Annotated in this window: 60 protein-coding genes (2 of these 60 cut by a window edge); 28 read left to right on the forward strand and 32 right to left on the reverse strand. The window is 65.2% G+C overall.

The window, feature by feature from the left end:
* Nucleotides 1-676 carry the 3' portion of a hypothetical protein gene (locus OU426_RS12670; RefSeq protein WP_267634392.1) on the forward strand. The gene continues 353 nt to the left of window position 1, outside the view, so 676 of the gene's 1,029 nt are visible here — the last part of the coding sequence; its start codon lies beyond the left edge, outside the window; the stop codon is at nt 674-676.
* A gap of 6 nt (nt 677-682) precedes the next feature.
* Here OU426_RS12670 and mobA read toward each other — a convergent pair whose 3' ends face one another.
* The 6 genes from mobA to OU426_RS12700 form a co-directional block, all read right to left on the reverse strand.
* Nucleotides 683-1,267, reverse strand: a complete 585-nt coding sequence (gene mobA, locus OU426_RS12675) for a molybdenum cofactor guanylyltransferase MobA (protein WP_267634393.1) — start codon at nt 1,265-1,267, stop codon at nt 683-685.
* Nucleotides 1,268-1,303: 36 nt separating this feature from the next.
* Nucleotides 1,304-1,906, reverse strand: a complete 603-nt coding sequence (locus OU426_RS12680; RefSeq protein ID WP_267634394.1) for a hypothetical protein — start codon at nt 1,904-1,906, stop codon at nt 1,304-1,306.
* 25 nt (nt 1,907-1,931) lie between these two features.
* On the reverse strand, nt 1,932-2,066 hold the full coding sequence (locus tag OU426_RS12685) for an aa3-type cytochrome c oxidase subunit IV (protein ID WP_267634395.1): 135 nt from the start codon (nt 2,064-2,066) through the stop codon (nt 1,932-1,934).
* A 123-nt stretch (nt 2,067-2,189) separates the two neighbouring features.
* Nucleotides 2,190-2,729 carry a DUF6173 family protein gene (locus tag OU426_RS12690; RefSeq protein WP_420712598.1) on the reverse strand — a complete coding sequence of 180 codons (540 nt, stop codon included), beginning with the start codon at nt 2,727-2,729 and terminating at the stop codon, nt 2,190-2,192.
* Nucleotides 2,699-3,757, reverse strand: coding sequence for an MBL fold metallo-hydrolase (locus OU426_RS12695; protein WP_267634396.1), 1,059 nt, complete (start codon nt 3,755-3,757; stop codon nt 2,699-2,701). Before OU426_RS12695 ends, OU426_RS12690 begins: the two co-directional genes overlap by 31 nt.
* Nucleotides 3,757-5,448, reverse strand: a complete 1,692-nt coding sequence (locus OU426_RS12700; protein WP_267634397.1) for an acyl-CoA dehydrogenase family protein — start codon at nt 5,446-5,448, stop codon at nt 3,757-3,759. The genes OU426_RS12695 and OU426_RS12700 overlap by 1 nt, the downstream gene beginning before the upstream one ends.
* A 128-nt stretch (nt 5,449-5,576) precedes the next feature.
* On the opposite strand from OU426_RS12700, the gene OU426_RS12705 reads away from it, so the two are divergent.
* Nucleotides 5,577-6,533 carry an L-threonylcarbamoyladenylate synthase gene (locus tag OU426_RS12705; RefSeq protein WP_267634538.1) on the forward strand — a complete coding sequence of 319 codons (957 nt, stop codon included), beginning with the start codon at nt 5,577-5,579 and terminating at the stop codon, nt 6,531-6,533.
* A gap of 117 nt (nt 6,534-6,650) precedes the next feature.
* On the opposite strand, the gene OU426_RS12710 is transcribed toward OU426_RS12705, so the two are convergent.
* Nucleotides 6,651-7,205, reverse strand: coding sequence for a YqgE/AlgH family protein (locus OU426_RS12710; RefSeq protein WP_267634398.1), 555 nt, complete (start codon nt 7,203-7,205; stop codon nt 6,651-6,653).
* A gap of 141 nt (nt 7,206-7,346) precedes the next feature.
* Between OU426_RS12710 and OU426_RS12715 the strand changes: the two genes are divergently transcribed.
* A complete protein-coding gene (locus OU426_RS12715; protein WP_267634399.1) occupies nt 7,347-8,144 on the forward strand; it encodes a protein-disulfide reductase DsbD domain-containing protein in 798 nt (265 codons plus the stop codon).
* A gap of 87 nt (nt 8,145-8,231) precedes the next feature.
* Here OU426_RS12715 and moaB read toward each other — a convergent pair whose 3' ends face one another.
* Nucleotides 8,232-8,774 (reverse strand): molybdenum cofactor biosynthesis protein B, encoded by a 543-nt coding sequence (gene moaB / locus OU426_RS12720; protein ID WP_267634400.1) that lies wholly within the window; start codon nt 8,772-8,774, stop codon nt 8,232-8,234.
* Entirely contained in the window at nt 8,771-9,583 is an 813-nt protein-coding gene (locus OU426_RS12725) for a uracil-DNA glycosylase (protein ID WP_267634401.1), read from the reverse strand. The genes moaB and OU426_RS12725 overlap by 4 nt, the downstream gene beginning before the upstream one ends.
* A 101-nt stretch (nt 9,584-9,684) precedes the next feature.
* Here OU426_RS12725 and OU426_RS12730 point away from each other — a divergent pair, with 101 nt between their 5' ends.
* From OU426_RS12730 to OU426_RS12750, 5 genes are read left to right on the forward strand one after another with little or no spacing between them, the layout of a single operon-like run.
* A complete protein-coding gene (locus OU426_RS12730; RefSeq protein WP_267634402.1) occupies nt 9,685-10,647 on the forward strand; it encodes an aspartate carbamoyltransferase catalytic subunit in 963 nt (320 codons plus the stop codon).
* Nucleotides 10,644-11,096, forward strand: coding sequence for a hypothetical protein (locus OU426_RS12735; protein WP_267634403.1), 453 nt, complete (start codon nt 10,644-10,646; stop codon nt 11,094-11,096). Before OU426_RS12730 ends, OU426_RS12735 begins: the two co-directional genes overlap by 4 nt.
* Nucleotides 11,093-12,367: a dihydroorotase gene (gene pyrC, locus OU426_RS12740; RefSeq protein WP_267634404.1), complete on the forward strand. Its 1,275-nt coding sequence runs from the start codon at nt 11,093-11,095 to the stop codon at nt 12,365-12,367. The genes OU426_RS12735 and pyrC overlap by 4 nt, the downstream gene beginning before the upstream one ends.
* Before the next feature lies 1 nt (nt 12,368).
* A complete protein-coding gene (gene plsY, locus OU426_RS12745; protein WP_267634405.1) occupies nt 12,369-12,974 on the forward strand; it encodes a glycerol-3-phosphate 1-O-acyltransferase PlsY in 606 nt (201 codons plus the stop codon).
* Entirely contained in the window at nt 12,971-13,240 is a 270-nt protein-coding gene (locus OU426_RS12750; protein WP_267634406.1) for a hypothetical protein, read from the forward strand. The genes plsY and OU426_RS12750 overlap by 4 nt, the downstream gene beginning before the upstream one ends.
* Before the next feature lie 18 nt (nt 13,241-13,258).
* Here OU426_RS12750 and OU426_RS12755 read toward each other — a convergent pair whose 3' ends face one another.
* The 4 genes from OU426_RS12755 to OU426_RS12770 form a co-directional block, all read right to left on the reverse strand.
* Complete coding sequence (locus tag OU426_RS12755) at nt 13,259-14,605, reverse strand: glutamate--cysteine ligase (protein WP_267634407.1); 1,347 nt, start codon at nt 14,603-14,605, stop codon at nt 13,259-13,261.
* A gap of 121 nt (nt 14,606-14,726) precedes the next feature.
* Nucleotides 14,727-15,233 (reverse strand): hypothetical protein, encoded by a 507-nt coding sequence (locus tag OU426_RS12760; protein ID WP_267634408.1) that lies wholly within the window; start codon nt 15,231-15,233, stop codon nt 14,727-14,729.
* Nucleotides 15,230-16,087, reverse strand: a complete 858-nt coding sequence (locus OU426_RS12765) for a GNAT family N-acetyltransferase (protein ID WP_267634409.1) — start codon at nt 16,085-16,087, stop codon at nt 15,230-15,232. Before OU426_RS12765 ends, OU426_RS12760 begins: the two co-directional genes overlap by 4 nt.
* A complete protein-coding gene (locus OU426_RS12770) occupies nt 16,084-16,848 on the reverse strand; it encodes a 16S rRNA (uracil(1498)-N(3))-methyltransferase (protein ID WP_267634410.1) in 765 nt (254 codons plus the stop codon). The genes OU426_RS12765 and OU426_RS12770 overlap by 4 nt, the downstream gene beginning before the upstream one ends.
* A 12-nt stretch (nt 16,849-16,860) precedes the next feature.
* On the opposite strand from OU426_RS12770, the gene ubiA reads away from it, so the two are divergent.
* From ubiA to OU426_RS12800, 6 genes are all read left to right on the forward strand, one after another.
* Nucleotides 16,861-17,835, forward strand: a complete 975-nt coding sequence (gene ubiA, locus OU426_RS12775) for a 4-hydroxybenzoate octaprenyltransferase (RefSeq protein WP_267634411.1) — start codon at nt 16,861-16,863, stop codon at nt 17,833-17,835.
* Nucleotides 17,836-17,878: 43 nt separating this feature from the next.
* Nucleotides 17,879-19,843, forward strand: a complete 1,965-nt coding sequence (locus tag OU426_RS12780; protein ID WP_267634412.1) for an OmpA family protein — start codon at nt 17,879-17,881, stop codon at nt 19,841-19,843.
* 7 nt (nt 19,844-19,850) lie between these two features.
* Nucleotides 19,851-20,180: a hypothetical protein gene (locus OU426_RS12785; protein ID WP_267634413.1), complete on the forward strand. Its 330-nt coding sequence runs from the start codon at nt 19,851-19,853 to the stop codon at nt 20,178-20,180.
* A complete protein-coding gene (locus OU426_RS12790) occupies nt 20,177-20,902 on the forward strand; it encodes a hypothetical protein (RefSeq protein ID WP_267634414.1) in 726 nt (241 codons plus the stop codon). Before OU426_RS12785 ends, OU426_RS12790 begins: the two co-directional genes overlap by 4 nt.
* Nucleotides 20,903-21,011: 109 nt before the next feature.
* Entirely contained in the window at nt 21,012-21,374 is a 363-nt protein-coding gene (locus OU426_RS12795) for a diacylglycerol kinase family protein (RefSeq protein ID WP_267634415.1), read from the forward strand.
* Nucleotides 21,371-21,997: a class I SAM-dependent methyltransferase gene (locus tag OU426_RS12800; RefSeq protein WP_267634416.1), complete on the forward strand. Its 627-nt coding sequence runs from the start codon at nt 21,371-21,373 to the stop codon at nt 21,995-21,997. The genes OU426_RS12795 and OU426_RS12800 overlap by 4 nt, the downstream gene beginning before the upstream one ends.
* Nucleotides 21,998-22,054: 57 nt before the next feature.
* On the opposite strand, the gene OU426_RS12805 is transcribed toward OU426_RS12800, so the two are convergent.
* Genes OU426_RS12805 through pgsA form a run of 3 tightly spaced genes read right to left on the reverse strand, consistent with a single transcriptional unit; the run spans nt 22,055 to nt 23,416 of the window.
* Nucleotides 22,055-22,501, reverse strand: coding sequence for a molybdenum cofactor biosynthesis protein MoaE (locus OU426_RS12805; RefSeq protein ID WP_267634417.1), 447 nt, complete (start codon nt 22,499-22,501; stop codon nt 22,055-22,057).
* Between the two features lie 4 nt (nt 22,502-22,505).
* The gene (moaD, locus tag OU426_RS12810; RefSeq protein WP_267634418.1) at nt 22,506-22,754 is read right to left on the reverse strand and encodes a molybdopterin converting factor subunit 1; all 249 of its coding nucleotides are present in this window, start codon (nt 22,752-22,754) and stop codon (nt 22,506-22,508) included.
* Nucleotides 22,751-23,416, reverse strand: coding sequence for a CDP-diacylglycerol--glycerol-3-phosphate 3-phosphatidyltransferase (pgsA, locus tag OU426_RS12815; protein WP_267634419.1), 666 nt, complete (start codon nt 23,414-23,416; stop codon nt 22,751-22,753). The genes moaD and pgsA overlap by 4 nt, the downstream gene beginning before the upstream one ends.
* 673 nt (nt 23,417-24,089) lie before the next feature.
* Between pgsA and uvrB the strand changes: the two genes are divergently transcribed.
* Entirely contained in the window at nt 24,090-26,267 is a 2,178-nt protein-coding gene (uvrB, locus tag OU426_RS12820) for an excinuclease ABC subunit UvrB (RefSeq protein ID WP_267634420.1), read from the forward strand.
* A gap of 2 nt (nt 26,268-26,269) precedes the next feature.
* On the forward strand, nt 26,270-26,893 hold the full coding sequence (locus OU426_RS12825; protein ID WP_267634421.1) for a hypothetical protein: 624 nt from the start codon (nt 26,270-26,272) through the stop codon (nt 26,891-26,893).
* A gap of 381 nt (nt 26,894-27,274) precedes the next feature.
* On the opposite strand, the gene OU426_RS12830 is transcribed toward OU426_RS12825, so the two are convergent.
* From OU426_RS12830 to OU426_RS12840, 3 genes are all read right to left on the reverse strand, one after another.
* Complete coding sequence (locus tag OU426_RS12830) at nt 27,275-28,402, reverse strand: aminotransferase class V-fold PLP-dependent enzyme (RefSeq protein ID WP_267634422.1); 1,128 nt, start codon at nt 28,400-28,402, stop codon at nt 27,275-27,277.
* Nucleotides 28,403-28,519: 117 nt separating this feature from the next.
* Entirely contained in the window at nt 28,520-28,978 is a 459-nt protein-coding gene (locus OU426_RS12835; RefSeq protein WP_267634423.1) for an Lrp/AsnC family transcriptional regulator, read from the reverse strand.
* Nucleotides 28,975-29,433 carry an Lrp/AsnC family transcriptional regulator gene (locus OU426_RS12840; RefSeq protein ID WP_267634424.1) on the reverse strand — a complete coding sequence of 153 codons (459 nt, stop codon included), beginning with the start codon at nt 29,431-29,433 and terminating at the stop codon, nt 28,975-28,977. Before OU426_RS12840 ends, OU426_RS12835 begins: the two co-directional genes overlap by 4 nt.
* 124 nt (nt 29,434-29,557) lie before the next feature.
* Between OU426_RS12840 and ilvC the strand changes: the two genes are divergently transcribed.
* From ilvC to OU426_RS12860, 4 genes are all read left to right on the forward strand, one after another.
* Nucleotides 29,558-30,580 (forward strand): ketol-acid reductoisomerase, encoded by a 1,023-nt coding sequence (ilvC, locus tag OU426_RS12845; RefSeq protein WP_267634425.1) that lies wholly within the window; start codon nt 29,558-29,560, stop codon nt 30,578-30,580.
* Between the two features lie 134 nt (nt 30,581-30,714).
* Entirely contained in the window at nt 30,715-31,956 is a 1,242-nt protein-coding gene (locus OU426_RS12850) for an MFS transporter (protein WP_267634426.1), read from the forward strand.
* A 16-nt stretch (nt 31,957-31,972) separates the two neighbouring features.
* Nucleotides 31,973-32,470, forward strand: coding sequence for a GFA family protein (locus OU426_RS12855; RefSeq protein WP_267634427.1), 498 nt, complete (start codon nt 31,973-31,975; stop codon nt 32,468-32,470).
* Between the two features lie 136 nt (nt 32,471-32,606).
* Nucleotides 32,607-33,491 (forward strand): DMT family transporter, encoded by an 885-nt coding sequence (locus OU426_RS12860; RefSeq protein ID WP_267634428.1) that lies wholly within the window; start codon nt 32,607-32,609, stop codon nt 33,489-33,491.
* On the opposite strand, the gene OU426_RS12865 is transcribed toward OU426_RS12860, so the two are convergent.
* The 12 genes from OU426_RS12865 to OU426_RS12920 form a co-directional block, all read right to left on the reverse strand.
* Nucleotides 33,488-33,958 carry a hypothetical protein gene (locus tag OU426_RS12865; RefSeq protein ID WP_267634429.1) on the reverse strand — a complete coding sequence of 157 codons (471 nt, stop codon included), beginning with the start codon at nt 33,956-33,958 and terminating at the stop codon, nt 33,488-33,490. The genes OU426_RS12860 and OU426_RS12865 overlap by 4 nt on opposite strands.
* Nucleotides 33,955-34,749, reverse strand: coding sequence for an Ivy family c-type lysozyme inhibitor (locus OU426_RS12870; RefSeq protein ID WP_267634430.1), 795 nt, complete (start codon nt 34,747-34,749; stop codon nt 33,955-33,957). The genes OU426_RS12865 and OU426_RS12870 overlap by 4 nt, the downstream gene beginning before the upstream one ends.
* Nucleotides 34,750-34,830: 81 nt before the next feature.
* A complete protein-coding gene (locus OU426_RS12875) occupies nt 34,831-36,234 on the reverse strand; it encodes an aldehyde dehydrogenase family protein (RefSeq protein ID WP_267634431.1) in 1,404 nt (467 codons plus the stop codon).
* Between the two features lie 144 nt (nt 36,235-36,378).
* The gene (gene glmM / locus OU426_RS12880; RefSeq protein ID WP_267634432.1) at nt 36,379-37,722 is read right to left on the reverse strand and encodes a phosphoglucosamine mutase; all 1,344 of its coding nucleotides are present in this window, start codon (nt 37,720-37,722) and stop codon (nt 36,379-36,381) included.
* A 20-nt stretch (nt 37,723-37,742) separates the two neighbouring features.
* Nucleotides 37,743-38,744: a dihydropteroate synthase gene (gene folP, locus OU426_RS12885; protein ID WP_267634433.1), complete on the reverse strand. Its 1,002-nt coding sequence runs from the start codon at nt 38,742-38,744 to the stop codon at nt 37,743-37,745.
* Nucleotides 38,745-38,788: 44 nt separating this feature from the next.
* Complete coding sequence (locus OU426_RS12890; RefSeq protein ID WP_267634434.1) at nt 38,789-39,667, reverse strand: dihydroneopterin aldolase; 879 nt, start codon at nt 39,665-39,667, stop codon at nt 38,789-38,791.
* Nucleotides 39,668-39,753: 86 nt separating this feature from the next.
* Nucleotides 39,754-40,449: a cell wall hydrolase gene (locus tag OU426_RS12895; protein WP_267634435.1), complete on the reverse strand. Its 696-nt coding sequence runs from the start codon at nt 40,447-40,449 to the stop codon at nt 39,754-39,756.
* Nucleotides 40,450-40,656: 207 nt separating this feature from the next.
* Complete coding sequence (locus OU426_RS12900) at nt 40,657-43,164, reverse strand: putative PEP-binding protein (RefSeq protein ID WP_420712600.1); 2,508 nt, start codon at nt 43,162-43,164, stop codon at nt 40,657-40,659.
* A gap of 243 nt (nt 43,165-43,407) precedes the next feature.
* The gene (gene glyS, locus OU426_RS12905; RefSeq protein ID WP_267634437.1) at nt 43,408-45,495 is read right to left on the reverse strand and encodes a glycine--tRNA ligase subunit beta; all 2,088 of its coding nucleotides are present in this window, start codon (nt 45,493-45,495) and stop codon (nt 43,408-43,410) included.
* Entirely contained in the window at nt 45,495-45,974 is a 480-nt protein-coding gene (locus OU426_RS12910; protein ID WP_267634438.1) for a DUF6446 family protein, read from the reverse strand. Before OU426_RS12910 ends, glyS begins: the two co-directional genes overlap by 1 nt.
* A 2-nt stretch (nt 45,975-45,976) precedes the next feature.
* Entirely contained in the window at nt 45,977-46,672 is a 696-nt protein-coding gene (locus OU426_RS12915) for an FkbM family methyltransferase (protein ID WP_267634439.1), read from the reverse strand.
* Nucleotides 46,669-47,586, reverse strand: a complete 918-nt coding sequence (locus OU426_RS12920) for a glycine--tRNA ligase subunit alpha (protein WP_267634440.1) — start codon at nt 47,584-47,586, stop codon at nt 46,669-46,671. The genes OU426_RS12915 and OU426_RS12920 overlap by 4 nt, the downstream gene beginning before the upstream one ends.
* 163 nt (nt 47,587-47,749) lie before the next feature.
* Here OU426_RS12920 and OU426_RS12925 point away from each other — a divergent pair, with 163 nt between their 5' ends.
* Nucleotides 47,750-49,501: a serine protease gene (locus tag OU426_RS12925; RefSeq protein WP_267634441.1), complete on the forward strand. Its 1,752-nt coding sequence runs from the start codon at nt 47,750-47,752 to the stop codon at nt 49,499-49,501.
* A 31-nt stretch (nt 49,502-49,532) separates the two neighbouring features.
* Here OU426_RS12925 and OU426_RS12930 read toward each other — a convergent pair whose 3' ends face one another.
* A complete protein-coding gene (locus OU426_RS12930; protein WP_267634442.1) occupies nt 49,533-50,198 on the reverse strand; it encodes a TerC family protein in 666 nt (221 codons plus the stop codon).
* A 110-nt stretch (nt 50,199-50,308) separates the two neighbouring features.
* On the opposite strand from OU426_RS12930, the gene OU426_RS12935 reads away from it, so the two are divergent.
* From OU426_RS12935 to OU426_RS12965, 7 genes are all read left to right on the forward strand, one after another.
* Nucleotides 50,309-50,746 (forward strand): tellurite resistance TerB family protein, encoded by a 438-nt coding sequence (locus OU426_RS12935; protein WP_267634443.1) that lies wholly within the window; start codon nt 50,309-50,311, stop codon nt 50,744-50,746.
* Nucleotides 50,743-51,486, forward strand: a complete 744-nt coding sequence (locus OU426_RS12940; RefSeq protein ID WP_267634444.1) for a phosphate/phosphite/phosphonate ABC transporter substrate-binding protein — start codon at nt 50,743-50,745, stop codon at nt 51,484-51,486. Before OU426_RS12935 ends, OU426_RS12940 begins: the two co-directional genes overlap by 4 nt.
* Before the next feature lie 120 nt (nt 51,487-51,606).
* Nucleotides 51,607-52,383 (forward strand): ABC transporter ATP-binding protein, encoded by a 777-nt coding sequence (locus OU426_RS12945; RefSeq protein ID WP_267634445.1) that lies wholly within the window; start codon nt 51,607-51,609, stop codon nt 52,381-52,383.
* Nucleotides 52,383-53,096 carry a substrate-binding periplasmic protein gene (locus OU426_RS12950; RefSeq protein WP_267634446.1) on the forward strand — a complete coding sequence of 238 codons (714 nt, stop codon included), beginning with the start codon at nt 52,383-52,385 and terminating at the stop codon, nt 53,094-53,096. Before OU426_RS12945 ends, OU426_RS12950 begins: the two co-directional genes overlap by 1 nt.
* Before the next feature lie 48 nt (nt 53,097-53,144).
* Nucleotides 53,145-53,870, forward strand: coding sequence for a transporter substrate-binding domain-containing protein (locus OU426_RS12955; protein WP_267634447.1), 726 nt, complete (start codon nt 53,145-53,147; stop codon nt 53,868-53,870).
* A 65-nt stretch (nt 53,871-53,935) separates the two neighbouring features.
* Nucleotides 53,936-54,817: an ABC transporter permease gene (locus tag OU426_RS12960; protein ID WP_267634448.1), complete on the forward strand. Its 882-nt coding sequence runs from the start codon at nt 53,936-53,938 to the stop codon at nt 54,815-54,817.
* On the forward strand, nt 54,814-54,906 hold the beginning of the coding sequence (locus tag OU426_RS12965) for an ABC transporter permease (RefSeq protein WP_267634449.1). The gene runs 747 nt beyond the window's last position; the window shows 93 of its 840 coding nt (coding positions 1-93); the start codon lies at nt 54,814-54,816; its stop codon lies off the right edge, out of view. Before OU426_RS12960 ends, OU426_RS12965 begins: the two co-directional genes overlap by 4 nt.

Below are 54,906 nucleotides of genomic sequence, written 5' to 3' on the forward strand. Positions count from 1 at the left end.
CTCGGTCGAGAAGCGGCTGGAGGAGATCGCGCAGGCGGCACGGATGGCCGAGACCGCGCTCGCCACTTTCACCTCGCGGCGCGACGCCGAGGCGACCGAGCCCTCCGCCGACCGCAAGGCGGCGCTGGTTCCCGCGCGTCCCGCCCGACCTGACGAGGAACAGCCCGCGCTCGCGCTCGGCACGCCCGGCGAGGAAAATCCCGCGCCGGTGTCGGTGCAGGATTTCGTCCGCGCGCTGAACTTCCCCGAAAGCCAGGACGACCGCGAGGGGATCCGGGCCTTGCGCCGCGCGCTAGAGGACCGCAACCTCGCCAAACTGATCCGCGCCGCGCAGGATATCCTGACGCTTCTCGGCCAGGACGGGATCTATATGGACGATATCAAGGCCGACCGCGCCAAGCCCGACCTGTGGCGACGCTTCGCGCAGGGGGAACGCGGCAAGACCATCGCCGCGCTGGGCGGGGTGCGCGACCGCTCAAGCCTCGCGCTCACCGCCGGGCGGATGCGGCAGGACACGGTCTTCCGCGACACGGCCCACCACTTCCTAAGGCAGTTCGACAAGACGATCGCGGATTTCGAGAAGAATGCCTCGGATCAGGAGCTGATCGCGCTGTCCGACACCCGCACCGCGCGGGCCTTCATGCTGCTCGGTCGGGTCACGGGCACCTTCGACTGAGGCAGTCTAGTCGAGGTAACGGGCGGCGGTGGCCAGTTCCTCTTGCGTGTTCACATTCATGAACGGATCGGGTTCGGTCGCAGGAAAGGTCGCGCGCGCAGCGCCGACTTGGTCTGCCCACTGCCCCAGCCGCCGTTCCGCGCGGGCAAGCGCCGCTTCAAGCGGCGCGCGCAGCGCCACGGGCCACAGGCCGGCCGTCGGATGGGCGCGGTCTGCGCTTTCAGCAATGGCGGGGCCGCCGTCGCCCGCTAGCATCAGTCGCGCAACCAGATCGCCGGGAATGAAGGGTGTATCGACCGCCATGGTCGCCAGATGCGTCGCGCCTGTGGCCCCCGCCCAGTCGAGGCCCGCCAGCAGCCCCGCCATCGGCCCCGCGCCGCCGCCGTCCTTATCGGGCAGGACCGGCAGGTCAAATGCGCCGAACCTCGCGGGATCGCCATTGGCCGAGAGCGCGAGCATTTCGACCTGAGGCTCAAACCTTTCGATCGCGCTTGACAGAAGTGAACCGGCGCCGAAGGGCAGAAGCGCCTTGTCGGCGCCGCCCATCCGCTGTCCGGCGCCGCCAGCGAGAATGAGGCCGAAGATGCGCATGTGAACCGACCCTTTACGCTTATGGGGCCGCGTTTCTTATTGGGTTGCGACCAGTTGTTCGACCAGAAGCGGTTTGTTGTCGTCGGGACTGTCGTCTGTGTATTTCTGCGTCTGAACACCCGGTATTTCGGCGAAGCTTTTCATGATCTTGCCCGGGAAATAACTGCGCCGCACAGCGTCGAAGCCCGGCAGGTCGCGCAGGATCGCGCTGATCGACGTGCCGCACAGGGCCTTGCCGACCGCGCCGTTGGCTTCCGCGCGCTGGAGCGCCAACTCGGCGACCTCGGGGCTGACCAGAACCGTCTGCTTGACCACATAGTAGGTTTCGCGCGCGTGGTAATCGATGTAATACTGTTCCATCCGCGGCGTGATGCCGTAGTGCAGGTCATTGCGCTCGGGCGCGGCCGGATTGGTCCAGGTGCCTGCGGGGTCGAAGATCACCCGCTGGCTGCCATTGATCAGAAGGCCGGAATGCGCCCCTTCGCCGCCAAGCGTGCGTACCACGGTGATCAGCGAGATCGACGGCGGCTCGGACGAGACATAGCGTGCCCGCGCGACCGCCTCGTCGGGTGCCCAGACGGGTTCCGCGCAGTTGGCAAGGAACAGCGGCAGAATCAGAACAAGAAGTAGTCGGCGCATCGGATCATACCAAACCAGCTAGATGTCAGGCGTTTACCAGCGCCATAAAAATCAGGATGCCGATAATAACGATCACCGCCCATTTGGTGAAGGTCACGAACCCTGCAAAGGTCTGTTCCTGCGCCTTGATGTTCATGCTGCCGGGCTTGTGCTCTGCCATGATCCTTGTCCCTTCGGTTGGTCGCGGTGGATTTAGCCTATTCCGTCCGCCCTGTCACGGGGCCTGTCACGGGGCCTGTCACGGGGCCTGTGATGGGGCCTGTGACGAGTCGGTCGCGCGGGCTCACGCCCCTTTGGTTTTCTTGGCCTTTCCGGTCTTCTTCTTCGGCCCGAGTTCGGCGGCGAGGCGGAAGCCGATGCGGCGCGGTTCCTCGATCTCGGGCGCCCGCGTCATCGCGCGCAGCATCACGTTCAGCTGGGTCACATGCTGGATCAGCTGGGTGCGGTTGCCCTCTTCGTCGCGGCCATAGAAGGTGACGATATCGGGGGCGAAATAGCCGATTCCCTCGATCCGCATCACGCCCGTTTCGCTGCCCGCGAACCCCATGGCCACCTCATGGGCATCGTCCAGCCGCTCCTCGAAATTCTTGATGTACAGGATCAGCCGCTCATAGGCCCATTGGGCGGGGCTCTTGTCCTCGACCGGCTCGGCGGCGATTCCGGCGGGCAGGGGCAGCATCTCGGCCGTCGGCGGCAGGTCGTCGCACGCAGGTGCCACGCGGGCGCGGGGCAGGGCGGCCGCCTCCATCGCCTCGGCCGAAGTCATGATCGTGTCGGCCATGTCACGGGGCCTCAGATCGCGGGGTTCCTTGCGGCCTGCCATCGGTCGACGCCTCCCTCATCGCGCACTTTTATCACCCGCCCTGCCTTCCACAGATGATTGAGATGCGCAACCGCCTCGACCAGCGCCAGCCCATATTCGCCCTCGCCGATCTCGCGCTTGTAAAGCGGCGCGAAACATTCGATCGCCGTGCGCGGTCGGTCGATATGGGCAAGAAGCCGCGCAAGCGCGCCTTCGTGGTTGTCGATCATCTGGTTCAGGCGGAAAGGCAGGCCGCGGAACGGCAGCTTGTGGCCGGGCAGCACCAGCTGGCGGTCGGTCGCATGGGTCTGGAAGGCGCGGCAGCTGTCCAGCCAGTCGGCGACCGGATCGGCCAGCGGTTCAGTCGCATAGACGCCGAGGTTGGGCGAGATGCCGGGCAGAAGCTGGTCGCCGCCGATCACGATCTCGCCATCCACCGACCAGAAGGTCGCCTGTTCCGGCGCATGGCCGTTGCCGATCCTGACCCGCCAGTCGCGCCTGCCCATCGAGATGTGGCCGCCTTCCGCGATCCTCGTGAAGCCCAAGGGCATGGGCTCCACCACATCGGCGAAATTGAAAGGCCGCTCGCCCGCCCGGCGGTCAAGAAGCGCCTCGTCCATCCCCGCCGCCCGCCAGAAGGCGATCGATTCGGGCAGGGGCAGAGCCTGTTCGTCAAGCGTCAGCATACGGGCGAAAAGCCAGGCGGTGCGGGTTGTGACCAGCTCGGCACCACGTGCCTGAAACCAGCCGGCAAGGCCGATATGGTCGGGGTGATGATGCGTCACCACCACCCGGCGGACCGGGCGCCCGCCCAAGGGTCCGGCGAAGATGTCTTCCCAGATCGCCTTGGTCTTGCGGCTCTTTAGTCCGGTGTCGATCAGCGTCCAGCCGTCGCCATCCTCAAGCGCGTAGACATTCACATGGTCAAGCGCCATCGGCAGCGGCAGGCGCAGCCACAGGATGCCCGGCGCCACTTCGATGCCCTCACCGGGCGCGGGCGCCTCCGCGAATGGCTGGCTCAGGCCCGACGCTGGCGCGGGCTGGTCCATCACGCTTCCAGATCGTCGGGCGACAGGGCGTAAAGCCCATCCGCCCCCGCGCGCGCCTCGGCCAGAGCCGAGGCGTGATCGGGCAAAAGGCGCGTCATGTAGACGGCGGCAAGCCGCGCGCGTGCCGAAGAGGGGCCCGCGACCCGCGCCGCCTTCAGATGGAAATGCGCGCCAAGCACCCGGCCGAAGGCGCGGGCATAGGGAACAGCCCCCGCGAACCGGTCCTGCATCTGTTGGCCAAGGAGCGTCTCGGTCGCCTCGCGCAGGTTTTGGGCAGCTGACCAGACCTCTTTCGACAGCGCAGGCAGCGCAGCCCGCGACGCCTCGGCGCCCGCGTCGATCTCGTCGAGCAGGCGGAAGGCCGCCTCGCCCTGATCCATCATCTTGCGGCCGACGAGGTCCATCGCCTGGATGCCGTTCGTGCCTTCATATATCGGCGTGATCCGCACATCGCGCAGATATTGCGCCGCGCCGGTTTCCTCGATGAACCCCATGCCGCCGTGGATCTGCACGCCCATGTCGGCGACGCGGCAGCCCACATCGGTGCCGAACCCTTTAGCGATCGGGGTCAGAAGCGCCCCCCGCGCCGCCCAATCGGCAGCAGCGGTGGCCTTGGCCATGTCGAGCGCGCCCGCGCAGGCCAACGCGATGGCACGTGCTGCGAAAATCTCGGCCTTCATCGTCGCCAACATCCGCCGCACGTCGGCATGATCGATGATCGGCCCCATCTGCTGGCGCTCTCGCGCATAGGCCAGCGCCTTCTGATAAGCGGCCTCGGCCATGCCCACGCCCTGCACGCCCACGGCAAGGCGGGCGTTGTTCATCATGGTGAACATCGCGGCCATGCCCTTGTGCGGCTCGCCGACCATCCAGCCCGTCGCGCCTTCATAGGCCATCACGCAGGTGGGCGAGCCATGAATGCCAAGCTTGTGTTCAAGGCTCACGACCTTCAGGTTGTTCGGCTGTCCGGGCCTGCCGTTCGCGTCCGGCAGATATTTCGGCACGAGGAAGAGCGAAATGCCCTTGGTGCCGCTCGCGCCGTCGGGCAGGCGGGCGAGAACCGCGTGGCTCACATTCTCGAATGCGTCACTGTCGCCCCAGGTGATGAAGATCTTCTGGCCGGTGATCGCATAGGTGCCGTCGCCCAATGGCTCCGCCTTCGTGCGCAGCGCGCCGACGTCCGACCCTGCCTGCGGCTCGGTCAGGTTCATCGTCCCCGACCATTCACCCGAGATGAGCTTCGGCAGGTAAAGCGCCTTCAGATCGTCACTCGCATGCGCCTCAAGCGCCTCGATCTGGCCCTGGGTCAGAAGCGGATTGAGCTGCAGGGCGAGGCAGGCGCCCGACATCATGTCCTGCACCGCCATGTTCAGAAGTTGCGGCAGGCCCATGCCGCCATGCTCCGGCCCGGCGGAGAGGCCGATCCAGCCACCCGCCCCCCATTGACCCAGCGCCTCGGCAAAACCGGGCGAGGAACGCACGATGCCGTTTTCCAGCCGTGCGGGCGTCAGATCGCCGTTGCGGTTCAGGGGCGCGATCACCTCGTCGCACATCCGCGCCGCCTCGGTCAGGATCGCCTGCGCGGTTTCGGGGGTCGCATCCGCGAACCTTTCGGTGGCGCCGATTTCCGCGAGAGGGACGATATGGTCGAGGATGAAGGTGACCTCGTTCACCGCGGATCTGTAGGACATCTGTTCCCCTCGCCTTGGCAACCGGCGGCATAGCGCGTAAATCAGGGCGCAGCATCACCAAATGGCGCCCGTTTCACCCATCATTGCCGCTGGGTCAGGCGCCCGCAACCCGCAACGCAGCGTCACGGATCCTCTTGACCGAGCTTCTTCCCCCAACTGCCGAAGGCCTCGGCCACGCCGCCCGCCATCTGGCGGAGGGGCGCCTCGTCGCTTTCCCGACCGAGACGGTCTATGGCCTTGGCGGCGATGCGCGCGACGACCGGGCGGTGGCCTCGATATTCGCGGCCAAGGGGCGGCCCGCCTTCAATCCGCTTATCGTCCATGTGCCCGACATGGCCGCCGCCGCGCGTCTCGCGGTCTTTTCCGATCCGGCGCTGCGGCTGGCTGCGGCTTTCTGGCCCGGCGCCCTGACGCTCGTCCTGCCGATGCGGGACGACAGCGGTCTCTCGCCCCTCGTTTCCGCGGGCCTTCCGAGCGTCGCGATCCGCATGCCCGCCCATCCGGTGGCGGTGGCACTGTTACATTCGTTCGGCGGCCCGGTGGCGGCGCCCTCGGCCAATCCTTCCGGTCGCATCAGCCCGACACGGGCCGAGCATGTACTGGACGGCTTAGCGGGGCGCATCGCGGCGGTACTTGACGGCGGCGCCTGCCCGGTTGGGGTGGAGTCCACCATCATCGGCCTTGAACCGCGCCCCACGCTCCTTCGCCCCGGCGGCATCCCGGTCGAGGCGATCGAGGAGTGTCTCGGCGTGCGGCTTGCGGCGCCCGATCCCGCACCCCTGCGCCCCAACGCCCCCGGCCAACTGTCGAGCCACTATGCGCCCAGCGCCGCGGTCATGCTGGAGGTGACCGCTCCGCGGCCGGACGATGTCTGGATCGGCTTCGGATCACGGACCGGGACCGAAGGCCTCAACCTCTCGCCCTCCGGCGATCTGGTCGAGGCGGCCGCGAACCTCTTTCACTACCTGCGCGAGGCGGACCGCTGCGCCGGATCTGGGGGACGGATCGCCGTTGCGCCCATCCCTGAGAAGGGCCTCGGCCGCGCGATCAACGATCGCCTCCGCCGCGCCGCTGCCCCGCGTTGAAGCCAAATGTCCCGGGCCGCACATCGGACCTTGCGGCCCTCTTCGCTGGGGGGGTGACTGTGCCGGAACGGAGCGAAGTGGGCTGGCAGGCCCGATGAGCGGCCCGTCCTTCGCCCTTCACGCATTGCCCGCCGTCGAAGAGAGCGAAAGAGGATCGACGCCGATCGACCTGAGCGCGGATGTCCATTTTCGCGCATCCGGCAGGCCGAAGATCAACTCCTCTTCGGCGTCGCAGGTCAGCCAGCCATTGTCGCGTATCTCGCCTTCAAGCTGGCCCGGCCCCCAGCCTGCATAGCCAAGCGCCAGCATCGACCTTTCCGGCCCATCGCCTTCGGCGAGCGCCTGAAGGATATCGAGCGTCGCGGTCATGCCGAATCTTCCGTCCACGCGCAGCGTCGAGCCCTCACCCTCGTAATCGCCCGAATGCAGCACGAAGCCGCGCGCATGTTCGACCGGTCCGCCAAAATGAACGCGGATGTCGCGCGACCTGTCGCTGCGCGGAATGCCGAGCTGGTTGAGAAGCGCATCGAAGCGCAGGTCCCGCGCCGGCTTGTTCACGATCAGACCCATCGCCGCCTCGTGCGTGTGGACGCAGAGGAAGACCACGCTATGTTCAAAGCGCGGATCGCCCATGCCCGGCATCGCGATCAAGAGTTTGCCTGTGAGGTCCATGCCTGCTCTCCTCGGCCCGATGATCGCGCTCTCCCGGCACGAATGCAAGCCGGGCGTCCGGGCCGATGACATGGCCTTGACGTGGAAGTGATTTCCCTTGGGCATGGTTCTGCCTATCTAGGGCATATGGAAATTCGGAAGATGCATTCTGTCGTTCTCTTCATCGCCGCCGCCCTTTCCGGCGGCCCTTCGGCTGCGCAGAACCTGCCGGACGATCTGATCCGCGCCGAGATCCTGCCCGGCTGGCAGACCGAGGACGGCACCCGTATGGCGGCGCTACACCTGACCTTCGCGCCGGGCTGGAAGACCTATTGGCGCAGCCCCGGCGAGGCGGGCATTCCGCCGGAATTCGACTGGTCTGCTTCGCAGAATGTCGGATCGGTGCGCCTGCACTGGCCAAGACCGCAGGTCTACGAAATCTCCGGCTACCGGACGCTCGTGTACCCTGATGAGCTCGTCCTTCCGGTCGAGATCATCGCAGCGGCGCCCGGCCAGCCGGTCACACTTTCTGCAAGCGTCAATCTCGGCGTATGCGACGAGATCTGCGTACCGGTGAGCTTCTCGGTCAGCGCCGACCTGTCCGGCACCTCTGCGCCCGACCCGGCGATCCGCGCAGCACTTGCGCAGATGCCGGAGGATGCAGCGCGGCGGGGCCTTGCGGCGGCGCGCTGTACGGCCGAGCCGATCCGCGACGGGATGCGGCTGACAGCCGACATTCCCTTCCCGGCTCCGGCGCAGGACAGCTTTGCGGTGGTGGAGCTTGACGATCGCGCCGTCTGGGTCGCGCCGGTCGAGACCAGGGTGGGCGGGCAGGGGATGGTTCAGGTCTCAGACCTTGTGCCCGCGAATGCGAAGCCCTTCGCGCTCAGCCGGTCTGCGGTGCGGCTGACCGTATTCAGCGGCGGGGATGTCGTGGAGTTCGACGGCTGCAAGGGCTGAGGCCCTACCAAACCTCCTCGTGCACTTCGCTTCTCGTCGGTCGCCCCGCGAGGAGTGCACGCAGTGCGTCGACGAGCCGCCGCCGCGCTATTTCCGCCGCTTGTGCTCGTCTAGACGCGGCATGATCTCGACGAAATTGCAGGGCCGGTGGCGGTAGTCGAGCTGCCACTTCAATATTTCGTCCCAGGCGTCCCGACAGGCGCCGGGACTGCCCGGCAAGGCAAAAAGATAGGTCCCGCCCGCCACACCGCCGGTCGCGCGGCTTTGCACCGCCGATGTGCCGATCTTCTGCATCGAGACCATGGTGAAGACCGTGCCGAAGGCCTCAATCTCTTTCTCATAGACATCGCGATGCGCCTCGACCGTGACGTCGCGGCCGGTGAGCCCAGTTCCGCCGGTCGAGATCACCACGTCGACGCCCGGATCGGCCACCCATTCGCGAAGCTTCGCGGTAATCTCGGCCCGCTCGTCAGGCAGGATCGCGCGATGGGCCAGCAGATGACCGGCAGCGGCCAGCCGCTCGACCAAAGTGTCGCCCGACCGGTCTTCCGCCAGCCCGCGCGTGTCGGATACCGTGAGGACCGCGATCCTGACCGGAATGAAATCCCTGGTTTCGTCAATGCGACTCATGCCTTGTCCCTGAGCCTCGCCTTCACTTCCAAGAGGTCCGCCCAGGCCTCGCGCTTCGCGGCCGGATTGCGGAGCAGATAGGCCGGGTGGGTCATCGGCAGGGTCGGCCGCCCGAAGGCCTCGGTCCATTTGCCCCGCAGTCGCAGGATACCGCGCGTGCCGAGCGCCGCCACACAGGGCGTGTTGCCCATCAGGACGATCAGGTCGGGGTCGGCCAGTTCCACATGCCGCGTCAGGAACGGCAGCATCATCCCGATCTCCTGCGGCTCGGGGTCGCGGTTGCCCGGCGGGCGCCAGGGCAGCACGTTTGTGATGTAAAGGCTCGCCTCGGCATCCGGTCCGGTGCGCGACAGGCCGATCGCCGCAAACATCCGGTCCAGAAGCTGGCCGGCGCGACCCACGAACGGGCGGCCCTCCAGATCCTCGTCGCGGCCCGGCGCCTCGCCGATCACCATAACCCGCGCAGCCGGATTGCCGTCGGCAAAGACGAAATTCCGCGCCCCCTTCTTCAAATCACAGTGGTTGTAGGCCGCCTGCGCCGCCGCCAGCGCCGCAAGGTCCGTGCTTGCATCCGCCGCCCGTCTGGCCGCCGCAACCGTATCGACCTCTTCCGCCGCTGTTGCCGGTAACTCCGTGGTCGGTGCGGCCGAGGAGGGGGGAACATCTCGCACCACCTTCGGCGCCTCAACCGCCAGCGCATAGCGGTTCACTGGCGCCTCGCCGATAGCCTCGTCAACACCAAGCTCCATCTGCCATTCCAGAAGGGCGCGGGCGGCGTGGAAATCCATCTCTGCGGCGTGGCTTTGCATGGCGCCACCCTATGCGCGCGTCGCACTGCGGTAAAGCCGATCCCGGTTGCCCTACGCGCGACCTTTTGCCATAAGCGCCCCACACGAGACGGGAGCCTCCGATGACATTCCGCGCGCGTCACCTTCTGGGCATCGAACATCTGGCCCCGGAGGAGATTCGCACCGTCCTCGACTTGTCCGAGAAATATGTCGACCTGAACCGGCGTACGGTGAAGCAGGCCGATGCGCTGGCCGGGCTGACCCAGATCAACATGTTCTTCGAGAACTCGACCCGCACCCAGGCCTCGTTCGAGCTTGCGGGCAAGCGGCTGGGTGCGGACGTGATGAATATGTCGGTGGCGCATTCGTCGGTGAAGAAGGGCGAGACGCTCATTGACACGGCGATGACGCTGAACGCGATGCACCCGGACCTTCTGGTCGTGCGCCATCCGTCCTCGGGCGCGGTGAACCTGTTGGCGTCGAAGGTGAATTGCGCCGTCCTGAACGCGGGCGACGGGCGGCATGAACACCCCACACAGGCGCTTTTGGACGCGCTGACCATCCGCCGCGCCAAGGGCCGCATCCAGCGGCTGACGGTCGCGATCTGCGGCGACATCGCCCACAGCCGCGTCGCACGGTCGAACCTGATCCTGCTGGGCAAAATGGAAAACCGCGTGCGCCTGATCGCGCCGCCGACCCTTATGCCCTCGGGCGTTCAGGACTTCGGCTGCGAGCTTTACGATGACATGCGCGAAGGGCTGAAGGACGCCGACGTGGTGATGATGCTGCGGCTTCAGAAGGAGCGGATGGACGGCGGTTTCATCCCGTCGGAGCGGGAATATTACCACCGCTATGGGCTGGATGCCGAGAAACTGGCGTTCGCGAAGGAAGATGCCATCGTAATGCACCCCGGCCCGATGAACCGCGGGGTGGAGATCGACGGCGAGATCGCCGACGACATCAACCGGTCGGTCATTCAGGAGCAGGTGGAGATGGGTGTCGCCGTCCGCATGGCCTGCATGGACCTGCTGGCGCGGAACCTGCGCGCCGAACGGGGCGCGAAGGCAGTGGGGGTGATGGTGTGAGCGACGTTGATTGGGGGCCCTGGCTACAGCCTGACGAGCGCATCGTTTGGCAAGGCAGAAAAGAGAACCGTTCGACCGCGCTCGGTGCGCTGGGCGTGCTGGCGCTCTTCGTCGCCCTTCCCTACTTCAACGATGGGTCTGAGCGTGTGCAACTCGCCGTCAAAGCCGCGCCGTGGATTGTCGTCTTCATTATCGCAAGCCTTCTCTATATGGCTTTTCATCAAGCTTACTACGCCATTACTCAGCACCGCGCGTTGCTGCTTTCCACTGCGCCATGGCGGAAGCCAAGACTTGAAAGCATCCGTCTTGCGGAAGCGGAAGCCGTGAAGCACCCAAGGACGCCGCTGATTTTCTTGCATCGCCAAACGCGGAAGCCGGTTGTTCAGATGTGGCTTGGCCAGACGGAAGCCGACCATGTCTTGTCAATCATCAAGAGCGGCAGCCCATGACCCTCCACCTCCAGAACGCCCGCCTGATCGACCCCGAGAGCCTGACGGAGACCGAAGGTTCCCTGACCGTCGAGAACGGCCAGATCACCGCCTTGAACGGTCCCGGCCTCAAGGGCGCGCAGGTCATCGACTGTGGCGGTAAATGCCTCGCCCCTGGCATCGTCGACATCGGGGTCAAGGTCGGCGAACCGGGCGAGCGGCACAAGGAGAGCTTCCGCTCTGCTGCGCTGGCCGCCGCTGCCGGGGGCGTTACGACCATCATCACCCGTCCCGACACAAATCCGGCAATCGACACACCCGAGGCGCTTGAATTCGTCAACCGCCGCGCGGCGGAGGCCTCGCCGGTGCGCATCCGCCAAATGGCTGCCCTTACCAAGGGGCGGCAGGGGCGCGAGATGACCGAGATCGGGTTTCTGCTCGACGCCGGTGCCGTGTCCTTTACCGACTGCGACCATGTGGTCAGCGACACCAAGGTCCTCAGCCGCGCCATGACCTATGCGAAATCGCTGGGCGCTCTCATCATCGGCCATCCGCAAGACCCGGGCCTGTCGGCCGGGTCGGCGGCGACCAGCGGAAAATTTGCGAGCCTGCGCGGCCTGCCCGGCGTCTCGCCCATGGCCGAGCGCATGGGGCTTGACCGCGACCTGTCGCTGATCGAGATGACGGGCGCGCGCTATCACTTCGACCAGATCACCGTGGCCCGTGCCCTGCCGCCGCTGGAGCGGGCCAAGAAGAACGGGCTTGATGTGACGGCGGGGACCTCGATCCATCATCTGACGCTGAACGAGTTTGATGTGGGCGATTATCGGACCTTCTTCAAGGTCAAGCCGCCCTTGCGGTCCGAGGATGACCGGCTGGCCATTGTCGAGGCGGTGGCCTCGGGGCTGATCGACATCATCTCCTCGATGCACACGCCGCAGGATGAAGAGAGTAAGCGCCTGCCCTATGAGGAGGCCGCAAGCGGTGCCGTGGCGCTCGAAACCTTCCTGCCCGCCGCGCTGCGGCTCTATCACGCCGGGCAGCTGACCCTGCCGCAGCTGTTCCGCGCCATGGCGCTTAATCCGGCGAAGCGCCTTGGCCTGCCGCAGGGGCGGCTTTCGGTCGGCGCGCCCGCCGATCTGGTGCTGTTCGATCCCGACGCGCCCTTCGTTCTCGACCGCTTCACGCTGAGGTCAAAATCGAAGAACACACCCTTTGACGGGGCACGGATGGAAGGTAAGGTTCTTGCCACTTTCGTGGGCGGCAAGCAGGTCTTCGGGACGGGAGCGTAACATGCCTTTGGTCACCTCGGGCGCAGGTCTTCTGATCCTTGCAGCGGCGCTCGGCTATCTGCTGGGCTCGATCCCCTTCGGGGTTCTGGTGACGAAGGCGCTGGGCCTTGGCGACCTCAGGAAGATCGGTTCGGGCAACATCGGCGCGACCAATGTGCTGAGGACCGGGAACAAGGCGGCGGCACTTGCGACACTTCTTCTCGACGGTGGCAAGGGCGCGGCGGCGGTGTTGATTGCGCGGGCGCTCGCGGCGGAGGATGCGGCGCAGGTCGCGGGCGGGGCGTCCTTCCTTGGCCATCTCTTCCCTGTGTGGCTGGGGTTCCGGGGCGGCAAGGGGGTGGCCACCTTCCTCGGCACGCTTCTGGCGCTTGCCTGGCCGGTGGGCCTGGCCGCTTGCGCGACCTGGCTTGCGACGGCGATCCTCAGCCGTATCTCCTCGCTTTCGGCCCTCGTCGCGGCAGCGCTCGCTGCGGTCTGGGCCGGGTTCCTTGGCCATTCCGAGATGATCTGGCTGACGGTCGCGCTCGCGACGCTCGTCTTCTGGAAACACCTGCCGAACATCGAACGGATCAAGGCCGGGACCGAACCGCGGATCGGCAGCAAGTGACCGACCCGTTCCGGGAGGCGCTCGGTCGCATTCCGGACGGCTACAGCGAGGGGCTCTACGAAGGGCGCCGCTGGCGGGTGGAGAAGACACGTCATTCCGGCGGCCGGAGCCTGAAGTTTTATGCGCGGGAGCTGGGCGGCTCAGATTTCGTTAGCCTCAACCTCTATCACCTTGCCGGGGGCGATCTGCTGAAACCGTGCGAAATGCCGGAGGCGAAGGTGCGGGCCTTCATCCTAGGCTTTAAGCCCGACCGGATCGCGCCGTAGACGGCGCGACGGGCATCCTCAAAGCGCCGCAGCCGAATAGATCTGTGTCAGATCGCTCTGCCAGTCGCCACGGTAAAGGTCGAGCCAGCGGTCCGCCTGCACCTTGCCGGTCCTGAGGCTTTCCATCAGCGGCGCCAGATGCACCTCCTCGCCCAACCCGCGCGCCGCTAGACCCGCATGCGACAGGCCCACCGCCGCGCGCGCCAGATCGTGGAGCTTCACGCCGCCTGCCTCGCCCTGAAGTGCCGAGACGGAAGCCGCCACACGCAATTCCTCGCGCGTTTCCGCGTCCAGCCCCTTCACAAGGTCCCAGGCAGCATCAAGCGCGGTCTGGTCATACATCAGCCCGACCCAGAAGGCGGGCAGCGCTACGATATGGGCGGCATCGCCCACATCCGCGCCGCGCATCTCGATGAATTTCTTGACCCGCGCCTCGGGGAAAACGGTGGTCATATGATCGGCCCAGTCTGAAAGCGTGGGCTTTTCGCCGGGCAGGGCGGGCAGTTCGCCCTTGAGGAAATCGCGGAAGGACTGGCCGCGCGCATCCACATAATGCCCGTCGCGATAGACGAAATACATCGGCACATCGAGCACCCAGTCGACATAGCGCTGATATCCCATTCCTTCGTCGAAGGCGAAAGGCAGCATGCCGGTACGCGAATCATCGAGGCTGCGCCAGATGCGCGAGCGCCAGCTGCGGTGGCCGTTCTCTATGCCTTCGAAGAAGGGGGACGAGGCGAAAAGCGCGGTCGCGACCGGCTGCAGCGCCAGAGCCACGCGCAGCTTCTTCACCATGTCGGCCTCGGACGAAAAGTCGAGGTTCACCTGTACTGTGCAGGTCCGGTACATCATCTGGGTGCCATGTGTGCCGACTCGGCCCATGTAATCGGTCATCAGCCGGTAGCGACCCTTCGGCATCATCGGCATGTCTTCATGCCGCCAGACAGGCGCCGCACCGACGCCGAAATGCGCGATGCCCAGCGGTCCGGCAACCGTTTTCACTTCCGCCAGATGCGCCTCAAGCTCTGCCCGCACGTCATGGACCGAACCCAGCGGCGCGCCGGAAAGTTCGAACTGCCCGCCGGGTTCCAGGCTTACGTTGGCGCCATTCTTCGTCAGGCCGATGACCTTGTCCTGTTCCATGACCGGTGCCCAGCCGAACCGGTCGCGCAACCCCTCCAGCAGCGCGCGGATTGACCGCGGGCCCTCATAGGGCACCGGCTGGAGCGTATCGGTGAGGTAGCCGAATTTTTCATGCTCGGTCCCGATCCGCCAAGCCTCGCGCGGCTTCTCGCCCGCGGCCATATAGTCGGCCAGCTGTTCGAACCGTTCGATCGGGCCGCCGCCGGACTGGGGTATGGACATGACAGCCTCGACCTTCTGGCAATACAGGGACGGCTAGAGGTGTCGTCCCGCGCCGCCTAAGTCAAGAGCATCCCGAGAGGATCGTCTGTGCGATAATATGACATTTCGTGATCCGTTTCCGTCAGACTTGCGATGGTGGGCGGCGCCATAGCGGCAGGGTTTCGGTGCCGCGCGCAAGTGCTGCCGAAAGTGCAGCCATGTCGAGGCCCGGCAGCGAGGCGAAAGCATCATGCAGCCGCTCTGCACCCTTCGCATCAACGGGGATCGTCAGAACCTCGCCGGTGGTGGCGCGCAGGCGCCAGTGCAGTTTGCCGTGAAAGGACGTCAGCCGAATCTCCGTCAGATCCGCCAGCGCCAGATAACCGCCGAAGTTCGGGCCGAGATAGCCGACCTGCCCCTCGTCGACCTCGACCATCCCGGGTGCGGCCACCGGCCGCAGGAAGGCAAGCCGCCGGATCGCGACCAGCGCCCAGAGAGCGCCGAGTGCCAGAGTGACGAGCCCGAGCGGCGCAAGTACATAGCCGCCGCGCGACAGAAGCCAGAGGCCAATGAGCGCGACGGCGAGGGCCATCAGCGCCTCCGACCAGCGGTTCAGACGTGCGGCAAGATCGGGCCGGATCAGGCTCATGCGGCAATCCTCGCGGGTGTGGACAGAAGCAGCATGGTCATTTCGCCCGTGGGTTCGAACCCGATGGCGCGGTAGGCGCGCGCAGCGCCCTCGCTTGCGGCGAACAGCACCGCGCGGCGAATGCCCCGCCCGTGCAGCTCCTCAAGATGCAGCGCCACGGCGGCACGGGCAAAACCCCGACCCCGAAGCGCGGGCGGCGTATAGACACCGCCGATCTGGACGATCCTTTCAAGGGCAGCATTCACGCCCGTCATCGCCACGGGCGTTCCATCCTGTAGCAGCAAACGGTGACTGCCGCGTGCGACATACTCGTCGATATCCGCGGCCGCCGTTTCGTCGGCCTTCGCCGGGTCAAGTCCAAGAATTTCAACATGATAGGCGCCCCGCCAGCCGATGAGGAGCGCACGATCCTTATGGCACAGGGGGGCTAGCGTCAGCCCGGTCCTGTCGGGCATCCGCAGCCGATTAAGGTCGAGCGCAAAACCCGGCTCATCAGTGAAACGCTGACGGGCGGCACGGTCGAACCCGAGACTCGCCGCCAGCGGATGCGCCCAGTCCTTGCGGCCGATCAGTCCCGAAACCGCTTCTCCGGCTAGCAGGGGCCGCAGTGCTGCGACATCCGCCGATGAGAGATCGGGGATCACCGGAAACAGCATGCCGGTCGCGCTATGCCCAAGAGCGCCCGTGATCGATTCTCCAACCCGGCGGATCAGGAACCGCGTGCGATAGCGCCCGGCCTCGCCCCTCTGCCCCGCCCGGAGGTTCGACAGGGGAAACATCGCCCAGTCGATGTACGCCTCAAGGAAAGAGGCGATCTTGCCGGAGTCATTCTGCCGGGCCGTACACCATGTCACGCCCAGTCCCCCCGCCAGTCGCCAACGTGCGCCTGCCAAAGCGTGAGGAAGGCAAGAGCCGCCGTTTCGGCACGGAGGATGCGCGGGCCGAGCGCGACCGGCGTTACGAAGGGCAGCGCGCGCAGGCGCTCGCGTTCCGCCGGTGAAAAGCCACCCTCGGGGCCGACCAGCAGGGCCGCAGGCCCCGGCGGCATACCCGCGAAAAGCGCCGCAGGCGACGATGAGCGGCCTGGACCCTCGCCGTCGGTGGTGGCCTCATCGGCCCAGAACAGACGGCGGGCGCGGTCCCAGCCCGCCAGCAGTTTCGACAGGGGCTGCAGGTCGCCGACCTCGGGCAGCCACAGCGCTTCGCATTGCTCGGCTGCTTCGCGGACATGGGCCTCGGCCTTGTCTCGGCGCAGCCGCTCGGCATTGGTGAAATCGGTCTGTACCGGCAAGAGCCGCGCTGCACCCAGTTCCACGGCCTTTTCGACGATGAAATCGGTGCGCGCCTTCTTCACCGGCGCGAACAGCAGCCAGACATCTGGCGGCGCGGCCTGCGCGCGCGTCCGCTCGACGCATTCGGCCGACCCGCCACGCTTGCCTGCTGGCGCGACCCGCGCCAGCCATTCGCCGTCACGCCCGTTGAACAGCAGCACTTCCGCCCCGGGTGCGAGCCGCATCACCCCGAAAAGGTAATGCGCCTGCGCCTCGCTGAGCGGCACAGATTGCCCCACCCCGAGGCTCTGGTCTACACAGAGTCTGATCTTTGCACCTGCCATGAGGCCGAACTTATGTCCCCGACCGATCCTTTGCCAGAGGGCGCGCAACCGGCGGGAAGTGTCGCTGACGCGGTGCGCGGCAACTGGGTCGACCGTTGGGCGCCCGAACCGGCGCGGCCCTACCTGCGGCTCTCGCGCGCCGACCGGCCGATCGGAACATGGCTTCTCCTTCTGCCTTGCTGGTGGGGCGTCGCGCTGGCTGCGCTTAGCGACGGTTGGCGCCTCTGGGATCTGTGGATCGCAGGCGGTTGTGCTGTCGGTGCCTGGTTAATGCGAGGCGCGGGCTGTACCTGGAACGACATCACCGACCGTGAGTTCGACGCCTCGGTCGCGCGCACCCGATCCCGCCCGATCCCCTCGGGGCAGGTGAGCGTGAAACAGGCACTTGTCTGGATGTTTGCGCAGATGGCTTTCGCGGGTCTGGTCGTGCTGACCTACAATTGGGCGACGATCCTCCTCGCCGTTTCCTCGCTCGGCCTCGTTGCCATCTATCCCTATGCCAAGCGCTTTACCTGGTGGCCGCAACTCTTCCTCGGCCTCGCCTTCAACTGGGGCGTGATCGTAGCCTTCGCCGCCCATGCGGGATGGCCTGGCGCTTCTGCGTTGCTTCTCTATGCCGCCGGAATCGCCTGGACGCTCTTCTACGACACGATCTATGCCCATCAGGACAAGGAGGATGACGTGCTGATCGGGGTGAAGTCCACCGCGCGGCTCTTCGGCGCCGCGACCGGGCGTTGGCTGGCGTTCTTCCTCGTGCTGACCGTCCTTCTGATGAGCGCCTCGGTTCTCATGGCTCTGTTGCCTCAGGAAAAGCCGCTGAAACTCGTCCTAGCGCTCATCGCTCCATGGGCGATGGGCTGGCACCTCTTTTGGCAGATGAATCGGCTCGACATTTCGGATCCAGACAATTGCATGCGCATCTTCCGCTCCAACCGCGACGCGGGCCTCGTCGCTGCGCTGTTTCTTGCCATTGCGGCCTTCCTTTGATTGATCCGGGCCGCGCGCGCCCCTAAAGGAGGTGGCGAGAGTGATGCAGGTGCGCCGCGTGAAGATCCGCCTTCCCCAGACCTTTCCAGCCCAGGCGATCGGCCCCAGCGTCTTTGCCGTGGCAGCGCTTCTGTGCTTCCTGCTCTCGATCTGGACGGTCGATGCGATCGAGCGGTTCTCAAGGCTTGGTGTGCGGCGCGTTGTGCATGAGGCGGGCCTCTCCTGGGTGAATGTCGATGCCGACGGGTTGCAGCTGATTCTCTCCGGCACCGCGCCGACCGAGGCGCTGAGGTTCCGCGCCCTGTCGGTCGCGGGCGAGACCGTCGATTCGTCTCGGCTGGTCGATTCGATGACGGTGGCGGCGCAAGCGGAACTGGCCGCGCCCGAATTCAATATCGAAATACTCCGCAATGACGACGGACTCTCGCTGATTGGGCTGGCGCCCGCGACGCTCGCGCGTGACGGGCTCGTCGCCGATCTCGGTGCGCTGGCGGGTGAGGGAGAAGTTACCGACATGCTGGAGACCGCGGATCATCCGGTGCCTGAAGGATGGGATTCTGCCTTGCGCTTTGCGCTCGATGCCTTGAAATCGCTGCCGCGCTCGAAGATATCGGTCACGCCCGGCAAGGTTGCGGTAACCGCGATCGGCGACAGCGCCGAAGAGAAGCGCCAGATCGAAAGCCGCTTGCGCAAGGCGGCCCCGTCCGGTCTTGCGCTTGCGCTGTCAATCTCTGCGCCGCGTCCGGTGATCGCGCCCTTCACCCTGCGCTTCCTGATTGAGGACGGCCAGGCACGCTTCGATGCCTGCTCTGCCGACAATGACAAGTCGCGCCGCCGAATCCTTCAGGCGGCCCTCGACGCCGGCGCGAAGCGCACCGAAGGCTGCACCATCGGCCTCGGCATGCCGACACCTGATTGGGACGATGCGGTGATCCAGGGGATCCGGGCGGTGAAGAAACTCGGCTCGGGCTCGATCACCTTTTCGGACACCAGTGTCGCGCTACTTGCCGGGCCAGAGGTACCGCAGTCGACGTTCGATTCGGTGACGGGCGATCTGGAATCGAACCTGCCGCGGGTCTTCACCCTGACTGCTGCGCAGACCGCGGCACCCGTGGCGGGCGAGGTCGGGGTCGAGTTTTCAGCGGTGCTCGACGACGAGGGCAAGGTTGCACTGGAAGGGAGGCTTCGCGACGAACTGTCGAGGGATGCGGTCGAAAGCTATGCCCGCAGCCGGTTCGGGGCGGCCAATGTCTATGGCGCGGCGCGGATCGACCCCGATCTGCCGGCAGGCTGGCCGGAGCGGGTGCTCGTCTCGCTTGAGGCTCTGGCCGAACTGCATGACGGCAAGGTCGTGGTGCAGGAGGGCGATATCGCCATTGAGGGTCGCACCGGCGACAAGGATGCCTCTGGCCGGGTCTCGCGGCTTCTGTCCTCTAAACTCGGGGCGACGGGGCGCTACCGGATCGCGGTCCGCTACGATGATGGCCTCGACCCCACCGCAGGCCTGCCGACCGATCAGGAATGCGTGGACCGTGTGAATTCGATCCTTGCCGAGAAGCAGATCGTCTTCGAACCGGGCTCCGCGACCATCGTTCCCGGGGCCAAGCCGACCCTCGATCGCGTCGCAGATGCCATGAAGGACTGTGCGGATTACCCCATCGAAGTCGGCGGCCATACCGACAGCCAGGGGCGCGAAGAGATGAACATGGCGCTCTCAGAGCAGCGTGCGCGCGCCGTGATCGTTGCGCTTCAGGCGCGGCGCATCCTGACGGGCAATCTGACGCCGCAGGGCTATGGGGAAACCCAGCCGGTCATGGCCAACGATACCGAGGAAAACCGCGAGAAGAACCGGCGGATCGAGTTCCGCCTTCTGACACCCGCGCTAGACGAACTTGCGGCGGAAGAGGGCTCGGCTGAGGGCGAGGCGGCAATTGTCGTGCAATCGCCTGATGACAAGACCCTCCGCCCGAAGAAACGGCCCGACACAATCGGCAAGCAGGAGCCCTGAGAGACACATGGGACGCACCGAATTCATCATCGCGATGAGCATCGTTCTCTTCATCGCCTTCGGGCTCGGCTGGTTCGCCTCTTGGCTTGTCCATCGCCTGACGCGGGTTACCCAGGCCGAGATCAGCGATCTCGATTCGATGGCGCGCAGCCTGCACGACGCCGAAGAGGCGCGCGACGAGGCGATCACCTATTTCCAGCAGCGCGAACGCGACCTGACCAACCAGCTGTCGCAGACCGAGGCGGAACTGCGAGCGGCGATGGATGGCTTGCGTGATGCCCGCGCCGAAGGCGAGGAACTGCGCGCCTATATCGAGCGGATGAACGCGCGTGGATGAGCAGGCCCGTACGCCCGGGGCTGGCTGAGGGCGCCCGGCGCCTGCGCCTGACCTGCGTCGCGCTGTGCCTCGTGCTTGCACTCGCCGCACTGATCCTGATTGTCGGCACGACCCCCGCCATCCGCGCGTTCGCCCTCGGGCTGGCGTTACCGGGCGCCGGTTTCTGGCGGCGGTGGTCTTCTGGTTCGGGGCAGGCAACGCGCTGGCGCCGCCGCTGGTCTGGCTCGCAAGCGCCCTCACGGCGGCCGGGACCGCCCCGGCGCTGGTCCATGCGCCGCCGCTCTGGCTTTCTGTGCTGCGCTTCCTTGTTTGCCCAGCTGGAGGCGGAATGCCCGGCGGTGGACGGCCAGAGTTGGCACCGGCCACGCGCTTCGGTCTTCGCGCATTTCAGCGAACTCATGGCGCGGCTCAATCCGGGCGGCGGCTACCGCGCGCTTTTCACCGACGGAGGATTGCCAGCCGGGCCGCGCCTCGACCTTGCCGCACACGGCCAGATCATTGTCACCGAGGCCCGTATCGAAGGGCGAGGCCTGCGCCTCTCGCTTTCCCCAGGGCGGGCGCCCGTCCGCGTCGACCTGCCGTTCTCAGGTTTCCACCCCGGCGCCCGGCTGCGCTGGACGGGCGCAACCGAAGGCGGCGCGCAGGCAGGTCTTGATGGGTGCTTCCGTCTGCCGCTTGAGATCGGGGAACCGATTGCCCTGACGTTGGAGGAAGGTGCGTGATCTGCTGCGTCGCCCTTGCCGCCCTGATCGCCGCGCCGCTCGGCTGGCTGAGCGGGCGTGCAACCCGCGCCGCGCGGGCTGTCGGCTGGCGGGCAGAGGAGCGGCCCTTATGACCGGCTTTTTGCGGGATCGGCTCAGAAGCGTCGGCTTCGCGCTTGCCGGCCTCGCCTTCGTGCTCAGGACCCAGCACAACGCTTGGGTTCACCTTATGGCGGCGGCGGTCGTCGTGATCCTTGGGTTTTTTGTCGGGCTCGATCGCGCGGACTGGCTTTGGATCGTGACGGCGATCGCGCTCGTCTGGTTCGCGGAAGTGATGAACACCGGCTTCGAATATCTCTGCGACGTGGTGCAACCCGGATTTTCGGACGTGGTTCGGAAGGCAAAGGACATCGCGGCAGGCGCGGTTCTGATCACGTCGGTGTATGCGGTTATCGTCGCGGCGTTGACCTTTGGCCCGCATCTCAGCGGATGAGCGGCGGGGCGGCACCCCGCCGTGCCCGCGCCCGGGCGGCGCTGCTGGCACAATTGCCCGCCGGGTCGGTCGGGGCCGAGATCGGCGTCTGGCAGGGCGACTTCAGCGCACAGATTCTCGAAAGGGTTCGCCCCGCGCTGCTGTTCCTCGTCGATCCCTGGCGGTTCCGGCCGGATCGCTGGATGCCGACCTTCGGGACGGGAATGCTCGTGAACAGCCGGGCCGAGGTTCTGGCCGCCGGCGGGCCGCAGCGGCACCTCGACCGGCTCCACGATCAGGTCGTCGGGCGTTTCGCCGCGCGGTCCGATGTGGTCATCGTCCGGGCCCCGGGTGCGGCCTTCTTCGCGCGCTGCCGCGCGCAGAGCCTGAGCCTCGACTGGGTCTATGTCGATGGCGATCATAGCTATGAGGGCGCTTTGGCAGACATCGCCGGGGCGTGGGAAACCGTACGGCCCGGCGGGTTGATCACCGGTGACGATCTCGGCTTTTCCGATCTCGCCGAGGGCGGGCGGAAAACGGTGAAGGCGGCGGTCGGAGATTTCCTAGCGATCCGGCCCAAGGCGCGGTCGGCATTCTTCCGCGAGGGCGGGCAGTGGGGGTTCGTTCGTACGGATGAACCTTAGCCGCCGCAGGCCCGGGGGCGGCCCGACGAGAGCGCGAAGCGCTTCGAGGAGGTCGCCCTACCAGCGGGTCAGCGCCGCCTCATCCTCGTCCTTCGCGGCCACCCAGGCCGCGCCGTCCGCGCCATATTCCTTCTTCCAGAAAGGGGCGCGGGATTTCAGGTAATCCATCAGGAACTCGGCCGCTTCGAAGGCCGCCTGTCGGTGCCGCGAGGCGGTGGCGACCATCATGATCGGCTCGCCGGGTCTCAGGCTGCCGTGGCGGTGCAGGACAAGGCAGGCCGACAGCGGCCAGCGCCCGGCAGCCTCGCCAGCGATCTTATCGAGCGCGCTTTCGGTCATACCGGGATAATGCTCTATCTCCATCCGGGTTAGCCGCCCGCCATCGTCGCGAACCAAACCAAGGAAGGTGACAACCGCGCCCGCGCCCTCGGTACGCGCTGCGAAGGCCGCGCATTCGGCGCCATAATCGAACGGTTCGGCCTGAACGCGGATGTCGCGGACCATCCTCTCAGCCCCCGGTCATCGGCGGGAAGAAGGCCACCTCTCGCACACCCGACAGCGGTGCGGTGAAATCGGCAAGCTCCTGATCCACTGCCACGCGCAGGGCCCGCAGGTCGGCGAAAGCCGCCTGATAGCGGTCCTCGCGAGCCTTCAGTTCCTCGATCAGATCCATCACTGTCTCGGCACGAGTTTCCACCCGCTCGCGCGGCAGGCCGATCCGTTCGCGGACCCAGGCGAAATAGAGAAGGTCGATCATTTATCGTCTTTCAGGAGCGGCATCGCCTTCCTGAAATAGTCCCATCCGGTCAGGAATGTAAGGACCGCAGCAAGCCAAAGAAGCACGATCCCGGCATCGTTGGCGACCGAGGCGCAGTCACGCCGCCCGCAGGCCCGGACCGGGTCGGCAATCCCCGCCGTCACGGCATCAGCATATTGTTCGGGCGTCATGCCCTTCATCGCCACACCGTTAAGATACTCAAGGCCGGTGCCGAGGAAGAGAACCGCGATCGCCACCATCTGGGTGGTGGTCTTCCATTTGGCGAGGTTGGTGACCTTCAGCGTCCCCGCCGCCGCGCCGAGATATTCCCGAAGGCCCGAGACGAAGACCTCGCGGAAGAGGATCACGGTCGCGGGCAGGATCAGCCAGGGGTTCATGCCGTTGTAGCCCGTGAGGATCATGATCGCGATCACCACCATCGCCTTGTCGGCGATCGGGTCGAGCATGGCACCGAACTTCGACTCCTGCCGCCAGAGCCGCGCGAGATAGCCATCGAAATAATCGGTGATCGCGGCGCCGACGAATAGCGTCAGCGCGAACCAGTCCGCCCAGGGCCGGTGGAAATAGAGAAACATCACCGCAACGCCCGGGGCGGCGAACAGGCGAAGCACGGTCAGGATATTCGGGATGTTCCAGCTCATGCCGGCACCCTAGCGAAGGAGTTGCGATCCGGGAAGGGGGGCAGGTGCCGCTGATCCAATTGGGCATCGGCGGCCAGGGCTCTTAACTGACACCCCGGCAAGATCCTGCGGTGGCGCGCGCGCCGACTGGCGACTGCTGGTCGCGCCGACTTCGATCAACGCGGCAGCAATTACTGAGATCGCCCAGGAACCGGTCGAGCGTGGACACGTAGCCAGCAATATTTGCGGGAAATCTCGACGCCAGTCGCGGGGCAGGGAGGCCAGATCCGCCGATCACCGCGTGGACCGCCGTCCGTCCGGACTTTCTTGACGTTCGCACGCGGGGTAGGTGCGCTATTGCGAAGAAAGTGGACTGCCAGTCAATTCAGGTGCGGTGGGGGAGTAGGTGCGAATGACCGGCAGTCCGGCTTGGGTGTGATCAAGGTACGATATCGCAGGGGTAAAAACAACTATAAATTGTATTCTTGAATTAAATATCTCTTTGGGCATATGTCTCTGCAGAGTGCGCTGCGCCTTGCGGTTACACCGGATTTACTACGACATCAGGCGAGCCGTAACCTTCTGACGGTTTCCGGTTGGGGGCGCAGGCGGGGCCCGCCGACAGATTTGCTGACCACCCCTTGCACCAGAACAAAAACGGATCAAATCTGAGGGGCTGCGAAGGAATCGCCCCATGCCCCATAACAACACCAACGCCCCCACCGCGCGACCGGAGGTGCTGACCCGGCCCAAACTTGAAGGCGGGCGGCGGTTCGTGATGAAGACCGACTTTCAGGCGGCCGGCGACCAGCCCACCGCCATCGCCGAACTCAGCCAGGGCGTCCTCGCAGGCGACCGCGACCAGGTGCTCCTCGGCGCCACCGGCACCGGCAAGACCTTCACCATGGCCAAGGTCATCGAGGAAACCCAGCGCCCGGCGATCATCCTCGCCCCCAACAAGACCCTCGCCGCCCAGCTTTACGGCGAGTTCAAGGGCTTCTTCCCCGACAACGCCGTCGAATATTTCGTCAGCTACTACGACTACTACCAGCCCGAGGCCTATGTCGCCCGCACCGACACCTACATAGAAAAAGAATCCCAGATCAACGAACAGATCGACCGGATGCGCCACTCGGCCACCCGGGCGCTTCTGGAACGCGACGATGTGATCATCGTCGCCTCCGTCTCCTGCATCTACGGCATCGGCTCGGTCGAAACCTATTCGGCCATGACCCAGGACATGGCGGTCGGGCAACTCTACGACCAACGCAAGTTCCTCTCCGAACTCGTCGCCCAGCAATACCGCCGTCAGGACGCCGCCTTTCAGCGCGGCTCGTTCCGGGTCAAGGGCGATACCGTCGACCTCTGGCCCGCCCACCTCGAAGACCGCGCCTGGCGGTTCTCCTTCTTCGGCGAAGAACTCGAAGGAATCACCGAATTTGACCCTTTAACTGGCTCAAAAACCGATACATTCGAAAAAATCAGAATTTACGCAAATTCGCACTATGTCACCCCCCGACCGACGCTGCAGCAGGCCATCAAGGGCATCCGCGTGGAACTCGCCCAGCGCCTCAAGCAACTCCAGGACGAGGGCAAACTCCTCGAAGCCCAGCGTCTCGAACAGCGCTGCAACTTCGACCTCGAGATGCTAGAGGCCACCGGCTCCTGCGCCGGGATCGAGAATTATTCCCGCTACCTCACCGGCCGCGCGCCGGGCGAACCACCCCCCACGCTTTTCGAATTCATCCCCGACCATGCGATCGTCTTCGCGGATGAAAGCCACGTCTCCGTCCCCCAGATCGGCGGCATGTACCGGGGCGACTTCCGCCGCAAGTTCACGCTCGCCGAACACGGCTTCCGCCTCCCTTCCTGCATGGATAACCGCCCCTTGAAGTTCGAGGAATGGGACGCGATGCGTCCGCAATCCGTCTTCGTCTCGGCCACCCCGGCGGCATGGGAGATGGAACAGGCCGGCGGCGTCTTCACCGAACAGGTCATCCGCCCCACCGGCCTACTCGACCCCCCCGTCGAAATCCGCCCCGTCTCGATGCAGGTCGACGACCTTCTCGACGAGGTCTGGAAAGTGGCCGCAAACGGCATGCGCGTCCTCGTCACCACGCTGACGAAACGCATGGCCGAGGATCTGACCGAATACCTGCACGAACAGGGCATCCGCGTACGCTACATGCATAGCGACATCGACACGATCGAACGGATCGAGATCCTGCGCGACCTCCGCCTCGGCGCCTTCGACGTGCTGGTGGGCATCAACCTTCTGCGCGAAGGGCTCGATATCCCCGAATGCGGGCTCGTGGCCATTCTGGATGCCGACAAGGAAGGGTTCCTGCGCTCGGAAACTTCCCTCATCCAGACCATCGGCCGCGCCGCAAGGAACGCCGAGGGCCGCGTCATCATGTATGCCGACCGCGTGACCGGCTCGATGGAACGCGCCATCGCCGAAACCAACCGGCGGCGCGAGAAGCAGGAGGCTTACAACATCACCCACGGCATCACGCCAACGACGGTCAGGAAGAATGTCGAGGATGTGCTCGCGGGCCTCTGGCAGGGCGACACCGACATGTCGCGCGTGACCGCCAAGGTCGAAAAATCCATGGTCGGCCAAAACCTCGCCGCCCACCTCGACGCGCTGCGCACCCAGATGCGCAAGGCGGCGGAGAACCTGGAATTCGAGGAAGCCGCAAGGCTTCGGGACGAGGTCAAGCGGCTGGAGGCGGTGGAACTGACCGTCGCCGACGATCCCCTCGCGCGCCAGTCAGCGGTCGAGGAGGCCGTGGACGAGGCGGTGAAGGCCAGGGGGAGGAGCACGGCGGGCCGGGCCGGGCAGAGGGGTGGGAAGAGGCGGAGGGGGTGAGGATGGCCGGAAGCCGGATAGTTGAAAGCATTTTTTGCGAACTGCCTGAACTCGGGCAGCGGGAAAGTCGCGACTACTTGACTGAATTAATTGAAGATATTGATAAATGCCTACTCAACAGCTGTTTTGCGACAGCACTGACTTCTTCACTATCTGTTCCCGATATTTGTGGAAGAGTTGAGAATCATTTTGTGACCGGCGTACGGGCGAACAAGATGAACCAAGCCAGATATGAGCGGTGGTTTGACAGATATGTGGCGCAAAAATATCCAAGCAGAGGCTGGCCTCCGACCGGCGGCATAGTCTCGGAAGAAAACTGGCCGCCGAAACCCGGCGTGACGGGTGCCGACGCCTACGCGCTACGTAATGCTATCGTGCATGGCGCTGACTTTGAGACACCATGCCACGCTGCGCGGCCATATCTTGAGGGGTTCACTTTCCTAGCCTCGAGCAACAATGATATCGTGCATAATTGCTATGATCCCGTTCGCCGCCGCGCCTATTTGGACATTTCGTCATTCTGCCGAGATATCGTTGCCGGATTCGAGAAATGGGACCTGGAGTTCCGCGATAGTATATCCGTTTCTCGCAGGCGACGGCGTCTTGGAAAGCTCATTCTTATCTAGCGAGCCGAAGGATGCGCGCCAGACCACCACCGCCCTAGCGTAAATCACGGCCCTTCGCCCGAGGACCGAAGCCAACGCGCCGGTGGCGCGTTGGCCGGGCCGATTGGCGCTGACGCAAGGCGGCGCCAAGGGGTTCTCCACAGAACCGGACGATTGGGGCATGGGCGCGCGCCCGCCCCGGTGGAGGCGAATGCCCCCGCCGACCGGGGGGCGGGGGCCGCCCGGGCATCCTTCTCAAACCGGTCGCGGCGCCCGGGGCGATGGCCCCGGGATTTGGTTCCCGACCGGACTCTTGTGGCGTGCCTCCGTGCGCTATCTTCCCCCCGGGGAAGGGAGTCGGTTGGTCGGCGCGTCCGGCCCGTGTGAACGCTGTACCGGGTGTCAGAGGGCGGCGTCGAGGGCGCGGGTGACGCGGGCCACCGTGCCGTCGACATCATAGAGCTTGTCGAGGCCGAAGAGGCCGAGGCGGAAGGTGCGGAACTCCGCCCCCTCGCCGACCTGCAGGGGCACGCCCGCCGCGATCTGGACGCCCTGGGCGAGGAATTTCTTGCCGGTCTGGATCTCGGGATCGTCGGTGTAGCTGACCACCACGCCCGGCGCCTGGAAGCCTTCGGCCGCGACGGAACGGATGCCGCGGCGGGCAAGCTCCGCGCGCACCGCGTTCCCCAGCCGCCACTGCGCCTCGCGCAGCCGTTCGAAGCCGTGGTCGCGCGTCTCGGCCATCGTGTCGCGGAAGGCCTTCAGCGCATCGGTCGGCATCGTCAGGTGATAGGCATGACCACCGCCCTCGTAGGCCGCCATGATCGCCCGCCATTTCTTCAGGTCGAGCGCGAAGGAATTGGATGTGGTCTCGTCGAGCCGCTTCAGCGCGGCGTCCGAGAACATCACAAGGCCCGCGGACGGCGAGGCCGACCAGCCCTTCTGCGGGGCAGAGATCAGAACATCGACGCCCGTTGCCTTCATATCGACCCAGATGCAGCCCGAGGCGATGCAGTCCAGCACGAACAGCGCGCCGACCTCATGCGCGGCCTCGGCGACCGCCTTCAAGTAATCGTCGGGCAGGATCATCCCCGCTGCCGTCTCGACATGGGGGGCGAAGACGACATCGGGTCGCCCTTTCCGGATCGCGTCCGTCACCTCGGCGATTGGCGCGGGGGCAAAGGGCGACTGCGCCGCATTGCCCGTCTGCCGCGCCATCGCCACCGCGACGTCTGCGGCAAACCCGCCCGCCTCGAAAATCTGGCTCCAGCGGAAGGAAAACCACCCATTGCGGACGACCAGCGCCTTCCGCCCCGCCCCGAACTGCCGCGCCACCGCCTCCATCGCGCAGGTCCCGCCGCCGGGTACCAGCGCCACCGCGTCGGCATTGTAGACCTCGCGCAGTATCGACGAGATGTCGCGCATCACACCCTGGAACTGCTGGCTCATATGGTTCAGCGAGCGGTCGGTGAAGACGACCGAGAATTCCTCAAGCCCTTCGGGATCGACGTTCGGCAGAAGTGCGGGCATGATTTCCTCCTTTATTGCGCGCCCCGGCCTAAGGGGCCAACGCAAGAAAAAACAAGACGTGAGCGACATGGCGCAACAAAATTGCGTCGCTGTTGCGCGGATTCGCCGCCCCATCGCCTAGCCGAGCGGCCCGGGTCGCCGTTCTTCCGACAGAAGCACATTCGCCTCGACATTGCCAACACCCGGCAGGGTCATGATCCGGCGCCTGAGGACGCGTTCGAAATCCGCCAGATCGCGGGCGGTCACGCGCAGGCGATAGTCGTAAAGCCCCAACACATGCTGCACGGTCTGCACCTCGGGGATCGCGGTCGCGGCGCGCTCGAAATCCTCAAGGCTCACGCGCCCCTTGGTGGCAAGCTTCACCCCCAGAAAGACCGTGACACCGAACCCCAGCGCCGCGCTGTCGAGGTCGATCCTGCGCCCGGCGATCACCCCCGCCTCTTCCAGCCGCTTGATGCGCCGCCAGGCGGCCGGCTGGGAAAGGCCCAGGGCCCGCCCGACCGCACCCGCGCTTTGCGTGGCATCGGCAGCCAGCGCCTTCAGGATCGCGCGGTCGGTGTCATCCAGGTCAATCACAGCGGCAAGCTCCCGCTGTCCTTGATGGTCGAGACCAGCATCAGGCTTTCGATATCGGCAATGTGCGGCAGGGTCAGGATACGGTCGCGATAGACCTCCTGATAATGGCCCATGTCGCGGACGATCACGTTCAGGCGGATGTCGACCCGGCCGAGGAAGGTCTGGATCTCGATCACCTCAGGCACATCGCGGGCGGCATCGACAAATTCGTCAAAGGCGCGCGGGTTCGTCTTGTCGAGTGTGAAGCGCAAGCTGACCTCGACCGCCCAGCCGAGCCGCCGCCAATCGATCACCGCATGCTGGCCCTTCAGCACGCCCCCTTCGGTCAGTTTCTCCAACCGCCGCCAGCAGGTCGCCGACGTCACGCCCGCGCGCTCGGCCAGGTCGGCGGTCGCAAGCCCCGGTTCGGCCAGCAACTGGCGCAGGATGCGGCGGTCGGTATCGTCGATCTGCATGAAAATTTCACGAAATAGCCAATTGAGGAATGACTTATCCCACAGACAGCAAAATTCGTCAAACTTTGCACGGGAATTTCCGCGGCCACCCCTATGCTCGCCCCATCAAGCAAAGGAGAACGCCATGCGCGTCTATTACGATCGTGACTGCGACATCAACCTGATCAAGGACAAGAAGGTCGCCATCCTCGGCTACGGCTCGCAGGGCCACGCCCACGCGCTGAACCTGCGCGACTCGGGTGCCAAGAACGTCGTCATCGCGCTCCGCGAAGGCTCGCCCTCGGCGGCCAAGTGCGAAAAGGAAGGCCTGAAGGTCATGGGCATCGCCGAGGCAGCCGCCTGGTGCGACCTGATCATGTTCACCATGCCCGACGAACTGCAGGCCGAAACCTACAAGAAATATGTCCATGACAATCTCAAGGAAGGCTCCGCGATCGCCTTCGCCCACGGCCTCAACGTGCACTTCGGCCTCATCGAGCCGAAGAAGGGCGTCGACGTCATCATGATGGCGCCGAAGGGCCCGGGCCACACCGTGCGCGGCGAATATGTCAAGGGCGGCGGCGTGCCCTGCCTCGTCGCCGTCCATCAGGACGCGACCGGCAAGGCGATGGAAATCGGCCTCTCCTACTGCTCCGCCATCGGCGGCGGCCGCTCGGGCATCATCGAGACGAACTTCCGCCAGGAATGCGAAACCGACCTCTTCGGCGAGCAGGCCGTTCTCTGCGGCGGCCTCGTCGAACTGATCCGCATGGGCTTCGAAACCCTCGTGGAAGCCGGATACGAACCCGAAATGGCCTATTTCGAATGCCTGCACGAGGTGAAGCTGATCGTCGACCTGATCTACGAAGGCGGCATCGCCAACATGAACTACTCGATCTCGAACACCGCCGAATATGGCGAGTACGTTTCGGGCCCGCGTATCCTGCCCTACGACGAGACCAAGGCGCGGATGAAAGCGGTTCTGACCGACATCCAGACCGGCAAGTTCGTGCGCGACTTCATGCAGGAAAACTCGGTCGGCCAACCGTTCTTCAAGGCGACCCGCCGCCTGAATGACGAACACCAGATCGAACAGGTGGGCGAGAAGCTGCGCGCCATGATGCCCTGGATCTCCAAGGGCAAGATGGTCGACAAGTCGCGGAACTGATCCGGCGGCGCGGGTAAACCGCGCCCCACAAGCCAACCCCCGGCGCCTCCCAACGGGGCGCCGGGCAAAGAAACAACTTTGTTGCAAATGCAATCCGTGCAAGGGTCGGGCCTTCCTGCCTGACCGGAGGCGCGATGACTTCTGCTCCCCTTCCGCAAGCCCGCATATCCCAGCCCTGGACACTGGTCGGCTTCGGCTTCCTCGCTCTGGCGCTGGCCTTTTCCGCCCGCGCCGCTTTGGGCCTGATCATGCCGGTCTGGCAGCGTGAACTTGGCTGGTCCAGCAGTTTCCTGTCCGGCGCCGGGGCCACGGCGCTGGTCGTCATGGCCCTCGTCGCCCCATTCGCGGGCCGGCTCGTCGACCGCAAGGGCCCGCGCTTCACCCTCAACCTGGGGCTGGGCATCCTGGGCCTCGGCTGCGCCATCGTGGCGACCATGTCCAGCAAGCCATTTTTCGTTTTTGGATTTTCCATCCTATGCGGCCTGGGTTTTGGCATCGTCGCGACCCACGCCGTCGCCACCGCCGTCACCCGCGCCTTCGACAGCCAGCGTGGCCTCGCCACCGGCATCGCCACATCTGGCTCGACCGGCGGCCAGTTCGTGATCGTGCCGCTGATCGCCCTGTTGCTGACCCAGGTCGGATGGCGCTGGAGCTTCGGCGCTCTCGCCCTTGCCAGCCTGGCGCTGATACCCTGCATTCGGGCAATCATGGCGGAAGGCAGCGCACGCGAGGGCGGTCACGGCCCGGCGGTCGGCGCCAGCATGTCGCAGGATTTCGCCACCATCCTGCGGCGCCCCGCCTTTCACGCCCTGTTCTGGAGCTATCTGATCTGCGGCTTCACCTCCAGCGGCGCGATCGAAACCCACCTCCTGCCCTTCGCCGCCTTTTGCGGCTTCCCGCCCCTGCCCAGCGCCACCGCCTATGGCCTCCTGTCGCTGGTCAACCTCGGCGGCATGGTGCTGGCCGGCTGGATGACCGACCGCGTGAACCGTCCTCTGTTGCTGGGCTCGATCTATTTCCTGCGCGGGCTGACCTACATCATCCTCATCAACCTGCCCGGCACGTCGATCGAGGTGCTCTTTGCCTTTGCCGTCCTGTTCGGACTGGTCGATTATGCCACCGTCCCGGTCACGGCCAGCCTGACCGCCAGCCACGTCGGTCTTCCGGTCATGGGACAGGCCATGGGCATGATTTCAGGGGGCCATGCGCTGGGTGCAGCCATGGCGGCCTTCTTCGGCGGCTATGTCTTCGATACCACAGGCGGATACACGCTGCTCTGGCTGGGCGGGCTGTGGCTTCTGATGGGCGCGGCGATCCTGTCTTTCGTTATCCTGCGCCTGAAACCGGCGCCGCAGGAGGCCGCCATTTCTGTCTGAGACCCGAGGAACTGTAGTGAACGAAACCACCTGGACCGGCGGTTGCCAATGCGGCGCAGTCCGATATGCGCTGTCGGAAAGACCCGGCAACGCCTGCATCTGTCACTGCCGCATGTGCCAGAAGCAATTCGGAAATTTCTTCGGCGCCTTTGCCGACGTTCTCCCCGACAAGTTCCACATCACCCGCGGCGAGCCCGGCTGGTTTGACAGTTCCGACGAGGCAAGGCGCGGTTTCTGCCGCGACTGCGGCACGCCGCTGTTTTACGTATACCAATCCAGCCAGCGCGTCGCTGTCTCGATCGGCTCGCTCGATCGCCATTCAGAAATCAAGCCACAGGCCCAGTACGGGATCGAAGGACGCGAGCCGTGGTTTGCCGACCTTCCCGCCCTTCCGCAGACCGAAACGGGCGAGGGGGACAATGGTGCCGGAGATACGCCGGAACGCTACGAGAAAATTCGCCTCTCCTGTCGGCAACACCCCGACCACGACACTGCCGAATGGCCGCCCGCCTAGGCAGTCCCCGCGCTGCGTCGGCGCTCGCGAAATCCTGAAAGGCGCTTGACCGCCCGCAGGATCGAAACTTCGTTCAATACCGAAGCACAAGGGACCGGTTCGGCACTATCTTGCCCCCGCCCACACAGGAGAGACCATGCAAAGACCCACCCTCGCGAACTGGCTCTCCGTCGGCTTCCTTGGCCTCGTCTGGGGCGCGACCTTCATGATCATTGCGCTGGCGCTCAAGGGCTACGGGCCGGTCACGGTCGCGGCGGCGCGTACCGGGCTCGGCGCGGTCACGCTGGTTGCCGCCGTCCTGATCACCCGCCGCCCCTTTCCCGTGATCAGCGGCCGTTTCCTGGCCCATGTTCTGGTGATCGGCATCTTCTCGACGGCACTGCCCTTCTTCCTCATCTCCTGGGGCCAGCAATCGGTGCCTTCGGCCTTCGCCGGGCTTTCAATGGCGGCGGTCCCGCTGTTCGTGATCCCGCTTGCTCATCTCTTCGTTCCGGGCGAGCGGCTGACGCTGGCCAAACTTCTGGGCTTCGCGCTCGGTTTTGCGGGCGTTCTTGTGCTTGTCGGGAATGAGGCTTTCGCCACCGGCGGCGCGCTTCTGCCCCGGCTGGCCTGCGTCGGGGCGGCGCTCTGCTATGCCATCGCCTCGATCACCACGCGCCGCTGCCCGCCTGTCGATGCGGTCGTTCTGACGGCCATGGCGCTTGTGGTGGGCAGCGCTGCACTGATCCCCGCCATGCTTCTGACCGAAGGCATCCCGGGCCCCGCCGCGCCACAGGCAATGGCGGCCGTCATCCTCCTCGGCCTTGTTCCGACCGCGCTTGCCACGCTCTTGCGCGTCGCCACGATCCGCAGTGCCGGACCCAGCTTCACCACACTCACAAGCTATCAGGTTCCACTCTGGTCGGCCTTCTTCGGCGCGCTGGTGTTGGGCGAGGATCTGTCACCCCGGTTCCTCGCCGCGCTTATCCTGATCCTGGCCGGGCTGGCACTCAGCCAGAACCAGGCCTTCCGCCGCACCTAGCGCAGCGTCAGCCCGCCCTCTGGCGTCCAGGCCCAGAATTCGCCGTCGCCCGACGGGTTCTCCTCCAGCACCAGCATCCCGTTCGTGATCGACATTGTCAGGTTTTTGCAGGTCATCGCGGGTTCGCTGAGGGTCGGCACCTCGCCAAGGCTGATGACATAATAGTCGCGCGCCACCTCATCGAGGTCACCACAGGTTTGCGTGCCAAGCGTCTCGACGACGATCGCGGGCGCTCCAAGCAAGGCAACATCGTCCGTGTCAGAAACGAAACCCACGATCTCCAGATCGCCACCCGACAGGAACTGATCGCGCTCATATTCGTTCCGGCCGAAGAAGAGGAACTCCAGCGGATCAATGGGCTCGATCCAGATCTGCTGATCGCCCACGACGAAATGCTCTTCCTTCACCTCTGCCTCCGCGGGCAAGGCGGAAATGCCGATCAACGCTGCCGCAAGAACCGATTTCATTGCGCTTCACTCCATGTCTTCAGGGCACGGATCGCCCCCGGGGACCAGTTTTCCAGCCCTTCGGGCCGGGTCTGAATCTCGCCACCGCCGAAGGCCCAGGCGAGATAGGGCTGACGCGTCGCCGCGTCGAGGATCACGACGGCGTAGGAGCCGTCGATGTTGTGGCCGCTGCCGACATAGCCCGGCGCGGCCAACCCGCCCGACCCCACGCCGGAAAGAAGATCGACGAACGTGTCGCCCTCCTCTTCCCCAAGCAGGGCATAGATCTGATCGGCGATAGGGCCGAGACGAAACACATCAAGCGGGTGCGCGCCCTCAAGCTCGCCCAGTTGATCCCAGCCTTTCGACGGGTCGGGTTTGAAGGTAACCGGGTCGAGCCTCACCAACCCTTCGACAGGTGTCCAACGCCAGTGTTCTCCCGCCCAGGCGGCACTTGGGGCCGAGACAAAGTCGACGGCATCGGCGCCGATCGTCTGTTCAAGATAGGCGCAGCTGTCGGCAGGCCCATCGAAGTGGAACACGCCTTCCTGCAGGGACAGGACGAAAGGACCGGCATTGCATATGTTGCCACCCGATCCAGCCGCCCCGACCAGAACCGTCGCGCCGCCGACCTCGCGCGGCTGGGTGTCCAGATAGATCACGCCGTCCTCGTGCGCTTTCGCACCATCGACAAGAAGCGCCTGCCCCGCCTCGGTATCGACCACTTCGATGGCATGGCCCTGCAGGTCAACGGTGTCGGCAAACAAGGGCGTCGCCACGAGGCAGGCCGCAAGAGCAAGGCGAAGATACATCAGGGGCTCCCGTTTCATGGCTTGCGGGTTTTCGCAGGTCCGCAAGCCCCCGAAAAGGCGGGAAAACCTGACCAATTCGGTTCAGCGAAGGAAACGAAGCAGAAGCCGAGTCAGAGCCCGCACCCGTCCGCTGTAGGGTGGAAAAACCAGTGGCAGCGTCGAGAGATGGTTGGTGAGGACAGGCTTCAGATGGCTGAAGGTCTCGAACCCCGCGCGGCCATGTCCGGCGCCGAGGCCCGAGGCGCCGATACCGCCGAAGGGCAGGTTCGGATGGACGAACTGCACGACTGTCAGGTTCACGCCAAGGCCGCCTGATGTGGTCTCGGCCTTGACGCGGCGGATGAAGGCGCGGTCCCGGCCGAAGACATAAAGCGCGAGCGGCTTTGGCCGGGCGTTGATCTGGCCGATCGCCTGGGCCGGATCATCATAGGGAATGACCGGCAGGATCGGGCCAAAGATTTCCTCATCCGAGATGCGCATCGCAGGCGTCGTGCCGGTCAGCAGGGTCGGGGCGATATAGTTCTGGTCGCCCTCGCGCGCGCCACCGTGGGCGAGGGTGGCGCCTTGCGCGACCGCGTCGTCGATGAGCCCTGCGAGGCGCCCGAAATGGCGGGCGTTGACGATGCGGCCATAGTCAGGCGAAAGGGCCGGGTCCGACCCGTAAAGCCGTCCCAGTTCGGCCTTGAGCGCCGCCAAGAGTTCCGCCTCCTCGGCGCGCGGCACGAAGACATGGTCGGGGGCGACGCAGGTCTGGCCGGTGTTGGCGAACCGACCCCAGGCGATCCAGCGGGCGGTCTTCGCCAGATCGGCGCCGGGGCCGATGAGGACCGGACTTTTGCCGCCAAGTTCCAGCGTGACCGGCGTCAGGTGCCGCGCCGCCCGCTCCATCACGATGCGGCCGACGGCGATCGAGCCGGTGAAGAAGATATGATCGAAGGGCAGGTCAAGAAGCGCCTCTGCAACCTCGGGCCCGCCTTCGGCGACCGCGACAAGATCGTCGGGAAGGGCCTCGACCAGCATCGCCTTCAGGGCGGCCGAGGTTGCGGGCGTCAGTTCGGACGGTTTCAGGATCACCGAATTGCCAGCAGCGATGGCCGAGACGAGCGGCCCAAGCGCCAGAAGGACCGGGAAGTTCCAGGGCGCGATGATCAGTGCTACGCCTTTCGCCTCCGGCCTCAGGCGCGCGGAAGTGCCGAGCATGGTCAGCGAGGGCAGCGCAACACGCGGCCGCATCCAGCGGCGCAGATGGCGGCGGGCATGGGCGATCTCGGTCTGGACCGGCAGAATTTCCCACAGCGTCGCTTCGGTTTCATTCTTGGCGTAATCCGCCTTCATCGCGGCTAGAAGCCTGTCCCGATGCCGGCCGAGTGCCCCGAACAGGGCCGTCAGCGCCGCGCGGCGTTCCCTGAGGCCAAAGCTCTTGCGGCGGGCGACCGCCGCCGTCGCATGGCGGTCGAACAAGGCGCGGAGGGCAGCGTGATCCATCATAGGCTGAGCTTGCGCGGGCCGAGAGGCACGGGCAAGCGTAACGCTGGGTTACGCACGCCAGGCGGGCCGCTTATCGCGCCTTCCGGCCCCCTTCGCGAGGAGCGACGGAACGGAGCGAGGAGCGACCTGGTCCGCGACCGCTCAGACCGCTGCCTCGACCGCGCCCACGATCTCGTCAACGACTGCGTTCAGAAGCGCCTCATCCTCGCATTCGGCCATCACCCGGATCAGCGGCTCAGTGCCCGATTTACGGATCAGAAGCCGCCCGAGGCCCTGAAGCCGCGCCTCCGCGCCCTTGATCGCCGATTGCACGGCGGCGGCCTTCAACGGCTCCTGCCCGGCCTTGAAACGCACGTTCTTCAGCATCTGCGGCACTGTTTCGAACTGGCACGCCAGTTCCGACACCGGCTGACCTGTCTCTGCCATCGCCGCCAGGAATTGCAGCGCCGCGATCAGCCCGTCGCCGGTCGTCGAATAGTCGGTCATCACGATATGGCCCGATTGTTCGCCGCCGAGATTGAAGCCACCCTCGCGCATTCGCTCGACCACATAGCGATCGCCCACCGGCGCCCGTTCCAGCCTGAGGCCGCGCGCCGACAGGAACCGTTCGAGCCCGAGGTTCGACATGACCGAGGCCACGAGCGTCCCATGGTTCAGCCGCCCCGCGTCGCCCCAGCGGGCGGCGAGAAGCGCCATGAACTGGTCGCCGTCGGCGATCTGACCCTTTTCGTCGATGATGATCACCCGGTCGGCATCGCCATCAAGGCAGATGCCGATATCCGCGCCATGCGCCACCACCATCTCGGCCGCCGTTTCGGGATGGGTCGAGCCGCAATGGTCGTTGATATTGAGCCCGTTCGGGTTCACGCCCACGGGCACAACCTCGACGCCCAGTTCCCAAAGGGCTTGCGGGGCGGCCTTGTAGGCCGCGCCGTTCGCGCAATCGATTACCACCTTCAGGCCCGACAACTGTCCCCGGAAGGGGAACGTGGTCTTGGCATATTCGACATAGCGCCCGACGCCGTCGTCGATATGGGTTGTCCGCCCGATCTCCTGCGGCGGCACCAGCTCGACGACGCTTTCGAGCATGGCCTCGATCTCCAGCTCCGCCGCATCGTCGAGCTTGAACCCGTCGGGGCCGAAGAACTTGATGCCATTGTCATAGGCCGGATTGTGCGAGGCCGAGATCATGATCCCGAGGTCCGCGCGCATCGAGCGGGTCAGGAAGCCCACACCCGGCGTCGGCACCGGGCCGAGGCGCAGAACGTTCATGCCGGTCGAGTTGAGGCCAGCCGTCAGGGCGTTCTCGATCATGTAGCAGGACAGTCGCGTGTCCTTGCCGATCACCACGCGGTGGCCATTGCGGCCATCCTTGCGGAAATAACGGCCTGCCGCGGCACCAAGCCGCAGCGCAAGTTCCGCCGTCATCGGATGGCTGTTGGCGCGTCCGCGAACCCCGTCGGTGCCGAAATATTTCCTGCTCATCGCTTCAGCCTTTCAGCCTTCTAACCTTGCGCGGCGGCCATCCAGAGCCGGACGGCCTGTCGCGCCTCAGCGCTATCATGGACACGGTGAAACTGCACGCCTTGAGCGATCCCCGCCAATGTGACAGCAATGGTCCCCGGACCCCGCCGGTCGGTGTCGGGCGCTTCGCCCACCTCTCCGATAAAACGCTTGCGCGAGGCGCCCAAGAGGATCGGGCAGCCGAGCCCGTGGAACAGCGACAATCCGCGTATGAGCGCCAGATTATGGGCAACCGTCTTGCCGAAGCCGATGCCGGGATCGACGATGATCCGGTCCCGCGCGATGCCCGTAGCTTCTGCCGCCGCGACCCTGCCTTCCAGATAGTCATAGACATCAAGAAGAACGTCGTCATAACGCGGATCGGCCTGCATGGTGGCGGGCGCGCCCTGCGCATGCATCAGACAGACCGGCAGGCGCGCCGCCGCGACCAGCGGCCCGAGCGCCGGGTCGTAGGTCAGCGCCGCCACATCGTTGACCATCGAAGCGCCTGCCGCGATTGCGGCCTGGGCGACAGTCGATTTGCGGGTGTCGATCGAGATCGGCGTTGCGAGCCCGCCCTGTCTCAGAGCCGCGATCAGCGGCGCCGTACGAGCGCATTCTTCCGCTGGATCGACCTCCGCCGCGCCGGGGCGGGTGCTTTCACCGCCGATGTCGAGAATATCGGAATGCTCGGCGAGGAGGCTCGCCTGCGCCAGCGCGGCCTCGTCGTCCGCGAAGCGCCCGCCATCTGAGAAACTGTCTGGCGTTACATTCAGGATGCCCATAAGGCGTGGCGCATCCATCGTCAGGCCAACTATGGGCGGACGTACGGTTGTCAGCCGGTCAGCGATACCGGACGGAAGCTCCCGGGCGGGCAAGAGCCCCTGCGACCCTGCGCGGGTCAGCACTTCGACCCGGTCAAACCAGCACCAGCCACCGGCAAGCGGCAGGGCGTCCTTTGGCCGCGCAACGTCAGTCTGGGCAATCGGGCGATAGCGGATCATGCGGTTTCATCACCGCTCGTCCGCGCTTTGGCAAGAGCCAAGCGTCAGAGCACGTCGACCGGAATGCGGCTTTCCGCCGGGGGTGCAACAGGAGCGTGAGTCACGATCTTCAGCGCGTCAAGCTCGCGCGCCAGCCATTCGGCGAGGGGCAGGCCGTCGCCTACCTCCATTGGCGCGCCCGACGTGTCACTGACCATCTTCGCGGGCGCCCAGACAATGATCCGGCCCTGCCGGAGCGCCCAGTCGATCTCGGTGCGGGTCGCGACGACCGACAGTCTGTCGTCACGCGAGGCGAGCGCCCACGCCGCCTGTTCAATGGCCAAGAGGTCGATCCGGCGCAGTGCCTCCGGTGAATGTGCGCGGGGGCGTGGCAGGTCGGGCGGGCCGAGGACGATCACGACCGGTTGGCCGAGCGCGACTAGCCCGTCCATCCGCGCGGCAAGGTTAACGACCGAGCCACCAAGCCATGCCACGACTGGGCGCGGCGCGGGTGCAGGCTGCACCGAGATGGCCGATGCACGATCCCGCGCGATCTCGACACCCAGAATCCAGGGGCCGCGATCAAGCTTCTCGATCCTGAGATAGACTTTTGCGGCCTGCGGCTCGGCCAGCACCCGCGCTGCGATCCTCTCCGCCAATGTTTCAAGGAGGTCGAGCCTTTCAGCGCCTAGTTCCACGTCCACCGCTTCGATCAGCCGGTCGTATGAGAGAATCTGGTCAACATCATCCTTGGCCGGACCGTCATGCGGCGCAAGCTCCACGACAACCGAAAACCGCAGGCGCTGCTCTTGCCCGCGTTCATGCTGGAAGGCGCCGATCTCGGCGCTCACCACATAGTCGCGCAGGATCAGGCGATCCGCCGACATGTCGGCCGAACCTTCCAGCGGCCCGAAAACCGCACCGATATCGTCAGTCGACTGCAAGGGCCCCACGCACACTTATTGATCGCATCCCGTCAACGATGATCGCGGATCGCGTGCGCGGATTAAAGTCACCAAATTGGCAACAATCAGTTCGAAGCGGTGAAGATTGGTTGACGATAGAAGAAATGCGCCCCGATCCGGACCGTCATCGGGAAGCGGCTCGCCCAGGACGGCTTCACGGCGGGCGTGTGGAAGTAGGTCGCACCGTCGGTCAGGTCGCGCGGCGTACCGGCGATATAGGCAGCGGCGATCTTTTCGGCGACATACCAGGCCTGGCGGTCGCCGATCACATCCTTGCGGCCATCGCAAACGAAGGAAAACTGGCATCCGCCGCCGCCCGCCTGATTGACCACGCCGCAAACGGTGCGCGGAAAATAGGGGCTGTCGGTGCGGTTCAGCACCACTTCGGCAACCGCTGCCTGTCCCTTGATCGATTCGCCGCGCGCCTCGAAATAGACCGCGCGCGCCAGACAATCGAGTTCGGCCGTCTCTGGCGCCGCTGGCAACGCCTCGATCCAGGCCGCATCATAGGTCGCTGCCAGAGGATCGGCCTTCTTGGCCTTGGTCGTCTTGGTCACGACCGGTGGCGCGATGATCTCGGAAAACCGGCCTTCATCCACTTGCCCCAGCGCAGCATTTTCCTGCGCGAAAAGGCCCGCGAGATTGATACTCAGCGGCGCGGACGGATCGTTCGACTGGCTCACCGTCATTTCGGCATGCGCAGCAGGAGCAAGGGCAAGAAGCATGACCATGCTTCTGGTCCAGCACTTCAGCGATGACATTTAGAAGTCCCGAATGGTTTCGACGAGCCACAGCCCCCAGGCAATGACAGACGAGGGCATAGGGGGCTGCGCCCAGCGCGTCCAGCATCAAGGACGAACGCAGGCTTTCTGAGCGGATTTTTGCCGATCAGAGCGAATCACTCAGGCCCATTTGGGTGGGTTATGCGCTGATAATTAAGTGGAAATTTCGCAACTGAAAAGCGAAATCTAGAGAGATTTCGGCTCGGTCAACGCAAGATGTGCTGCGGCCAGCCGGGCGACCGGAACGCGGAAGGGCGAGCAGGAGACATAGTCGACCCCGGCCTTGCGGCAGAAGGCGATCGACTCCGGATTCCCTCCATGTTCGCCGCAAACCGACAGCGTCAGGTCGGCCCGCGCACCGCGCGCCCGCTCGCAACCGATGAGGAGAAGCTCGCCCACGCCCTCGGCGTCGAGCACATGGAACGGGTCCTCGGCGAACACGCCCTGGTTGACGTAGGTCGACATGAACCGGCCAGCGTCGTCGCGCGACAGGCCGTAGGTCATCTGTGTCAGGTCGTTCGTCCCGAAGGACAGAAACGCCGCATGTTCGGCGATGTCACCAGCGCGAAGCGCAGCGCGTGGGGTTTCCACCATGACCCCGAGTTTGAAGTCGAAATCGCATTTCAGCTCGTTTCGGACCGCCGCCGCCACCGCATCGATTCGATTCTTGACCAGTTCGACCTCGCGCATGGCGGAAACGAGCGGGATCATCACTTCCGGCACCACTTCCGCGCCCCGGCGGCGGGCCTCGACCGTTGCCTCGAAAATGGCGCGGGCCTGCATTTCGTAGATCTCCGGCACGGTAACGCCAAGGCGCACACCGCGCATACCGAGCATCGGGTTGAATTCCGACAGAGCTTCGACCCGGCGGGTCACGTCCGACAGGGGCTTGTCCAGGGCTTCGGCCAGTTCGCGCATGCCCTCGCGGTCCTGCGGCAGGAATTCATGAAGCGGCGGGTCGAAGAGGCGGATGCAGACCGGCAACCCCGCCATGATGTCGAAAAGCGCGATGAAGTCGGCGCGCTGCATTGGCAAAAGCCGGTCGAGCGCCACTTTGCGGTCCTTCGCCGTGTCGGCGAAGATCATCTCGCGCATCACCGTCAACCGGTCTTCGTCGAAGAACATATGTTCGGTCCGGCACAGGCCGATCCCTTCCGCCTCGAACATGCGCGCGGTGCGGGCATCGTCGGGCGTGTCGGCATTGGCGCGCACGCCGATGTCGCGGACATTGTCGGCCCAGTGCAGAAGCGTGGTGAAATATTCATCGAGCGCGGGTTCCAGCATCGCCGCCTCGCCCGCCAGAATTTCACCCGACGTGCCGTCGACGGTGATCTTGTCGCCTTCGCGGAGCGTGCGCCCGTCCGGCGTGATGATGACCTTGTCGCGCAGGTTCAGCTTCAGGTCCGAGGCGCCAACGATGCAGGGAAGGCCAAGGCCGCGTGCGATCACGGCGGCATGGCTGGTGATGCCGCCGCGTTCGGTCAGGACGGCTACGGCGGCATGCATGCCGCGGATGTCTTCCGGCGCGGTTTCGCGGCGCACAAGAATGCAAGCCTCGCCCTGCGAGGCGGCGGTCTGCGCGTCGGCGGCGGTAAAGACAATGCGGCCCGAGGCGCCGCCGGGGCTGGCCGGAATGCCGCGCGCCAGACGGTCGCGCTCGACCCGCGGGTCGACCTGATAGTGGAGGAGTTCTGACAAAGCGCGCGGCTGAACGCGCAAGAGCGCCTCCTCGCGGCTGATGATCCCGTCGCGCGCAAGACCCACGGCGATACGCACCGCCGCGCGGGACGAGCGCGAGACCTTCACCGCATCGATGATCTTCAGCGCGCCGTTTTCCAGCGCGAATTCGATCTGCATCTCCTCGCGCAGCTTCTCGCGTGCGGCGGCGCAATGGCGCTGAAGGTCGGCGAATATCTCCGGTTTCGCCTCTTCAAGCGAGGCGCCGCGCTTGTCGCGCACGAGGTAGAGCGTTTCTTCCGCCTTGCGGTCGGCCGGTTTCTGGCCCCTGAAACGCCCGGTGACCTGCGGCGCGCCGGTCACGGCATCGACCAGCTGGATGGTGCCGAAGCCTGCAAGGCCCGGGCCGACCATCTGCACCATCTCCTGCACCAGAAGCCCGAGCGCCGCGTCCGCCGGCGCACCCTTGGCCTGCCTGAGAAGCCGCGCGGTCGTGCCTTCCCAGGCGCGCGCCATGGAACGGAGCACTTCGGACAATTGCTGGGCGGCGGACTGAGGAAATTCCTCGTCCATCTCCGCCTCGTAGGCGGCAAGGGCGGCAGCGAGCGCGGTGGGCGAGGGTTCGTCCGAGAACATATCGGGGTCAAGCCGCGCGACATTGATCGCATAGGCCTGCACGAAGCCGAGATAAACCGCGTCGGCGAAAGCGGCGCCATGGCTTGCCGTCAGTTCGGCGTGGCGTTCAGCGTTCATGCCCACATTCAGGACGGTGTTCGGCCCGCCCCATTCGGGGTTCGCAGGGCTCGAGCGGACCGCCATGAGGGGTGTGGGACCGAAGTGGCCCGCGAGCTTTCTGGTGTCGGGCGGGGTACCTGCGGCAATCGCGCGCACCGCCTCGACCGGCAGGGCGACCGTCTTCGGCACGGGCAGGTCCATCCGGATGAGCCGCTGCAGGCACTTCGCCCGCCAGCCATGGCGCGCGGCCTCGATCCCCGAAGAGGGGGTGATCTCGGTCAGCTCTGCAAAGTCCTGATGTTTCTGCACTGCAGCGATTCCTTTCGCGCGCAGAATACGCCGGTTCTGATTCGGGGCAAGGCGAAGATTCGGGGGAGGGCGAAAGGTTTCGTCCCGCCTGCGGCGGGCCGACCCGCCGGGAGGGCTCTGCCCTCCCGGACCCTCCCGGAGTATTTTCGGACAGAACGTAGGGATGATCCGCGTTCTGTACTGAAATGGTCTCGGGTGGGCAGACAGCCTTGCGCCTCAGCCTTCGAGTTTCGTCAGGTCGGCGACGGAGAGGCAGACGGTGCGGATGCGGGAGAGAAGGTTCAGGCGGTTGCGGCGGACGACCGGGTTGTCGCTGTTGACCTGAACGGCGGTGAAGAAGGCGTCGATGGGTGCGCGGAGGCGGGCTATGGCGGACATGGCCTGCCCGAAATCCTCGGCCTTCATGGCCGGGGCGATGGCGGCCTCGGCGGCGTCGAGGGCGGCGAAAAGGGCGCGTTCCTCGGCGGTCTCGGCGAATTTCACATCGGCGCCGTAGCTGTATTCCACCCCATCCTTCGCCTCGGCCTGCGTCAGGATATTGTTCGCCCGCTTGAAGCCCTGCAGCAGGTTTTCCCCGTCGTCGGTCTTGAGGAAGGCCGCGAGCGCCTCGGCGCGTTTGACGAGGAGGGTGAGGTCGTCATTGCCCGGCATGGCCAGACAGCCGTCGATCACATCATGGCGGATGCCCTGATCCTTGAGGAAGACTTTCAGGCGGTCGTGGAAGAAGGAGAGGAGGTCGGCTCTATCAGCCATAGCTCCTCCCGCAGAGCTGTTCGCAACCCGTTCGCGATGGCCATCGACTACCGAAGAAAGGCCCGCCCGGATCGAATTCCCCAGCACCAACCGAATAACCCCCAACGCCGCCCTCCGCAGCGCGAACGGGTCTTTCGACCCCGTGGGTTTCTCATCAATCGCCCAGAAGCCGGTCAGCGTGTCGATCTTGTCGGCGAGCGCCACGGCGACCGACACGGGCACCGACGGCACGGCGTCGGACGGCCCGAGCGGGGAATAATGGTCGCGGGCGGCGTTGGCGACTTCGGGGGCTTCGCCAGCCTCCAAAGTATAATAGCGGCCCATGGTGCCTTGCAGTTCGGGGAATTCACCGACCATGCCGGAGCGGAGGTCGGCCTTCGCCAGCCGCGCGGCGCGTTCGGCCTGTGCGGCGTCCGCACCCACAAGCGGTGCGATCTCGCGGGCGAGGGCGGCGATGCGCTCGATCCGTTCGGCCTGGCTGCCGAGCTTGTTGTGGAAGGTGACGGACTTGAGGCCATCGAGCCACTTGCCCATGCCCCCCTTCGCCTCGCGCAGGTCGTTTTCCCAGAAGAACCGCGCATCTGACAGGCGGGCCGAGAGGACCTTCTGGTTGCCTTTCAGGATCGTCGCGCCATGGTCGGCGGTTTCGGTATTGGCCACCGTCACGAAGCCTTCGATCCGCCCGGTCTTGGGATTGCGGACCGAGAAGAACTTCTGATGTTCGCGCATCGAGGTTTGCAGCACCTCGGGCGGGAGGTGAAGGAAGTCCTCTCCAATCCGGCCCATCAGCACCACCGGCCATTCGACAAGCCCCGCGACCTCGGAGAGAAGTGCCTTGTCCTCGACCAGCTCCAGCCCGGCCGCGAAGGCCATGTTGGTGGCGTCGGCCCAGATGCGCGCCTCGCGCTCGGCGGGGTCGAGGATCACATGGGCGCGTTTCAGTTTGACGGCGTAATCGTCGAAGGAGGAGACCGACAGGTCGCCATTCGAAAGGAACCGGTGGCCCCGGGTCCGGTTGTCCGAGGCGATGCCGTCGATATCAAGAGGCACCACTTCGGCCCCGGCCTCTGTCGTCAGCAGGCAGAGGATCGAATGCAGCGGGCGGACCCAGCGCAGGCTGCCCGATCCCCAGCGCATCGACTTCGGCCAGGGGAAGGTGCGGATCGTGGCCTCCAGCACCTCGGCGATGATCGCGGGGGCGGCGCGACCGGGTTTGGTAACGACGGCGAAATAGACCTGGCCCTTCTTGTCGTCGCGCACGTCCAACTGGTCGCGCGTGAGGCCCGTCGAGCGCAGAAAGCCCTCGATCGCGGCGTCAGGCGCGGTCGTTGCCGGCCCCTTGCGTTCCTCGCGGACGGCTGCGCTTTCGGCTGTCAGCCCCTCGATGGCCAAGGTCAGGCGGCGGGGCGTCGAGAAGGCGGCGGCACCGCCATAGGTCAGACCGGCCTCGACCAGCCCGTCGGTGACGAGCTTCTTCAGATCCTCGCGCGCGCGGGCCTGCATGCGGGCGGGGATTTCCTCGGAAAAGAGTTCGATCAGCAGGTCGGGCATTACTTGTCCGCGCTTTCGTTCAGTTGCTGCCAGGCGTAGGCCCGGCCATCGGGATAGACGGCCACCACCCGGTCGACGCCGGGGGCGATGTTTTCCTCTGACAGGAAGGCCACGGCCTTGCCCGCCTCCAGGTCAGCGCCGATTAGGCTCGCGTCGAAACAGTCAAACCAGGAAGGCGCGTTGAGCGGTGTGGGCTTTTCGTAGATCACATAGCTTTCGGTGAGCATCGCGAGCGACATCGGCGTCATGAAACAGGCGCGGAAGCGCAGGGGGGAGCTGTTCGCGTCCACCCCTTCGAAATCCGATGTCACCAGCATGGGTTCGGCAATTGCGCCCGCGATCGGTTGCAGCCCGATTTCTGCTTCGGCAGAGGCCGGTTCGATCGCACGGAAATAGGCGTATTCCTGAGCATAGTAGAGGGCCATGCCAGCCAGGAGGGCGGTTATCACAATAGTACCTGCAACGATCTTACCATTCATGATCAGGGCCAGTAGAGATTTATCCGTGGGCGCCGGAGGTCTGCCGCAATTGCGCGCATCTGGTCAATTGCCGGGATCTGATTCAGAGCGCGGGTTTCGTGGGTTTCCACGAATAGCGCACCGAAGCTCCATCGGCCCGGGTCGCGGAAGATGTCGCACAAGATGTCAAATTCCGCTCCTTCTATGTCCATCTTGATAAGCGCGGCCGGTCGTGGAAGTCCCTCCAGGACTTCGGCGAACGCCCGCTGTTCGACGTCGATCGACTCGGCCCGATACTGGCGCGACGCGGAAAAGACGGTCGACGCCATTTCCGAATAAACTGTGCGCCTATCAGACGGCGCCCGATAGAGACGAACGGTACCGCTTGCGGCGCCGACCGCCGCCTCGTGCAGGATGACATTCGGAAGGCCGCCGCATGCCTCCTTCAGCTGCGCGAATGTATCCGGGTCAGGTTCGAAAGCGTGGACCGTGGCGCCGGTCGCGGCAAGGCGTCGCGTGAAGACACCGACATTTGCGCCGAGGTCGAGCGCTATGTCATCGGGACCGAGTCGCCCCATTTCCTTCTCGAAGTCAGCAAGCGTTCGCGCGGCCCAGGCACGACGCAGCTTGCGGCGCGCTGATGCGCCAATGGGATTTGGCCAGCGTCCGATGCGGGCAAGCAGCCGCTGATAGGCGTTTGCCGGCCGATAGTCTGTCATGCGGCCTGTCCGCTGGGCGTGGTGACAAAGGCATCCGCGCATTTCTTGGCCAGCGCCCGGACCCGGCCGATATAGGCCTGCCGCTCGGTGACAGAGATGACGCCGCGCGCATCGAGAAGGTTGAAGAGGTGGCTGGCCTTGATGCACTGGTCATAGGCCGGATGCGCCATCACGATGCGCCGACCGGCCTTGTCCATCTCGTCCGCCGCGAGGATGCGCTCGCACTCCGCCTCGGCATCCTTGAAATGCTGGAACAGCATCTCAGTGTCGGCCTGATCGAAATTGTGGCGGCTGTATTCCTCCTCGGTCTGGCGGAAGATGTCGCCATAGGCCAGGGGAATGGGCGACTGCGGGTCGTTGAACGGCATGTCCATCACATGATCGACGCCGAGGACATACATCGCCAGCCGTTCAAGGCCATAGGTCAGCTCGCCCGAGACCGGGCGGCAGTCATGCCCGCCGACCTGCTGGAAATAGGTGAACTGGCTCACCTCCATCCCGTCGCACCAGACCTCCCAGCCAAGGCCCCAGGCGCCGAGCGTCGGGCTTTCCCAGTCATCCTCGACGAAACGGATATCGTGCAGTGCGGGGTCCAGACCGATCGCCGCCAGCGAGCTGAGATAGAGATCCTGCAGATCAAGCGGCGAAGGTTTGATGATAACCTGATACTGATAATAATGCTGCAACCGGTTGGGGTTCTCGCCATAGCGCCCATCGGTCGGGCGGCGCGAGGGCTGGACATAGGCCGCCGCCCAGGGCCGCGCACCAAGTGAGCGCAGGGTCGTCGCCGGATGGAAGGTGCCAGCGCCAACCTCCATGTCGTAGGGTTGCAGCACGGCGCAGCCCTTGCCCGCCCAGTAGGCTTGCAGGCGGAGGATGATTTCCTGAAAGGACCGGGGTCGGGTGATAGACATTCGCGCGCCTGTGGTGGAAAGCTGATCCTCCTTAGGCAACAGCCGGTCCTCGGTCAATCGGCGGACGGGCAACACACGGGTTTTTGGGGTGACGCCGCGCTGAAACCTGTTAGGTTGCGGCCCGGATTCGCAGGCATAAGACCCGACCGAGAGGCATTTGAGCATGAAACGCGCGCTTTGGACCGCAACCTTTCTGGGGGCGGCGTTCGCCGCAACCCTGGTGCACGGGCAGGACACTTGGGTCCAGATCGAGGCACAACCCTCGCTGACCGAGGCAGAGGGCCGCGCCCGCGCCTATGCCGGGGCCTTTACCAATGTGCAGGGTTACCGGCTGAAAAGCGGCTGGTACGCCATCGTTCTCGGGCCCTTCACGCCCGAAGAAGCCGCGCGCCAGCTTGCGCTTCTGACCAGCGAACGGCTGATCCCGGGCGACAGTTTCGTGGCGACCGAGGGCGAGCTTGGCCGCCGGTTCTGGCCTGCGGGGCTCGATGCGGCCGCACCGGCGGAGACGACAGCCGCGCCAGAGGCTCCGTCGACTGAACCCCCGGCGACAGAACCGGCCGCCGCCCCGACGCCAGTTCTCCCGGAAGAAACGGTGGAAGAGGCGCGCCGGTCGGAATCCGCACTGTCGGCGGACGAGCGGATGGATCTGCAGCGCGCCATGCAATGGTTCGGCGTCTATCAGGGCGCCATCGACGGGTCTTTCGGCAAGGGCACGCGCGCGGCGATGGCCAGCTGGCAAGCAGAGATCGGGGCGCCCGAGACTGGCATCCTAACGACCGCCCAGCGCGGCGATCTTACGGGTCGCTGGACTGCGGAGCGCGCGACCATGGGTATCGAGCGCGTAAGCGAGAAGGAAGCGGGGATCGACATCGACCTTCCGCTCGGTCTCGTGAAATTTGACGGCTACCAGCCTCCCTTCGCCGCGTACGGCGAGAAGGATGGCTCGGGTTATCAGGTCCTGCTCATCTCGCGCCGCGGCGATCAGAAGGATCTTGTGGCGCTCTATGAGCGGCTTCAGGCGATGGAAATCATGCCGATGGAGGGGGCTCGGTCGATCGGCCGCGCCTCGTTCACCATTGACGGCGAGGGCAATGGCAAGACTGCCCATGCGGAAGCCGCGCTTGAGGGTGGTTTCATCAAGGGTTTCGCGCTGATCGCGCCCACCGACGACAGCGCCCGCCGGGCACGCGTGCTCGAGGCTATGAAGGCGAGCTTCAAGCCCGCGGGCTCGGTCGCGCTCGACGAAAATCTGGGCGAGCCCTCCTCGACCACCGCCGCCGACCTGACAAGCGGTCTCGACATCCGCCGCCCGGCAATTGCGCGCACCGGCGCCTTCATCGACGGCGAGGGCACGGTGCTGACGACCAGCGAAGTGCTTGCGGGCTGCACGCGGGTTACGCTTGACGGCCGGACCGACGCAACCGTCGCCTTCGAGGACCCGACGCTTGGCTTCGCGATCCTGAAACCCTCCGCGCCGCTCGCGCCGCGCGCTTTCGCGGCACTTGCGCCGACGGCACCGCGCCTTGATTCCGACGTGGCTCTGGCGGGCTATTCCTATGAGGACAAGCTCTCTGCCCCGGTCGTGTCGACCGGCACTTTTTCGGAAGGGCAGGGGCTGAATGGCGAGGCCGAACTCGACCGGCTGACTTTGACCACGCTCGCGGGCGACGCGGGTGGCGCGGTCCTGAACGGATCGGGTGCCATGATCGGCATGCTGCTACCGAAGACGGACGAGGCGGGGCGCGCGCTTCCCAAGGATGTCAGCTTCACCCTCAAGGGCGCGGCAATTGGCAAGGCGCTGGAAGCGCAAGGCCTGACCTTCACCACGTCGGACCGCACTGGCACCTTGGCCGCCGAGGACCTCGCGAAACTTGCCCGCGACATGACCGTTCTCGTCAGCTGCTGGAAATGAAAACGGGGGCCGTGGCCCCCGTTCCTTTCGCTCAGCCGCCGATCACGCCCGCGACGGCGGGGCCGACATCGTGCCAGCCCTCCCAGATCATCTTCAGTGCGACATAGAGAATGATCGCGAGGCCCACATAGGCGATCCAGCGGTGCTTGTTCAGAAGCCGCGCCACGAAAGTTGCCGCCAGCCCCATCAGAGCGATTGACAGGACGAGGCCGATCACCAGCACGGTCGGATGTTCCCGCGCGGCGCCCGCGACGGCGAGCACATTGTCGAGCGACATCGAAACGTCGGCGATGACGATCTGCCAGGCCGCCTGCGAGAAGGTCTTGCGCGGCCCGCCTGCCGCAACCAGCCCGTCGGCGTTAATGTCCTCGCCGGTCAAAGCTTCTTCGGCGCGCTCCTCGTCGGCGTGACCTTCGCGCAGCTCGCGCCACATCTTCCAGCAGACCCAAAGGAGAAGGATGCCGCCGACCAGAAGCAGGCCGATGATCCCCATCAACTCGGTCGCGATCAGCGCGAAGCCGATCCGCATGACCGTTGCGGCGATTATCCCGACCAGGATCGCCTTTGCCCGCTGTTCGCGCGGCAGGCCGGCAGCGGCCAAGCCGATCACGATTGCATTGTCGCCCGCAAGCACCAGGTCGATCGCAATGACCTGCATGAGGGCGCTGAACCCCTCAGGCGTAAAGATTTCCATCATCCGAGACTGTCCCCAATATTTGAGCGATAGTTAGTGAACTAAGCGCGCGCTTTCAACTGGCGGCGCGTCGTGGGCTTCTCGCGGTTGGAAAGGACCGCTATAGCGGGTTCATGGTCAGCCGTTTCCTGAAGTCTCTTCTCGCGCCCGCTCCAACACCGGTCTCCGGCGACGATGCGGCTCTTGCGCTCGCGGCGCTTCTCGTCCGGGTGGCGCGGGCGGACGGCAGCTATGAATCGGCCGAGCGGGACCGGATCGACCGCATCCTCACCACGCACCATGCGCTCGGCCCGTTCGAAGCAGTCGATCTGCGGCAGCGCGCCGAAGCGCTTGAGGCGGAAGCGCCCGATACGGTCCGCTTCACCCGCGCCCTGAAAGAAGCCGTCCCCCATGAGGAACGGCTGCGTCTGATCGAGGCGCTCTGGTCGGTGGCCTTCGCCGACGACAGACGCGACGCGGAAGAAGACGCGCTGATCCGGCTGGTCGCGAACCTTCTCGGCATCACCGACCGTGACAGCGCGCTCGCCCGGCAGAAAGTGACAGCCCGATGATCGCAAGCCTGCCCATGTATGACTGGCCCGAGGTTCAACCGGCCAACGACCAGCTTTGGGCAAGTGTCCGCGACCGGCTGCGCGCGACCGGGCTGGCGGCCCCCGAAACCCTCAGCCGGGACCGGCGCGCGCATGACTGGACGGCGCCTGACCTGCTCCTGTCCCAGACCTGCGGCTTTCCCTACCGGACTGCGCTGCACGGCAAGGTCACGCTGGTTGGCACGCCCGATTACGGGCTCGAAGGCGCTCCGCCCGGTTACTATTATTCCGTTCTCGTTGTGCCTGCTGACCGCGGGGGAGACTGGCAGGACTTCATCGATGGAACGCTGGCGATCAATGGCTATGACAGCCAGTCGGGCTGGGCGGCACCGCAAAATCATGCGGCCGGGGTCGGGCGCCGGTTCGGACGCATTCTCGTCACCGGCGCCCATCGCGACAGCGCCACCGCCGTCGCCGACGGCGAGGCAGATATCGCTGCCATCGACGCCATGACCTGGCGTCTGGTCGAGGCGTACCGGCCCGACGTGGCCCGCAGGTTGAGGATCTGCGCGCGCACCACGCCTACGCCGGGCCTGCCGCTGATCACCGCGCTTCGCGATCATGCCGGCCTGCTGCGGACGGCCTTCGCCGAGACGATCGCCGCCCTGGCACCGGAAGACCGGAAATCGCTTCACCTGCAGGGTGTGGTGCAGATTCCGGCCTCGGCCTATCTCGCGGTCCCGACCCCGCCCGGAATGTAGCAGATTGGACGATTGTACCGTTCAATTCGCGCAACGTGGCGTCAAACCCGACATATTTCACGTTGCAAAGCGAACATGATTCCGCCCTATTCGAAGAAACGGGGAAGGGATTTCATAAAAGTGTCAACGGCAGAGACTCCGGTCATCCAGATCACTGACCTGCACAAAGCCTATGGTCAGCTCGAAGTCCTGAAGGGCGTATCCATCACCGCTCACAAGGGCGAGGTCATCTCTCTCATCGGTTCGTCCGGCTCGGGCAAGTCCACGCTTCTGCGCTGCTGCAATCTCCTGGAGGAAAGCCAGCAGGGCGAGATCCTCTTCGATGGTGAACCGATCCGCTGGAAGGGCGATGGGCATAACCGTCATCCCTCTGACCGCGCGCAGGTGATCCGGGTGCGCACCAACCTTTCGATGGTGTTCCAGCAGTTCAACCTCTGGGCCCATATGACGATCCTGCAGAATGTGATGGAGGCTCCCGTTACCGTTCTCGGCCGCGACAAGGCCGAGGTCGAGGCGTCAGCCCGCAAGTATCTGGAGAAGGTGGGTATCGGCGACAAGTGCGATGTCTACCCAGCTCAGCTGTCGGGTGGCCAGCAGCAGCGCGCCGCTATCGCCCGTGCCCTTTGCATGGAACCCAAGGCGCTGCTGTTCGATGAGCCGACCTCGGCGCTCGATCCCGAACTGGAACAGGAAGTGGTGAAAGTCATCAAGGCGCTGGCCGAGGAAGGCCGGACCATGCTCCTCGTCACCCACGACATGAAACTGGCCGCCGACGTCTCGGATCATGTCGTCTTCCTCCACAAGGGCCTGATCGAGGAAGAAGGCGCGCCGGATCAGCTGTTCGGCAATCCGCAGACCGAACGCCTGCGCGGCTTTCTGTCGGCCACCGCCGCCTGATGCCCTGTGCAGGCGTCATATCCGGTCTTCTGACCGCGGTGACGCTCGTTTCGTCAGGCACTGCCGGGCGACCGACGATCATCGGGACCGAGGCCGCCTTTCCGCCTTACGTCTTCCACGACGAGGCGGGCGGGCTTGCCGGCTTCGATGTCGAGGTCGGCAACGAGGTCTGCCGCCGTGCAGCGCTTGACTGCGAATGGCAGGTCGCCGATTTCGATCAGCTGATCCCCGGCGTGATGTCGGGACGGTTCGATCTGGCGATCTCCGGTATCGCGGTGACGCCTGCCCGGGCCGAAAGCGTCGACTTCACCATAGCCTATACCCATGCGGGCGGCAGCGATTACTTCGTCGGCCGCGCCGGTGCGCCTGCGCCAGAAGCCGCGCTGACCGGCGTTCAGGCCGGAACGATCCACGAAGCGCATCTGCGACAGGCGGGCCTGCGCTTCCGCGCCTACCGCAGCGAAAGCGCGCTTCTGGATGCGCTTTTGGCCGGCCAGGTCGATCTGGCCTATGGCCCCTTCGACCGGGACGATAAGGATGCCTTCTTCGAGGCAAATGGCATCGAAACGGTCCGGGAGGAGACGGTCGCCTCGGACGGCGTCGGGATGGTCGTCTGCAAGGGCAATGATCCCTTGCGTGCCCGCCTTGATGGCGCGATCACTGAAATGCAGGAGGATGGCACGCTCGACGCGCTGTCCGACCGATGGTTCTAGGGCGACAACCGCCCCTGATAAACGAAAAGTCCAACAGAGGAGTTTGATATGAAGAAACTGATCCTTTCCACGGCGATCGTCGCCCTGACGGCGGGCGTAAGCCTTGCGCAGGACGTTGTCCGCATGGGCACTGAAGGCGCCTATCCTCCCTCGAACTTCATCAACGACAAGGGGGAAGTCGACGGGTTCGAGCGGGAGCTGGGCGACGAGCTGTGCAAGCGCGCGGAACTCAAGTGCGAGTGGGTGGTGAACGAGTGGGATTCGATCATCCCGAACCTCGTCTCGGGTAACTACGACACGATCATCGCCGCCATGTCGATCACCGACGAGCGGAAGGAAGTCATCGATTTCTCCGAAGCCTATCAACCTGCGACCCCGTCGGTCTTTGTCGCGAAGTCGGCTGATGCCGATATCAAGGGCGGCGTGATCGCAGCGCAGACCTCGACCATCCAGTCGGGCTATGTCGCCGAACAAGGCATGACGCTTGCCGAATATGCCACTGGCGACGAAACCATCGCTGCGGTTCGCAATGGCGAGGCGGATGCGGTCTTCGCCGACGGCGAATATCTTGCACCGATCGTCGCGGAATCGAACGGCGAACTGATGGTCGTCGGCGAGCCGGTTCCGCTGGGCGGCGGCGTCGGCATCGGCATGCGCAAGAGCGACGCCGAGCTTCGCGCCAAGTTCGACGCGGCGATCACGTCGATGAAGGACGATGGTTCGCTCAACGCGATGATCGTCAAGTGGTTCGGCGAGAACGCCACCACCTGGTAATCTGAACCGGTCGGGGCGCGCACGCACGCCTGCTGCGCGCCCCGTCCCCCATCCGGGCCATTCCCATGTTTGACAGTTGCGCCGACCCCAAGACACTCGAAGGTCTGAGCTGGTTTCTCTGCTTCCTGACCTCGGGCAAGCAGCTTCTGTTCTACCGCTCGTTCTTCATCGTGCTGATCCTTCTGGCCGTCACGGCGCCGGTGGCGCTGGCTTTCGGCTTCGGCGGCGCCATGGCGGCGCGGTCGCGCATCGCGCCACTTTCGTGGTTCGGCAAGGGCTATTCGGCGATGACGCGGGGCGTGCCGGACATTGTCTTCTTCCTCTTCGTGCCGATCGCGATGGATCAGGCGCTGGAGATGATCCGTCACAAGATCAAATGCCCGGAATGGACCGACCCGATCTTTCGCGGCAGCGACTTTGTGGTTTGCCAGCAGGCGAAGTTTCCGCTCTCGACGAGCCCGCAGATCTATCACGACCTTTACGCCTTCACGCTGGCCGTCATTGCCTTCGCCGTCGTCTTCGGCGCCTTCGCCGCCAGCGTGATCTATGGCGCAATGCAGGCCGTGCCGCGCGCGCAGATGGAAACCGCCGAGGCTTACGGCATGACCGACAGGCAGGCTTTCTGGCGGATCATGGTGCCGCAGATGTGGACCTATGCGCTGCCAGGCCTTTCGAATCTCTGGATGATCCTCATCAAGGCGACGCCGCTTCTCTTCATCCTCGGCATCCAGGATGTGGTCTACTGGGCGCGCGAGAACGGCGGCTACAAGACCGAACATTTCGACTATCCGCACCCTGACTGGCGGGTCTATTACTTCCTCGTCCTCCTCGTCTTCTACCTTCTGATGACCAAAGGGTCCGAGGTGATCATCGGCCGGCTGACCCGCAACCTCAGCCACGGGCAGGCGACGCTTGCCGGTGAACGGATGCGGAGGGCCGGACGATGAGCTGCTATCAGACCCTTCTCGACTATGGCTTGCGCTCGATCGGCATCGGCGAACGGCTCCTGCCCAAATCCGACTTCACGCTCTGCGAA

The organism is Frigidibacter sp. RF13, assembly GCF_026626305.1.
Taxonomy (GTDB): domain Bacteria; phylum Pseudomonadota; class Alphaproteobacteria; order Rhodobacterales; family Rhodobacteraceae; genus TMP-24.

Bases quoted from the DNA above. Each gene is read 5' to 3' on its own strand.
- OU426_RS12680 (WP_267634394.1), bottom strand. From the start codon at position 1,906: ATGCGCCGACTACTTCTTGTTCTGATTCTGCCGCTGTTCCTTGCCAAC.
- OU426_RS12955 (WP_267634447.1), top strand. From the start codon at position 53,145: ATGAAGAAACTGATCCTTTCCACGGCGATCGTCGCCCTGACGGCGGGC.
- OU426_RS12780 (WP_267634412.1), top strand. From the start codon at position 17,879: ATGCAGGTGCGCCGCGTGAAGATCCGCCTTCCCCAGACCTTTCCAGCC.
- OU426_RS12830 (WP_267634422.1), bottom strand. From the start codon at position 28,402: ATGCCCGCACTTCTGCCGAACGTCGATCCCGAAGGGCTTGAGGAATTC.
- OU426_RS12795 (WP_267634415.1), top strand. From the start codon at position 21,012: ATGACCGGCTTTTTGCGGGATCGGCTCAGAAGCGTCGGCTTCGCGCTT.
- glmM (WP_267634432.1), bottom strand. From the start codon at position 37,722: ATGAGCAGGAAATATTTCGGCACCGACGGGGTTCGCGGACGCGCCAAC.
- OU426_RS12725 (WP_267634401.1), bottom strand. From the start codon at position 9,583: ATGCAAAGCCACGCCGCAGAGATGGATTTCCACGCCGCCCGCGCCCTT.
- OU426_RS12695 (WP_267634396.1), bottom strand. From the start codon at position 3,757: ATGGACCAGCCCGCGCCAGCGTCGGGCCTGAGCCAGCCATTCGCGGAG.
- OU426_RS12825 (WP_267634421.1), top strand. From the start codon at position 26,270: ATGGCCGGAAGCCGGATAGTTGAAAGCATTTTTTGCGAACTGCCTGAA.
- plsY (WP_267634405.1), top strand. From the start codon at position 12,369: ATGCCTTTGGTCACCTCGGGCGCAGGTCTTCTGATCCTTGCAGCGGCG.
- OU426_RS12875 (WP_267634431.1), bottom strand. From the start codon at position 36,234: ATGGATCACGCTGCCCTCCGCGCCTTGTTCGACCGCCATGCGACGGCG.
- OU426_RS12860 (WP_267634428.1), top strand. From the start codon at position 32,607: ATGCAAAGACCCACCCTCGCGAACTGGCTCTCCGTCGGCTTCCTTGGC.
- OU426_RS12895 (WP_267634435.1), bottom strand. From the start codon at position 40,449: ATGTCATCGCTGAAGTGCTGGACCAGAAGCATGGTCATGCTTCTTGCC.
- OU426_RS12715 (WP_267634399.1), top strand. From the start codon at position 7,347: ATGCATTCTGTCGTTCTCTTCATCGCCGCCGCCCTTTCCGGCGGCCCT.
- ilvC (WP_267634425.1), top strand. From the start codon at position 29,558: ATGCGCGTCTATTACGATCGTGACTGCGACATCAACCTGATCAAGGAC.
- OU426_RS12770 (WP_267634410.1), bottom strand. From the start codon at position 16,848: ATGGCAGGTGCAAAGATCAGACTCTGTGTAGACCAGAGCCTCGGGGTG.
- glyS (WP_267634437.1), bottom strand. From the start codon at position 45,495: ATGCCCGACCTGCTGATCGAACTCTTTTCCGAGGAAATCCCCGCCCGC.
- OU426_RS12865 (WP_267634429.1), bottom strand. From the start codon at position 33,958: ATGAAATCGGTTCTTGCGGCAGCGTTGATCGGCATTTCCGCCTTGCCC.
- pgsA (WP_267634419.1), bottom strand. From the start codon at position 23,416: ATGAGCTGGAACATCCCGAATATCCTGACCGTGCTTCGCCTGTTCGCC.
- mobA (WP_267634393.1), bottom strand. From the start codon at position 1,267: ATGCGCATCTTCGGCCTCATTCTCGCTGGCGGCGCCGGACAGCGGATG.
- pyrC (WP_267634404.1), top strand. From the start codon at position 11,093: ATGACCCTCCACCTCCAGAACGCCCGCCTGATCGACCCCGAGAGCCTG.
- uvrB (WP_267634420.1), top strand. From the start codon at position 24,090: ATGCCCCATAACAACACCAACGCCCCCACCGCGCGACCGGAGGTGCTG.
- OU426_RS12685 (WP_267634395.1), bottom strand. From the start codon at position 2,066: ATGGCAGAGCACAAGCCCGGCAGCATGAACATCAAGGCGCAGGAACAG.
- moaB (WP_267634400.1), bottom strand. From the start codon at position 8,774: ATGAGTCGCATTGACGAAACCAGGGATTTCATTCCGGTCAGGATCGCG.
- OU426_RS12960 (WP_267634448.1), top strand. From the start codon at position 53,936: ATGTTTGACAGTTGCGCCGACCCCAAGACACTCGAAGGTCTGAGCTGG.
- OU426_RS12915 (WP_267634439.1), bottom strand. From the start codon at position 46,672: ATGACAGACTATCGGCCGGCAAACGCCTATCAGCGGCTGCTTGCCCGC.
- OU426_RS12925 (WP_267634441.1), top strand. From the start codon at position 47,750: ATGAAACGCGCGCTTTGGACCGCAACCTTTCTGGGGGCGGCGTTCGCC.
- moaD (WP_267634418.1), bottom strand. From the start codon at position 22,754: ATGATCGACCTTCTCTATTTCGCCTGGGTCCGCGAACGGATCGGCCTG.
- OU426_RS12785 (WP_267634413.1), top strand. From the start codon at position 19,851: ATGGGACGCACCGAATTCATCATCGCGATGAGCATCGTTCTCTTCATC.
- OU426_RS12730 (WP_267634402.1), top strand. From the start codon at position 9,685: ATGACATTCCGCGCGCGTCACCTTCTGGGCATCGAACATCTGGCCCCG.
- OU426_RS12920 (WP_267634440.1), bottom strand. From the start codon at position 47,586: ATGTCTATCACCCGACCCCGGTCCTTTCAGGAAATCATCCTCCGCCTG.
- OU426_RS12755 (WP_267634407.1), bottom strand. From the start codon at position 14,605: ATGTCCATACCCCAGTCCGGCGGCGGCCCGATCGAACGGTTCGAACAG.
- folP (WP_267634433.1), bottom strand. From the start codon at position 38,744: ATGATCCGCTATCGCCCGATTGCCCAGACTGACGTTGCGCGGCCAAAG.
- OU426_RS12805 (WP_267634417.1), bottom strand. From the start codon at position 22,501: ATGGTCCGCGACATCCGCGTTCAGGCCGAACCGTTCGATTATGGCGCC.
- OU426_RS12910 (WP_267634438.1), bottom strand. From the start codon at position 45,974: ATGAATGGTAAGATCGTTGCAGGTACTATTGTGATAACCGCCCTCCTG.
- OU426_RS12935 (WP_267634443.1), top strand. From the start codon at position 50,309: ATGGTCAGCCGTTTCCTGAAGTCTCTTCTCGCGCCCGCTCCAACACCG.
- OU426_RS12870 (WP_267634430.1), bottom strand. From the start codon at position 34,749: ATGTATCTTCGCCTTGCTCTTGCGGCCTGCCTCGTGGCGACGCCCTTG.
- OU426_RS12850 (WP_267634426.1), top strand. From the start codon at position 30,715: ATGACTTCTGCTCCCCTTCCGCAAGCCCGCATATCCCAGCCCTGGACA.
- OU426_RS12790 (WP_267634414.1), top strand. From the start codon at position 20,177: ATGAGCAGGCCCGTACGCCCGGGGCTGGCTGAGGGCGCCCGGCGCCTG.
- OU426_RS12950 (WP_267634446.1), top strand. From the start codon at position 52,383: ATGCCCTGTGCAGGCGTCATATCCGGTCTTCTGACCGCGGTGACGCTC.
- OU426_RS12840 (WP_267634424.1), bottom strand. From the start codon at position 29,433: ATGCAGATCGACGATACCGACCGCCGCATCCTGCGCCAGTTGCTGGCC.
- OU426_RS12930 (WP_267634442.1), bottom strand. From the start codon at position 50,198: ATGATGGAAATCTTTACGCCTGAGGGGTTCAGCGCCCTCATGCAGGTC.
- OU426_RS12800 (WP_267634416.1), top strand. From the start codon at position 21,371: ATGAGCGGCGGGGCGGCACCCCGCCGTGCCCGCGCCCGGGCGGCGCTG.
- OU426_RS12760 (WP_267634408.1), bottom strand. From the start codon at position 15,233: ATGAGCCTGATCCGGCCCGATCTTGCCGCACGTCTGAACCGCTGGTCG.
- OU426_RS12690 (WP_420712598.1), bottom strand. From the start codon at position 2,729: ATGGCAGGCCGCAAGGAACCCCGCGATCTGAGGCCCCGTGACATGGCC.
- OU426_RS12710 (WP_267634398.1), bottom strand. From the start codon at position 7,205: ATGGACCTCACAGGCAAACTCTTGATCGCGATGCCGGGCATGGGCGAT.
- OU426_RS12940 (WP_267634444.1), top strand. From the start codon at position 50,743: ATGATCGCAAGCCTGCCCATGTATGACTGGCCCGAGGTTCAACCGGCC.
- OU426_RS12700 (WP_267634397.1), bottom strand. From the start codon at position 5,448: ATGTCCTACAGATCCGCGGTGAACGAGGTCACCTTCATCCTCGACCAT.
- ubiA (WP_267634411.1), top strand. From the start codon at position 16,861: ATGTCCCCGACCGATCCTTTGCCAGAGGGCGCGCAACCGGCGGGAAGT.